The sequence below is a fragment of the Streptomyces sp. NBC_00122 genome, from assembly GCF_045160845.1.
Taxonomy (GTDB): Bacteria; Actinomycetota; Actinomycetes; order Streptomycetales; family Streptomycetaceae; genus Streptomyces.
In genome coordinates, this window is sequence record NZ_CP108191.1 from 506,261 (window position 1) to 562,730 (window position 56,470).

The following is a 56,470-nucleotide window of genomic DNA, read 5'->3' on the forward strand; positions in this document are numbered from 1 at the left end:
GGGTCGCGGCGCTCCTGAGCGAGGACGCGGACGTGTACCTCGCCGACGAACCGTTCTCGAACCTCGACGAGAAGGGCAGGGACCTGGTGCTCAGCAGCCTGCGGGAGCGGACCGGGGGAAAGGCACTCCTCGTCGTGCACCACGGCGACGAGGAACTCGACGGCCTCTTCGACCGGGTGGCGACCCTGGCGGGGACGCCCGCGCTCTCCGACCGGTCCTAGGCCGGGCGCATGACCAGGTCGCGGGCGGCGGAGGCGAAGGCCGTCCGGTTGGGATGGCCGGTCTTCTGGAGGAGGCTCGCCACGTGCTTCTCGACCGTGCGCGGTGAAATGTGCAATCGGCCGGCGATGTCCTTGTTGCCGATCCGCTCGGCGAGCAGCCGGGCCACCTCGAACTCGCGGACGGTGATGCCGCACCGGCGCAGGTCCGGCGGCACCTGCTCGGTGCCCGTGCGCCGCTGCCGGACCGGCGCGCCCATCCCGCGGAGCAGCGCCCGGCAGGCGCCGACGACCGCCTGGAGGCCGGCGCCGTGGAAGTACTCCTCCGCCTCGCGCAACCAGTCCACCGGCGCGCCCCAGCCGTCCTCGTACGCCGACCGCGCGACCAGGCGCAGACACAGATGGCGCGCCATGGGGTAGAGCCCGGCCGCCTCCAGCGCCGCGCTCGCGGCGGCCGTCGCCTCGCCGGAGCGGCCCTCGCGGCCCAGCAGTACGGCGTGGGCCAGGCCGACGAACTGGCGGTTCCAACGGGTGGCGGCGACGTCGGCCTCCGCGACGCCCGCGTAGTGCCGCCGCCCCATGCGACCTGCCAGCACGCCCAGCAACAGGATGACCCCGTGCTTGCCGAACTCGCCGGTCGCCGGATTCTCCGCGTCGTACGCGAGGGCCTGCGCGAACTCCTGCTCGGCGGCGTCGGGTCTCTCCTCCAGCAGCGAACAGAACGCCCGCGCCAGCCCGTACGACATGGACCGCAGGCCCGGTGCGGCGTCGATGAGCGGGGCCAGCCGGTCCAGCGCCTCCTGCATCTCGGCGCGCCGGCCCTGGTGCGCCCAGCGCACCGCGTCGGCCAGCCGCAGCGCGGACAGGGCCCGGCCCAGTCTCAGCCGGGTCGCCTCGGCCACGCCCTCGCGGATCCGGTCCCCGGCCGCCTCGAACTCGCACCGCTGGATCTGGTCCAGCGCGAGGACGGAGCCGGTCTCCTGCGCCAGGGGCGGTACGCCCATCCGCAGGGCCTCCTGGCGGGCCTGCTCGATCCGGTCGGGCCGGCCGCCCTGCCGCGCCGCGATCCTGGCCAGGTACGTCTCGGCGGACACCCGCAGTACGGGGAGTCGGCGCGCGTGGGCGATCGCGCAGGCACGCGTGACGTGTGCCGTCGCGGTCGCCTCGTCCCGTTCCCAGGCCAGCTCCCCGAGCACCAGCAGGGCTCTGCAGGCCACGGCCGGCAGACCTGCGCGCTCGGCCGCGTCCGCCGCCCGGCGGGCGAACCCGGCCGCGGTGGACAGCCGGTCGGGCGCGAACCGGCTCAGCTCCACGTGCGCGGCGGCCAGGTCCACGAGGGCGGCGTGGGCGGGGGCCGGGTGGCCGCCGAGCAGCCAGCGGGCGATGTCGACGTGCCGGTGGGCCTCGGCCGGCCGGCCCATCAGGGTGGCGACGTCGGCCAGTCGTGCGTGGAGCCCGGCCCGGCGCTGGGCCGGTACGCCGTGGTCGCCGCCCAGGGCTTCGAGGCCGACGGCCAGCGCGGGTACCAGGTCGAACCGGGCCGAGCAGGTCACGGCCTCCAGCAGCTGCTCCAGCACCGTGGCGTGCAGTTCGGGTGCGGTACCGGGCTCGACGAGACGGTGTGCCCGGGTCAGCAGCGCCACCGCGCGTTCCACCGTGCCGTCGGTCATCGCCCGTCCCGCCGCCTCGCAGTACAGGCGGATGGCCTCGGGTGTGTCGCCCGCGTGCCCGTACAGCCCGGCGGCGTGCGCGCACCACGCTCCGGGCAGCCCCGGGTGCAGGTCGCCCAGGGCGCGCGCCGCCCTCGTCGCGTACCCGGCGCGCTCACCCGGTCCGAGGTCGTCCAGCAGGGCCTGCGCCGCCAGCCGGTACCGGAACGCGTACCACTGCGCGCTCGACCCGTCCGGCACGATCAGGTACGACGCGACCCCCGCGCGCAGGATCGCGGACAGGTCCTGGTGGTCACAGCCGAGCGCGTGCTGCAGCACCGGCAGCGGGAAGCGCTGTCCGAACAGGGCCGCCATGCCCAGGAATTCCCTGCCGGACGGGCCGAGCTGCTCGGCCCGTCGTCTGACGCTGTCCGCGACGGCGGAAGGGACGGACGGCGTCCGGCCGCCGCGGACGAGGTCCAGGGCGAGCTCCTTGACCACGAACGGGATTCCGGCGCTGCCGCTCAGCACGCGGTGGACGAGCTCGGGGCCGACCTCGGCCGGGGTGAGTCCCAGCTCGGCCGCGACCATGTCGTGCACGCCGGAGTGGTCGAGGGGACGCAGGTCGAGGATCGCCGCCGCCCCGCGCTGGCGGGCCCGCGTGGCCAGCTGGGTCGCCACGCACGATTCACGCCCCGCGGTGAGCAGGAGCACGACGGGCAGTTGTCCGATGTTGTCCAGCAGGTACTCGACGACCGCGAGAGTCCCGGCGTCGGCGTCGTGCAGGTCGTCGAGGACGAGCAGACAGCCCCGCCGGCGTCCGACGACGCCGACCAGGCGCAGCACCGCTTCGGCGACGATGAGGTGTGACGCGGCCGCTCCAGGGTCCCCGGTGTCGGTCAACAGGTGCGCGACGACCGGCCCGTACCGGCCCAGTTCGTCCGGCTCCGGCAGCAGCCCGGCGCGGGCCAGCGAGAGCAGCGCTTCGACCAGCGGGCGGTACGGGACGGGCGAGCCCACTGTGCTCGCCCGCCCCAGAGCCGTGACGATGTCCGCCCGGGCAGCGTCGACGACGGCCTCGGCGGCGAGCCGGGTCTTGCCGACCCCCGGCTCGCCTGTGACGAAGACGGCTCCGCCCCGCCCCGACCGGGCGGCGGCCAGCGTCGCCGCCACCTGCCCCATCTCGGCTTCTCGGCCGATGAGTTCCCCCCGCCTCGGATGGCGGCCGTCGGGGCCCGTCGCGGTGCGGAACGCGTCGTCCGTCAAGGTCGGCCAGAAGTCGGTCACCGGCTCATCCCCCTACCCCCGGCGGGCCTTCCTCGGCGCCGCCGGGAACGACGATACGAGGGGGGCGGCCCTTGCCTGTAGCCGTCCGTTTGGGGGGCTTGCGCCGGGTGGTCAGCTCCCGTCGAGGCTGTCCTCGCGCACCCGGCGGGCCAGGTCGAGCTTCGTGTACGCGGGACGGCCCGCCTGCTGGTACTTGGCCTTGACCCGGTCCAGGTAGTCCTTGGCCGTGTAGACCGTGATGCCCGCGCGCCGGGCGGCGGACTTCAGGGTCAGTCCGGAGGCGTAGTCGAGCAGGATCTGCCGCTCCCGGGGCGAGAGCCGGGGACGGGCGGGACCGGTGTCGTAGGCGCAGGCGAAGGCGAGTTCCACGGAGTGGGCCCCGCGGCCCGCCGCCACGTCCTTGATCGCGGCGACCAGCGTCGGCAGGTCGTTGTCCTTGGTCAGGTAACCGTCTGCGCCGGCCCGGACCGATTCGATGATCCGCGAGCGGTCCGGGATGGTGCTGATCATCAGGACCCGGCTTCCGGAACCCGACAGCCGCCGGATGTTGTCGGCGGGAGCGGAGCCGTCCCGCAGTGCGAGGTCAAGGAGGACCACGTCGGGCGGGACGTACGCCGACTCGCCCGGCCCGTACGGGTGTTCCGCTCGCGGTGGGCCGAGCAGCTCCCCGACGGTGGCGGCGGTCGCCACCAGTCGCAGCTCGGGGACCCCGCCCAGCCAGGCGCGCATGCCGTCAAGGAGCATCCGGTCGTCGTCGACCACCGCGACGGTGATCACCGGGGCCACCGCAGCTCCACCCGTACGCCCTCGCCGGGCGCGGTGTCCACGGTCGCCCGGCCGCCCACCTCGGCCATCCGGCCGCGGACCGAGCCGCGCAGCCCGAGGCCGGGCACGCACCGCTCGGGATCGAATCCGGGACCCCGGTCGACCACGGTGACGACCGCTCCCCCGCCGCCGTCGGTGTCCCCCGTGGCGGTGAGGTAGGCATGTCCGGTGCCCGCGTGCCGCCGTACGTTGTTGAGCGCCTCCCGCGCGGCGTCCGCGAACGCGGCGGCGACCTCGGGCGGCACCTTCGGCAGGTCGTGGTACTGGGCGGTGACCCGCAGCTGCAGGCCCTCCACCGAGCCGACCGCCTCCTCCAGGGCGGCACCGATCTCCCGGTGGTGGACCTCGTCGGCGGTCTGCTGGATGAGCCGTCGCAGGTACGCGGCCTCGCGGCCGCACCGTTCCCTCACCTCGGGGGCGTTGGCGTCGACCCCGCCGGCCGCGAGGGTGGTGAGCGTGGCGAGGACGGTGTCGTGCAGTGCGCGGTGGTGCTCCAGCCGCTCGGCGTAGCGCGCCTTGTGCGCCTCGGCGGCCAGCGCACGGGCGTTGGCGTCGTCGAGGAGGCGCCCTTGGCGGCGCAGGTACCACCAGAAGACCCAGACCAACACGGCCGACGACAGCAGCGAGTTGATGTGGCCGCCGACGATCGCGGGGTTCGCGCCCACCGCCCGGTAGCCGATGAAGTGGGTGATCACCAGGAGGGCGATCGCAGCGAGGGCCTGGGCCCGTTCGAGGGCGATGGCCGCGGCGGCGCTCGCCGATCCGCCGAGCAGCATCGCCCAGGCGATCAGGGCGGGCTCCCGTATGTTGCCCCACGCGATCAGGACGAACGGCACTACGCACCCGATGACCAGGACGTCCGCCCAGACGTGCCGGGGGTCGAACCAGCCGCGCCGCCGGGCCGTGCCGTAGCCCAGCAGGCTCAGGCCCAGCGCCGCCGCGAGCCCCGCGTACTGCAGGGGGAGGTCCCGGTGGCGCTGGGCCACCGCGAGGACGCCGACCGTCAGATGGCTCGCCCGGTAGAGCAGGGTGGCCACGATCATGAAGGAGCGGGCGCGCTGCAGCCCCGACCCCACTTCCGTCGTCCCCCGCAGTGCCCGTAATCGCCGTATCGGTAAGGAGACCACCGACAAAACCACGCCTCTCCGAACCAGAGGCACCGCAGGATCCCAGACGTCATCCCGTGCGGAACGGGGGTTGGGGCCACGCTGCCCGCAATCGTCACTGACGTCACGTATTTTGCCCCTGCATGGTATGCCGAGAGCGGTATCCGGAAACCCACTCGTTCCGGTCAAGTCGTACGCGAGCCGAGCGTCGCCACCGCGGCGAGCAGCCGGTCCCAGAACAGGTCGGCGTCGACCGTCACCGCGACCTGCGCGTTGACCGGGAGGTCCGTGTACCGGTGCAGGTCGACGACCGTCGCTCCCCTCGTGTACTGCCCGTGCAGCTCCACGACCACGGCCGCCGGGGCGCAGCGCACGATGTCCGGATCGATGACGCGGGCGACCGCGACCGGGTCGTGCAGCGGCGGGCTCGCGAAGCCCCACAGCCGGCGGTAGGTGGAGGCGAAGAAGGTCATCAACTCGACGCAGATGCGCCCGAGATCCGTGCCGAGCCCTTCGAAGCGGGCCAGCACCTCGGGGGTGGCGAGCGCCTGGTGGGTCGCGTTGAGGCCGCACATGGTGATCGGCACACCGCTGCGGAAGACGATGTCCGCGGCCTCCGGATCGGTCTGGATGTTGAACTCGGCGGCCGGGGTCCGGTTCCCGCGGTCGGTGGAACCGCCCATGAGGACGATCTCGCGGATGTGCGGGACCACCTCGGGATAGCGGGTCAGCAGCAGGGCGATGTTGGTCAGGGGCGCGGTCGGTACGAGGGTGACGGGCTCCGGATGGGTGGTCAGGACGCGGTGCATGAGTTCCACCGCGTGCTCGGGGACCGCGTCCACGGTGGGTTCGGGGAACCCCGGCCCGTCCAGGCCCGATTCGCCGTGGACGTCGTCCGCGACCACCAGCGGCTGGAGCAGCGGGCGGTCGCAGCCGGATGCGATGGGCACGCCGGTGACGCCGGCGACCGTGCAGACGCGGCGCGCGTTCAAGGTGGTCTTGGCGAGTGTCTGGTTGCCGGCGACCGTGGTGATCGCGAGCAGGTCGACGGCGGGGTCGCCCGCAGCCAGCATGATCGCGAGGGCGTCGTCGTGGCCGGGGTCGCAGTCGATGATGATCGGAACGGGCACGCTCACTCCTCGACATCTCGGGCATTCGAGCCACCAGTCTGCCTCTTCGGACGATCTTCGCGGGCGTTTTCGGATCCGGCTGCGTCGGGGTGGTGCCGCCTCGTAGCGTCGGGGCGGGAGGCGGCGGCGCCGAGGCGCCTCCCCCGACAGGACACGGAGGGCAAAGGTGACCGCTCCCGGCTTACCGGACGGTGAAGGCCAGGCCAGGATCGTGCAGAACGTGTACGCCTTCGGAGGGTTCGCCTACGGGGCGATCCACGCGGACGTGCACGTGTACGGCGACGGCCGGCCGGTGTACCTCCTGGCGGAGCACCGGCCGCCCGCCGGGGACCCCGACCCCGCGTGGGCCGGGCAGCCCAGTCGGCTGCTCAACGCGGGCAATGCTGTCGTGCCCTTCACCGGCCGCGAGGAGGAACTGAGCGAGCTGGAGGACTGGTGCGACGGCGGCGACGGCGGCCTCGCGGTCCGCTGGCTGCACGGTGCCGGCGGGCGGGGCAAGACCCGGCTGGCCGATGAGCTGGCCGCGACGTCCGCCCGGTACGGCTGGAAGACGATCGTCGCCCGGCACGGAGGCGCGGTGGTGCCGGAGTCCGGGGGCAGCATTGACGGCCGCGTCGGCGACCGCCGCGGGCTCCTGGTCCTGGTGGACTACGCCGACCGCTGGCCCCTGCGGGACCTGGCCTGGCTGTTCGCGAACAGCGTGCTCGGCGGCAGCCCCGGGCGGCGGACACCGGTGCGCGTGCTGATGCTGGCCCGCTCCGCTCACGCGTGGCCCGCGGTGAAATCCGTGATCGGCGACCGGGCCGCCACCTCGGACCAGGAGCTGGAGGCCCTGCCCGCAGACCCCGGCGGCCGGGAGGACGTGTTCGCCGCCGCCCGCACCAGGTTCGCCGAGCTGTACCGGCGGACCGACGCCGCCACGGCCCCCTCGTCCCTCCCTCTGGAACACCCCGCCTTCGGGCTCACCCTCACCGTGCACATGGCCGCCCTGGTCGCGGTCGACGCCCACGTCCACGGCCGCAGGCCTCCTCATGACACGGCCGGTCTGTCGGCCTATCTGCTGGAGCGGGAACACGAGCACTGGAGGCGGCTGTACGAGAACGGCGCGGCCGGGCTGGACTTCCGTACGTCACCGGACGACATGGCGAGCGTGTCGTTCGTCGCCGCCCTGACCGGGGCCTCGACCTGGGAGGACGGTGCGGCGGCGCTGGAACGGGCCGCCCTGGCCACCGCGCCCGAGGCCGTACGGTCCCTGCTGCGGGACCACGCGCGCTGCTACCCGCCCCTCGACCCGCAGACGGTGCTCGAACCGCTGTATCCCGACCGGCTGGCCGAGGACTTCCTGGCCTTGACCGTGCCGGGCCACGCGGTCACCGGCTACCGCGCGGACGCCTGGGCGACGGGGGTCCCGAAAGCGCTGCTGACCGCACCCGGCGGCGCCGCCCGCGCCCCTCGCGCCCTCACGTTGCTGGCTTCGGCGGCCGACCGGTGGCCGCACCTCGCCGAGAAGGTCCTGTATCCCCTGCTGCGGGAGAGAGCGGACCTCGCCATCGACGCCGGCAGCGCCGCGCTGGTGGCCATCGCCGGTATACCGGGCGCGGACAGGGCGAGTCTCAGCGCCATCGAACACGCCGCGTTCGCCAAGGTGGGCGGGATGCCGCACGTCAACCTGGACACCGGCCTCGCCGCGATCGCCGTGCGCCTCGCCACCCTCACCGAGCCCGGCGCCACCGACGCCGAACGGGCCCGGCTGCACGCCCACCTCAACAGGAAGCTCCGCAACGCCGGGCAGCGGGCACAGGCCCTGGACCATGCCCAGCGGGCCGTGGACCTCTACGGCGAGCTGGCCCGGGCCGACCGGGGCGTCCACTCCCGCGAGCTGGCGGGGGCACTGTCCGCCCTTGCCATCGATCTGGCGCACGCCGGGCAGCGGGCAGAGGCCCTGGAGCGCTCCCAGCAGGCCGTCGACCTCTACGGCGAACTGGCCCGGGCGGACCCGGAAGCCCACCTGCCGCTGCTGTCGGAGGCGCTGGGCAACCATGCGAACCGGCTGGCCGACGCCAGGCGGCGGGCGGAGGCCCTGGAGGTCTCCGAACGCGCACTCGGCCTGATCGAGTCGCTGTTCGAGGCCGCCACGGACCCCGAGCGCTACCGGGGCTCCCTGGCGACGGCGCTGGACAACCACGCCAACCTGCTGTCCGAGGCCGGGCGGCACGAGGAGGCGCTGGACTGCTCCCGCCGTGCCGCGGACCACTACCGGATGCTGGGCGCGAGCGATCCCGCGGTCTCCTGGCCCCTGCTGGCCAGGTTGTCGCACAACGACTCGATCCGGCACGCGTCGGCCGGGGATCTGACGGCGGCCGTGGCCGACTCCGCACTCGCCGCCCAGAACCTCATCGAGCTGGCCGAGATCAATCCGAGCGCCCACCTGCCGGCGCTGGCCGGGGCGCTGACCGCCCACACCGGCCACCTGTGGAGGTTCGGGCTGCGCGAGGAGGCCCTGGTGTACTCCCAGCGCGCCGTCGATGCCTGGGACGAGCTGGCGGACGAGGACCGCCGCGCCCACCTGCCCGGCCTGGCGGCGGCCCTGCGCAACCACGCGGTGTACCTCGCCCAGCTCGGTCGGCAGGAACAGGCACTGGACCTCTCCCGGGGGGCCATCGGCCTGTGCGAGGAACTCGTCGAGGCCGACCGCGAAGCCCACCTCCCCGATCTGGCCCGTGGGTTGTGGGCGTTCGCACTCGCCAGGACCATTTTGGACACCGACCTCGACGACGCGCTCACGGCGGCCGCCCGGGCGGCGCGGATCTACCGGGATCTCGCCGAGCACGAACCGGACGAGTTCACCGAAGACCTGCTCGGCGGCTACGCCCTTTTCGCCGACCTGCTGGAGCGGCGCGGCCTTACCGGCGAAGCCAGTGAGTTCCGCCTCCGTACCGCCAAGCTGCGGGCGAAGGCGGCAGGCGCGGGCCCGGACGGGGCGGAGGAGCTCGAACGGGTCTTCCGGGCCGAGGCCGAGGCCGGCCACGTACCCGCGATGATCGACCTCGGCTACCTGCTGGCGAAGGCCGGCCGGACGGAGGAGGCCGAGCCGTGGTACCGGCGCGCCGCCGAAACCGGCCACCGCACGGCCATCGCCCTGCTGGCCGGGCTGCTGGGCATGACGGGGCGGAGCGCCGAGGCCGAACCGTGGCTGGAGCGGTCCGCCCGGGCCGGCGACGTCACGGCCATGGGCCTGCTCGGCGAGTGGTTGGCGAGGACCGGCCGGGGAGAGGAGGCCGAGCCGTGGCTGCGGCAGGCCGCGGACGCGGGTGGGACCGACGCGATGTGCGACCTCGGTGTCCTGCTGGAGTACACCCGGCGGACGGAGGAGGCCGAGCGGTACTACCGGAGCGCCGCCGAGGCGGGCCACCTCCGGGCAGCCCGTCTCCTGGGCGTCCTGCTGTACGAGGCCGGCCGGGCGGAGGAGGCAGAGCGGTTCCTGCGGCGCGCTGCCGAAGCCGGTGACGCGGCCTCGATGAGCAACCTCGGCACCCTGCTGTACGGATCAGGGCGGCTGCCGGAGGCCGAGCAGTGGTACCGGCGTGCCGTCGACGCCGGGTTCGACCGCGCCATGTACGACATCGCCGTCCTGTTGGAGAGGACCCGGCGGACGGACGAGGCCGAGCAGTGGTACCGGCGCGCCGCCGAAACCGGTCACGTGGCGGCCACCGCCGCCCTGGCCACCCGGCTGTGCGAGAGCGGCCGGCTGCAGGAGGCCGAGCCCTGGCTGCGGCGCGCGGCCGAGGCCGGGAACGGGGGCTCGATGATCAACCTGGGGCTCCTGCTGGACCGAACGGGCCGGTCCGGGGAGGCCGAATCGTGGCTGCGGCGCGCGGTCGAGGCCGGGGAGGTCCAGGCGTCGGGTCCGCTCGGCAGCTTGCTCTGCGAGGCCGGCCGGCTGCGGGACGCCGAGCCGTGGCTGAGGCGCGCGGGCGACGCGGGAGACGTCAACGCCATGATGAACATGGGCTTCGTACTGCTCCACACCGGCCGGCGGGCAGAGGCCGAGGAGTGGTACCGGCGCGCCGCGGCCGCGGGCGACAAGGACGCCGCCAAGGCGCTCCGCGGCCCGCTGTTCAAGGCCGGCCGGGCCACCGGGCCGGGGCCCCGGCGGCGTTGGGGCATCCGCCGACCCGACTGACCGCCGCACCCCCACCGGGCGCGCGCCGGGCGGTGAGACGATCGGGCCATGAACGAGATCATCCTGATGGCCGATCCCAAGGTGTCCGCGATAGCCGTCCACGAACGCGGCGAGCCGCTCGTCGACGTACGCGAAGCCGGGCTCCTGCTGGTCGACCCGCGCAAGGCCGACGGGGCGGGCTGCTACGCCTTACTGCGGGAAGGCGTACTCCAACGACTGCTGCACGCCCAGGAGTTGCTCCCCGACGGCCTGCGCCTGCTGTTCGTCGAGGGCTACCGGCCGCCGGCTCTCCAGCGCCGGTACTTCGACGAGTACCTCAGCGGGCTGCGTGCCGGACGCCCGGACTTCCCGGAGGCGGAGCTGTACGCCCTGGCGAGCCGCTACGTGTCCCCGCCGGAGATCGCCCCGCACAGCGCGGGAGCGGCGGTGGACCTGACCCTCGCCGAGGAGGACGGGACGGAACTCGACCTCGGCACCCGCGTGAACGCCGACCCGGAGGAGAGCGCGGGCGCCTGCTACACGGACGCGCCGCACATCGGCCCCGCCGCCCGCGCGAACCGGGAGATCCTCGGCGCCGCCCTCGCCGCCGCCGGCCTGGTCAACTACCCCACGGAGTGGTGGCATTGGTCCTACGGGGACCGCTACTGGGCCCTCGCCACCGGTTCACCCACCGCCCTCTACGGCCCGGCCTCCCCGCCGCCCCTCAGCCGACGACCCGCAGGCGCGTGACACCCGGGTCGGCGGCGCCGCGGACGTGTCCGCCCGGCGCCGCCGCCGTGCGCTGGAGGAAGCACACCGTCTCCGCAGTGACGGTCTCGCCCGGCAGCACGTTGGGGATGCCCGGCGGGTAGGCGGCCAGGGTGTCGGCGGAGACCAGGCCGACCGCCTCGGCCGTCGGCACCAGCCGGGTGGGACCCATGAACGCTTCCCGGGCGGTGAGGCGCGTGGGCCCGGGCGCCGGCAGGGAGAGCCGCAGCGGTTCGTCGCCGGCGCCGCCGCCGCCGAGCGGGGACGGCAGGCTGTGCAGCGCCTCGACGAACCGGTCCGCGTCGGGGAAGGAGCCCGCCCCGACCACGGCGACGACCGCCGAATCGGTGGCCACCTCGACCATGACCCGGTGCTCGCGCGACAGCCGGCGCCGGGCCTCGTGGCCCGGGATCCCGCCCGCGCGGGTGTCGATGGCGATCCGTAGCGGATCGGCCGCCGCGATGTCGGGGAACCGGTCGAACCCGTCGCTGACGACGCGGAACCGGCCCAGGGCGCGGATCATTCCGCGGATCTTGTCGGCCGCCTCGACGGAGGCCCCGACGGCGTCACGGCCGGACGCCAGCGTCATCCGCGCGAGGTCCAGGGAAGCCAGGAGCAGGGCGCTCGCGCTGGTGGACTGGACGAGGCGGTGGGCACGCTCCACGAGGGGTTCGAGCAACTCGGCGAAGGGGCCGTGCCCCAGGTGCAGCATCGCGGACTGGGTGAGGCTGCCGGCCAGCTTGTGCGTGCTGGAGGTCACCAGGTCCGCGCCCTGCGAGAGCGCGCCGCCCGGCAGGTCCGGGTGGAATCCGAAGTGCGCGCCCCAGGCCTCGTCCACGATCAGCGGAACGCCCGCGGCGTGCGCCACGTCGGCGAGGGCGCGGATGTCGGCGACGGCGCCGAAATAGCTCGGTGAGACGACGTACGCCGCGGCCGCGTCGGGGTACCGGGCGAGGGTGTCGGCCAGGTCCGCCGCCGTCACCCCGTGGGCGATGCCCTGCTCCGTGTCGACGGAGGGGTGGACGAAGGCCGCTTCCAGCCCGGACAGCACCAGGCCGTCGACCGGTGCACGTGCTGCGCAGCGACGACTACGCCGTGGTCCAGGGCTTCGTCGCCGCGGGCACCGGCGTGGCGCTGGTGCCCCGGCTCGCGCTCGGAGCGCCACGCAAGGACCTCGTCGTACGCCCGTTGGAGGGTCCGCCGCTGGCCCGGGAGATCAGCGTCGCCGTACTGCGCCCGACCGCGTCCCGCAGCGCCCACGATCTGGTCGCCGCCCTGACCAGCCAGGCCTCGCGCATCACGGCGCAGTGGGCCCGGTCGGTCTTGTCCGGGTGATCCGGCATCGCTAGCCTCGGCGCCGGAAAGCGCTTTCCGGGCGCTCCCCGAGGCAGGGAAAGCGGGACCGATGCCCTCTGGAATCACGCTTGCCGTCGTCGGTGCCGGGGAACGCGGGACCGGGCACGCCCGCTGGGCGCTGGCCCATCCGGAGCGGGCCACGGTCGTCGCGGTGGCCGAGCCGCGCAAGGCCCGGCGGGAGCGGTTCGCGGCCGACCACGCTCTGGGGGCCGGGACCGCGGTGGACGACTGGCGGGTGCTGGCGGCCCGTGGCCGCGTCGCGGACGCGGTGCTGATCTGCACGCTGGACCGTGAACACCTTGAGCCGGTCCTGGCGTTCGCCGCACTCGGCTACCACATCATGCTGGAGAAGCCGATGGCGCTGACGGAGGACGAGTGCCGGCGCATCGTGGCCGCGGTCGAGGCGGCCGGGGTGATCCTCTCCGTGGGCCACATCCTGCGCTACACCCCGTACACACGGGCCCTGAAGCACGTCCTCGACTCCGGCAGGATCGGCGACGTCGTGAGCGTCCAGCATCTGGAGCCGGTCGGCTTCTGGCACCAGGCCCACTCGTTCGTGCGCGGCAACTGGCGGCGCGAGGACCAGGCCTCCTCCATGCTGATGGCGAAGTCCTGCCACGACCTGGACTGGCTGCAGTACGTGCTGGGCCGGCCGCCGGTACGCGTCTCCAGCTTCGGGCGGCTTTCGCACTTCCGGCCCGGGAACAGGCCCGCCGGCGCCGCCGACCGCTGCCTGGACTGCGCGGTGGAGGACACCTGTCCCTACTCCGCCAAGCGCGACTACGGCGACCGGCTCGCCCAGGGCAGGCACGGCTGGCCGCTCAGTGTGCTGATCGACGACTTCACCCCCCGGGCCCTGGAGACCGCGCTGCGGGAGGGCCCGTACGGCCGCTGCGTGTACGCGTGCGACAACGACGTGGTCGACCACCAGGTGGTGGCCATGGAGTTCGCCTCCGGGGCCACCGCCACCTTCACCATGACCGCGTTCACCGAGCAGGCGGACCGCCAGACCCGGATCTTCGGCACGCGCGGCGAACTGCGCGGGGACGGCAGGCGGTTGCGGGTCTACGATTTCCTGACCCGTACGGAGGAGGTCGTCGGCCTCGGCGCCGAGGGCCCGATGGACGCGGCGGGGGGCCACGGGGGCGGCGACGCCGGCCTGATGGACGCCTTCGTCGGGGCCGTGGCCACGGGGAACCCCGGCCTGGTGACGTCCGGCCCGCGCGCGTCGCTCACCAGTCACCTGACCGTGTTCGCCGCCGAACGCGCCCGACGCGACGGCACCGTCGAGGCCGTCCGGCCGTGAGTGTTTGCCGGGCGGCAGCGCGGGCAGCCGCGTGAACACACAGGGAAAGGCCCCGGAACGGAGGCCGGACATGTCGACAAACACCCTCATAGTGATCGTCGTGGCGGCGGTAGTGGTGCTCGCGCTCTGCCTGATGCTGTGGATGCTGGCGCGGCGACGGCACCTGCGCGGTCGATTCGGGCCCGAGTACGAGCGCACGGTCGAGGAGAAGGGCGGGAAGCTGGCCGCCGAGCGCGACCTGCGCGCCCGCGAGGACCGGCACGACCGGCTCGACCTCAAGGAACTGCCACCTGAACGCCGACGCCAGTACACCGAGGAGTGGAACGGCGTCCAGGAACACTTCGTGGACCGCCCGGAGGGTGCCGTCACCGAGGCCGACCAGCTGGTGACCCAGCTGATGCGCGAGCGCGGCTACCCCACCGACGGCTACAGCAGGCAGCTGCGCGACCTGTCGGTCGAGCACGGACGCACGCTGCAGCACTACCGCGCCGCCCACGACGTCCGGGAACGCAGCGGCGGCGGCGGACAGGCGACGACAGAGGAGCTCCGAGGGGCGATGGTGCACTACCGCGCCCTGTTCGAGGAGCTGCTCACCGATCAAAGGAGCCGGTGAGATGGAGACCCACGAGGAAAGGGAGGCCCCGGCCCGTGAGCCCGGCCTGACCACGGAAGACCTCGCCCACCCGGGCACGGCCGGCGAACGCGGCGCCTCACGCGACACCGCGGTCTACCCGGGAGAGGCCACCGCCACGGACGACGACGCGGCCGGAGACAGCCCGGTTGAAGCCGCCTCCGACGCCAACGCCGTCGGAGGCGGGACGGCGGAAGGCGAAGGCAAGGCTGAGGGCGAGGGCGAACGCGGCACCGAACCGCTCCTCGGCAGTGGGGAGGCGGAGGAGTACCGCGAGAAGTGGAGCGAGATCCAGGGCCGGTTCGTCGACGACCCGCAGGACGCGGTCAAGGCTGCGGACTCGCTGGTGGCAGAGGTCATGCAGAACCTGGCCGGTACCTTCGCCACGCACAAGCAGGGTCTGGAGAGCCAGTGGGACCGCGGTGAACAGGTAGCGACCGAGGACTTGCGGCTGGCGCTGCAGCACTACCGCTCGTTCTTCAACCGGCTGCTCAACACCTGAGCGGCGCGGACGGGCACTGCCGAGCCGGGCCCCGCCTCCGCTCGGCGGTGCCCGTCGCCCGGCGGTACGCCTCAGGCCGTGTCCGCCGCCTGCCAGATCGTGGTGATGTTGCAGAACTCCCGGATTCCGTGCCCGGACAGCTCGCGCCCGAATCCGGAGCGCTTGACCCCGCCGAAGGGAAGGGCCGGGTGCGAGGCGGTCATGCCGTTGACGAAGATGCCGCCCGCTTCGAGGTCTCGCGCGACGTGCGCGACGTCCTCCTCGCTGCGCGTCCAGACGTTCGAGCTGAGCCCGAAGGGGGTGTCGTTGGCCCGTTCGACGGCCTCCTCCAGGCTCCCGACCCGGTACAGGGTGGCGACGGGCCCGAACGCCTCCTCCTGGTCGATGCGCATGGCCGGGGTGACGTCCGCGAGGACCGTCGGCTCGTAGAACCAGCCGTTCGGGTGCCGGGGCGGGCGCCGCCCTCCGCACAGGACCGTGGCGCCGTGCCGTACGGCATCGTCCACCAGCTGCTCCAGGTCCTCCCGGCCCGATGCGGTGGCCAGCGGGCCGACGTCGGTGGACTCCTCCATCGGGTCGCCCATCGTGAGCGCCGCCATGCCGGCCGTGAAGCGCTCCGCGAACTCGTCGTGGACGTCGGTGTGGACGATGAAGCGCTTGGCGGCGATGCAGGACTGCCCGTTGTTCTGCACGCGGGCGGTCACGGCGGTACGGGCTGCCTTGTCGATGTCGGCCGAGGGCATCACGATGTACGGATCGCTGCCGCCGAGCTCCAGGACCGTCTTCTTGACCTCGTCCCCGGCGACGGACGCCACCGCGCGCCCGGCGGGCTCGCTGCCCGTCAGGGTGGCCGCGGCCACCCTCGGGTCGCGCAGTACGTCCTCCACGGCGGCCGAGCCGATGAGCAGGGTCTGGAAGCACCCGCGGGGGAACCCGGCCCGGTGGAAGAGTTCGCCCAGGTAGAGCGCGGTCTGGGGGACGTTCGAGGCGTGCTTGAGCAGGCCCACGTTGCCGGCCATGAGCGCCGGTGCGGCGAACCGTACGACCTGCCAGAGGGGGAAGTTCCACGGCATGACGGCGAGGATCACCCCGAGCGGCCGGTAGGTCACCCGGACGGCGGACGCGCCCGCGTCGCGCACGTCGACGGCGGCGGGGTGCTCGTCGGCGAGGAGGGACTCCGCGCGGCCGGCGTACCAGCGCATGGACTTGGCGCATTTGCTGGCCTCGGCCCGGGCCGCCGCCAGCGGCTTGCCCATTTCCGTGGTCATCGTCCGCGCGATGTCCTCCGTCTCCGCCTCCAGGAGCGCGGCCGCACGGGTCAGCAGCTCGCTCCGTTCTGCGAACGCGCTGCGGCGGTACGTGGACGCCGCCCGGGCGGCGTCCGCCAGGCAGCGCTCGATGCCCGCGGCGTCGAGTTCGTCGAAGGTGCGCAGCGTCTGGCCGGTCGTGGGGTTCACGGTGGCGATGGGCATGGTCGGACCTTCCTGCAGGGGGCCGCCTCCCATCGACCCTGCCCCGCGCGCCGGAGCCGCGCAACGCGAGCGGGTCCGCCGGGTTCCCGGGGCGGGGTCTAGGCCATCACGTCCTCGCAGGCGGCGCAGACCCGGTCCGCGTACTGCGCGGGGTACCAGGCGGCGCCGGGGTCCGCGGACGGCGTCCACGAGGCCGTTTCCATGGCGAACGTGTCCCTGCCGCAGAAGGTCCTCGGCCCGGGGACCGATGTGGTTCCCGGGGCGGCCGGCGCCGCGTGCACGCGCAGGACGGACTCGTCCGCCTGGTCGACCTCGTACACGACCACATTCCCGCTCATACCTAGACGGTAGGCGGCTGGAGTGCGGCCCGCGCGTTCTGACGATTCATCAGGTCACTTGTCCCAGACTCTTGACTCTGCTGTGGGCAGTCGCGATTCTCGTCCCCACGCTTGCGCGGGCCATGACAAGTCACGCGCCGTTTCCACCGACCCCGAAGGCGTGAGTGATGACCATGACTGCACAGTCGCACCACAGGCACAGGCCCCTAGCGGTGCTGTCGTTGCTCCTCGCCGTGGTGGCCATGGTGCTCGGCCCCGCGGCCAGCTCCTCGGCCGACCCGGGCTGGTGGAACCCGGTCGCACGCCCCGCGCCCGACTCCGGGATCAACGTGACGGGCGAACCCTTCCAGGGGACCGACGCACAGGGCCGGGTGCGCGGCTTCGTCGACGCGCACGACCACCTGATGTCCAACGAGGGCTTCGGCGGCCGGCTCATCTGCGGCAAGCCGTTCTCCGAACAGGGCATCACCGACGCGCTCAAGGACTGCCCCGAGCACTACCCCGACGGCACGCTCGCGATCTTCGACTTCATCACCAAGGGCGGCGACGGCAAGCACGACCCGAACGGCTGGCCGACCTTCAAGGACTGGCCCGCCCACGACTCGCTGACCCACCAGCAGAACTACTACGCCTGGGTCGAGCGGGCCTGGCGCGGCGGCCAGCGGGTGCTCGTCAACGACCTCGTCACCAACGGGGTGATCTGCTCGGTCTACTTCTTCAAGGACCGCGGCTGCGACGAGATGACCGCCATCCGCCTGGAGGCGCAGAAGTCGTACGACATGCAGGCCTACATCGACAAGATGTACGGCGGCCCGGGCAAGGGCTGGTTCCGGATCGTCACCGACTCCGCGCAGGCCCGCGAGGTCGTCAAGCAGGGCAAGCTGGCCGTCGTCCTCGGCGTCGAGACCTCCGAGCCGTTCGGCTGCAAGCAGATCCTGGACATCGCGCAGTGCAGCAAGGCCGACATCGACCGCGGCCTCGACGAGCTGTACAAGCTGGGCGTGCGCAGCATGTTCCTGTGCCACAAGTTCGACAACGCCCTGTGCGGGGTCCGCTTCGACCAGGGCGCCCTCGGTACGGCGATCAACGTGGGCCAGTTCCTGTCGACCGGCACCTTCTGGAAGACGGAGAAGTGCGCCGGCCCGCAGCACGACAACCCCATCGGCCTCGCGCCGGCCGCCTCGGCGGAGAAGCAGCTCCCGGCGGGCGTCGCGGTCCCCTCGTACGCGGCCGACGCGCAGTGCAACACCCGCGGTCTCACCGAGCTCGGCGACTACGCGGTGCGCGGCATGATGAAACGCAAGATGATGCTGGAGATCGACCACATGAGCGTCAAGGCCGCGGGCCAGGCCTTCGACATCCTGGAGTCCGAGTCGTACCCCGGCGTGATCTCCTCGCACAGCTGGATGGACATGGACTGGACCGAGCGGGTGTACCGCCTCGGCGGGTTCGTCGCCCAGTACATGGGCGGCGCGGAGGGATTCAGCGCGGAGGCCAAGCGGACCAACGCGCTGCGCGACAAGTACAACGTCGGCTACGGCTTCGGAACCGACATGAACGGCGTCGGCGGCTGGCCCGGCCCGCGCGGGGCCGACACCCCGAACCCGGTGCGCTACCCCTTCCGCAGCACCGACGGCGGCTCGGTCATCGACCGGCAGACGACCGGCGTGCGCACCTGGGACCTCAACACCGACGGCGCCGCGCACTACGGCCTGGTCCCCGACTGGATCGAGGACATCCGCAACGTCGGCGGCCAGGACGTCGTCGACGACCTGTTCAAGGGTGCCGAGTCCTACCTGACCACCTGGGGCTCGTCCGAGAAGCACAAGGCCGGGGTGAACCTCGCCGCCGGCTCCGCCACCTCGGCCTCGTCCGCCGAGTGGAACCCGTTCACCAGCTACGCACCCGGCCGGGCCGTGGACGGCAGCACGGGCACCCGCTGGGCCAGCGACTGGAGCGACGACCAGTGGCTCCAGGTCGACCTCGGGGCGGCGAGCCTGGTCAAGCGCGTCACCCTCGACTGGGAGCGCGCGTACGGGAAGTCGTACCGCATCGAGCTCTCGGCCGACGGCACGAACTGGCAGACCGCGTGGTCCACGACCACCGGTGACGGCGGCCTGGACACGGCGCTGTTCGCCGGCACCCCCGCCCGCTACGTACGGGTCCACGGGCTGGGGCGCGGCACCCAATGGGGCTACTCCCTGTACGAGGTCGGCGTGTACAGCAGCTGACCGCACGGAACCGGAAGGAACCCCATGGCACGGATGGCCTCGGCGGAGCGGCGCCGACAGCTGACCGAAGCGGCCATCCGTGCCATGACCCGGGACGGCGTCGCCCGGACGACGACCCGGTCCATCGCCGCCGAGGCCGGCGTGTCCCTGAGCGTCTTCCACTACTGCTTCGACTCCAAGCAGGTCCTGCTCGAATCGGTCATCGAGACGATCACCGCCCACTACATCACCGTGGTGAAGGAGGCGATCCAGCCGAAGGCCACCCTCCGGGAGACCGTCCGGGCCGGGTTCCAGGCGTACTGGGACCACGTGGCGGCCAACCCGGGCGAGCACATGCTCACCTACGAGCTCACCCAGTACGCGCTGCGCCAGCCGGGCTTCGAGCACCTGGCCCGGCGGCAGTACGAGCTGTACGCCGAGACCTACACCGGACTCGTCGAACAGCTGCGCCACACCATGGGCTTCGAACTGCGCATCCCGGTCCCCGCGCTGGCCCGCTACCTGGCGGCCATGACCGACGGGCTGACGCTGAGCCTGCTGGTCCTCGGCCAGGACGCGGCCTCGGCGGACATCCTCGACACGCTCACCGACCACGTCGCCGGCCTCGTCGGCGACCACGCCCCGCAGGACATCCTCTAGCTCTCGTCCGGAACGTGGATGTCCAGGGCGCAGATGTCGTCCCGGTGCCCCTGGCGCCGGGCGGCCAGGGTGCGGGCGAGGGTTTCGCCCCGGCCCTCCTCCAGGAGCCGCCGGGCGGTCCCGGCGAGCCGGGCGAGTCCCTCGTCGAGGTCCTCCCCCGGTTCCTCGACGAGCCCGTCGGTGTAGAGCACGAGGTGGTCGCCGGGTTCCAGGCCGAGGGTGCTCTGCGCGTAGACGGAGTCGAAGCCGGCCCCGAGGAGGCTGCCCGTCGGCAGGGGGAGGAACCTCGCCTCGCCGCCGCGGATCAGCAGGGGCGGCAGGTGCCCGGCCCGTACCCAGGTCAGGCGGCGGTCCCAGGGCTGGTAGCGGCCCATGATCATGGTGGCGGTGGCCCCGTAGGTGTCCCTGGCGGTGTGCAGCAGGAGGGTGTTGAGCCTGCTCAGTACGTCGGGCAGCGCCGAGCCGGTGACGGCCATGCCCTTGGCGGTGAAGCGGAGCTGGGCCATGGTGGCGACGGCGTCCAGGCCGTGGCCGGCGACGTCGCCGACGACGAAGAGCGCGCTCCTGTCGGGGAGTTCGATGGCGCTGTACCAGTCACCGCCGACGTTGACCCCGCTCTCGGAGGGTACGTAGGCGACGTCGATGCACAGGCCGGCGAGCTCCAGGGACTGCTCGGGGATGGGCAGCAGCGCGTGCTGGAGCCGGGCGGCGAGGGTGCGTTCGGCCTGCAACATGCCGCGCTCCACGAGGACGGCGCGCTCGCTCTCGCGCAGGGCCAGTTCGATGTCCCGCAACGCGGTGACGTTCTGGAAGAAGCCGTGCACCTCGACCGGGGTGCCGTCCGCGTCGGTCTGCGCCTCGGCGAAGATCCGCAGGTGCCGTACCCCGTCGGTGGTGGTGACGCGGAACGGCAGGTCTACCGGGGCTCCGTCGCGCAGCAGCCGCTTCACGGCCGCGCCCAGCCGCGCGAGGTCGTCGGGTACGACGTGCCGGGGCAGTTCCTTCAGCCCGATCGGACCCAGCGCGGGATCTCGGTCGAAGATCGCGTAGACCTGCTCGGACCAGGTGATGGTGTTCGTCGCCAGATGCCAGGCGGCCCATCCGAGGTTGCCCAGGCGCTGCATGTCGTCCAGCCGGCGGGCCTCGCGCTCGCTGGAGTCGTGGCGGACCCAGGAGACGACCAGGCGGGCCCCCAGCCGGGTGGCCCGGACGGAGTAGGTGGACTGCCGGGGAACTCCGGCGGTGACCTCCTCGTAGACGAAGGGCTCACCTTCGTAGACGGTTCCGGTGCTCAGCGTGTCCAGGTAGCCCTCCCACAGGGCCGTTCCCGCCACCGTGGGGTAGGTCTCCAGGATGCGGCGGCCCACGAGCTCCTTGCCCCGCCGTCCGGCCACGTCGACCGATTCCGGCGCCGCCGCGTCGATCCGGTAGTCCTCCACCTCTCCCGTCCCGGAGCGCAGTGGGGTGAGCAGTACCGCGGTTTCGGACATCGCGTCCAGGATCCGCTGGACGGCTTCCACCTCGCCCGGCTCGCCGGGGTCCGGCGGGCGCCCGATGTGGCGCAGGGGGGCCGCGCACAGCCGTACGGCACGGAGCAGCAGGGCCCGGGTGTCGGCGTCGAAGGGGGTCTGCCGGGTCCGGAAGAACCCGATGGCGGCCGTCACCGGGCGGTGGCCGGGTACCGGGAGCCAGGCGCGCGTCGGCCACAGACCGGGTGGATCGCCGATGAGGTGGTAGCGGATGCCGTCCCGCGCCGGATCCTCGAGCCAGAGCGGCTGCCCGCCGTCGATGGCCTCCAGGGCGGCCAATCCGCTCAGCGGCGGGACATGGTGCCACTGCGCGGCCAGTTCGTCGCCGACGCCGGCGTGTCCGGCCAGTTCCAGGCTCCCGGCGGGCGCCACGGCGTAGATCATCACGCCGTCCACACCTGCGGGGTCGGCGAGTGCGGACCGCAGCAGCCCGGCGACGTCGTCGGGGCCGTGCGCACCGGCCAGGCCGTCGGCCAGCCGGGCCAGGACCGCCCGGTGCCCGGCGCCGCCGTGGCCCGCGGCGGAGTGGCGGTCCGTGCCCGAAGCCGGGGGGCCCGGCTCGGAGGACGGGCAGGCCTGCGCGGCGGGGACGGGGGGCGACGCTGGACCGGCGGGGATCCGGCCCAGCGTGATCCAGCACTCCTCCATGAGCGTCCGCTGCCCCTGCGCGGCGCGGCGCAGCAGCGTCTCGTACGCCACGTCCTCCGACAGGCCCTCCAGGGCCATCAGCACGCCCTTGGCGCGCTCCAGGACGGCCGTGGTCGAAGCGAGACCCTCCAGGCCCACGACTTCCGCGCGCAGCTTGGCCACGACCCTGGCCAGTGCGAGCACCTCGGGCACGGCGCCGTCGCCCGGAGGCGCGGTATCGCTCGTCATGCTCCGAGCATGTCACGACTCGGGGCCCGTCACGGGCCGGAACCCATGACGGGCTGGGGGCCGAAGGGTCAGCCCGCGAGGGGGGCGGCGGCTGCCGTGCCCACCACGAGGCTGTCGACGACCCCCCGCAGGCTGCCCGTGCGTCTCAGGGCCGCCCGCTGACGGCTCGCGCCGGTGCCCTGGCGGCGCAGGTCGTCCCACAGGGATTCCACGGCGTACAGGTCACCGGCCGCCGCGAGCCCGGGTGCGGCGCGCTCCAGCAGCCGCTCGACGAGCAGGGCGGCGGGCCGTTCCAGGCCGCTCACCGGGTCGAGGCCCAGTCCGTCGATGCCGTGCTCCGCGGCCATCTCGTGGGCCCTGCGCAGCGTGGCCGTCGCGGGTTGGGGCGGCGGCACGTCGGCGTCCGCTTCGGCGAGGAGCGTCCCGGCGAGACCGCGTACGAGTGCGGCCAGCAGGACGACCGTGTCCACGTCGGCGTTGACGTCGGCGATCCGGAACTCCAGCGTCGGCACGTGCTCGGAGGGCCGGGCGTACCAATAGAGCATGCGGCGGTCGAGCAGCACTCCGGAGCCGACCATGCCGTCGACGTATTCCAGGTACCGGGGCTCGTCCAGCAGCGGGGGCGGTCCCACGGTGGGCCAGGCGGAGAAGGCGACCGACCGCCAGCTGTCGAAGCCCGTGTCACGGCCGCATTCGACGGGGGAATTCCCGGTCAGCGACTGGAGCACCGGCAGCCAGGGGCGTATGTGGTTCGAGAGGGCCAGCGCGCGCTTGCGGTCCAGGGCGCCGACGTGCACGTGGCATCCGCAGACCATGCGGGAGGGGCCGACGAGGGAGGCGAACCGGCGGGCCATGCGACGGTAGCGTTCGTTGTCGGTGACCGTCAGCGGCTCCTGCGGAGCGATCACCGGGACCCCCGAGGCCACCAGCAGGCAGCCCACCTCGCTCGCGCTCGGTGCGACGGTCCCCCGCAGCCGTACCAACTGCTCGCGCAGGTCCGCGCGGTCGGCGGTCGGCACGGTGCAGACCTCCACCTGCGCGTTGTAGAACTCCGCCTGGACCTGCTCGCCCATCAGGCCCTCGAGGGCGCTGATCACCTTGGGCGCGCGGTTCACCGGCGCCCTGCTGACCCGGTCGACCAGCAGGTACTCCTCCTCGACACCCATGGTCAGAACGTCCATCGGCTCTCCTGTTCAGAAAGTACCCGGCGCCTACTCCTGCCTCCCCTCGCTTCATCGTCCCAGTACACCTTCCGATCGGCCCGCCCGCACATGAGCGGCCCTCGGCCGGGCAGGGGCAGGGGGCAGCGCAGAGGCCGTACGGACAGCGAGTACGGCCGAAACCCGAGGTGAGCCGTATGGACTGGTCGAGCGAACCGGAGCCCGAGGGCCCCGGTCCCACCCCCGAGAGCCCCGATCCGGTACCCCGCGATCCGCAGCCGCCCCCGGCTCCCGGCCGCCCGGCTCCGGGCGCGCCGCCTCCCGACGAGCCGCCGGCGGTCCCGGAACCCCCTGACTGAAGGAGATGAACCCGGTGCGCATCGCCTTTCTCATGGCGCCCGAAGGCGTCGAGGAGATCGAACTCACCGAGCCCTGGAAAGCCGCACTGGCGGCGGGCTGGAACCCTCAGCTGGTCTCCACGAGAGCCGGCCGGATCCGCGCCTACCACCATCTCGAAAAGGCGGGAACCTACCCCGTCGACCACGTCCTCGCCGGGGACACGTCGGACGCCTTCGACGCGCTCGTCCTGCCCGGCGGGGTCGCCAACCCGGACGCCCTGCGACTGAACGCGCGGGCCGTCGCCTTCACGCGCAGCTTCTTCGAGGCCGGAAAGCCCGTCGCCGCGATCTGCCACGCCCCGTGGACCCTGGTGGAGGCCGACGTCGTACGGGGCCGCACGCTCACCTCGTGGCCGAGCCTGGCGACCGACATCCGCAACGCGGGCGGCACCTGGGTGGACGAGGAGGTGCACGTCTGCCGCGAGGCGCCGGGCACGCTGATCACCAGCCGCAAGCCGGGTGACCTGGACGTCTTCTGCGCCACGTTCGTCAAGGAGTTCGGCGCCGGCTGGCCGGTCTTCGTGCGGCCCGCGGACGCTGAGCCTGCCTCGGCCCGCGACGCCTGACCGGCGAAGAGAGACCGGCCCCGCGCACCGCCGCGGGGGCGGTGCGCGGGGCCGGGTGCCGGTCGGTCAGGACAGGTACAGCAGCGCGCTCAGGACCTCGTGCAGGACGGCTTCGGGATCGGCCACGGCTTCCGCCGAGCGCCAGGCCACGAAGCCGTCAGGGCGTACGACGACCGCCCCGGTCTTCGTCGTGCCGTGGACCTCAGCCCAGTCGGCGCCCTCCTCCGTGGCCAGGTCGGCCTCGGGGCTGGTGCCGATCGCGTACGCGTCCAGGCCCACGCCCAGCTGCCCGGCGGCGGACCGCGCCGCCGCCCGCCAGGGGGTGCCCTCGGAGCTGAGCAGCACGAACGACCGCTCGTAGAGGTCCACCGTGGACGTCCGCCCGCCGGGCCCCCGCAGCCACATGTGCGGCGCGCGCGTGCCCGGCTCGCCGGTCAGCCGCATCCGTTCGGGCACGACGGGCAGTTCCGGGTCGGTGCCCAGGACGGCGCCCAGGTTGTAGCGGTAGCCCATGGCGACGGAGAGGACCCCGCCCCCTGGCCGGCCGCCGCCGCGCGGCGCCGGGGCGGCCTCGGGTTCGTACCCCGGGTGGCTGTGTTCCGCCGAGCGGGCCGAGGCGCGCTCGCTCGTCGCCCTGGCGACGGGCAGCCGCTCGGCCTCGTAGGTCTGCAGCAGTCGCGGACCCGCCGAGCCGTTCAGCACGGCGGCGAGCTTCCAGGCGAGGTTGTGGGCGTCCTGGATCCCGGTGTTCGAGCCGAACGCCCCGGTGGGGGACATCTCGTGGGCGGAGTCGCCCGCGAGGAAGACCCGCCCGGTCCCGTACCGTTCGGCGACGCGCTCGGCGGCGTGCCACGGGGCCTTCCCGGTGATCTCGATGTCCAGGTCGGGCGCGCCGACGGCCCGCCGGATGTGCTCGGCGCAGCGCTCGTCGGTGAAGTCGTCGATCGTCTCGCCCCGGTCGGGGTGCCAGGGCGCGTGGAAGACCCACCGCTCGCGGTTGTCGACGGGGAGCAGGGCCCCGTCCGCGCCGGGCTTGGTCAGGTAGCACACGATGAAGCGCCGCTCGCCGACCACTTCCGCGAGTCCGCGGGACCGGAAGGTGACGCTCACGTTGTGGAACAGGTCGCCGTGGCCGCTCTGGCCGATGCCGAGCTGCTCCCGGACGGGGCTGCGCGGCCCGTCCGCGGCGACGAGGTAGTCGGCGCGGACGGTGCTGTGCTCCCCGGTTTCCCGGTTCTTCACGATCGCGGTCACACCGGTGTCGTCGGGGTCGAAGGAGAGGAGTTCGGTGGAGAACCGCAGGTCCGCCCCGAGCTCGGGGGTCACCGACATCAGCACCGGCTCGATGTCGTTCTGGCTGCACAGGCACCACGCCGCCGGGCTGAATCGGGCGAGCGCACCCCCCGGGTCGATCTCTTCGAACAGCCACTCCAGGTCGTCACCGGTCAGCGAGCCGCCCTGCATGATGCCGTGATTGTCCGCCAGGACCGAGGCGGCCTCACGGATCCGGTCCTCCACGCCGGCGACTCGGAACAGCTCCATGGTCCGTACGTTGATCCCGCGTCCGCGCGGGTGCATCGAGGTGCCCGCATGCTTCTCGACCAGCATGTGCCTGATGCCGTGCCGGCCCAGAAATAGCGAGGTGCACAGGCCCACCAGCGAGCCGCCCACGATGAGGACCGGGACGCGGTGGTCGACGTTTTCCTTCATGGCACTTCTCATGCCCTGCGCGAGGGGCGTTCCCTCGCCCGTTCACCCGCATGGATCTCTCCTCTCGCGCCGATGGCAGTACCGGACCACGATCGGTTCGGGTGGCGCCGCCCCGTGGCGACCGCGATGTCTCGAAGGAGTGTGAACGATGACGACCTTGTCGGAACGGATATCCCAGTCCGCCTTCGACGGCGCGAGGCTTCGCGTCGTGCTGCTGCTGGACCTGTACGACGGGGCTCAGAATCAGTTCCTGGAGGTCTACGAGCACATGCGTCGGCAGGTGTCGTCCGTCCCCGGACACATCAGCGACGAGTTGTGCCAGTCCATCGAGAACCCCTCGCAGTGGCTCATCACCAGCGAATGGGAGAGCGCACCGCGCTTCCTGTCCTGGCTGAACAGCGAGGAGCACGTCGCGATGGTCAAGCCGCTGCACGACTGCGTGCGCGACACCCGCTCGCTGCGGTTCAACGTGCTGCGGAAGACCAGCAGGTCCTCCGTACCGGACAGACCGGCCGAACCGGGCCCGATCGCCTCCGCTCCCCGGCGGGGGGACGGCGTCGTGCGCCATGCGCTCACCTTCACCGTGAAGCCTGGCAGCGAGGCCGTCGTCGCCGAGCTGCTGGCGGGGTACTGCTCCCCGCAGGCCCAGGTGGACGAGAAGACCAGGCTGCGCCGTACGTCCCTCTTCATGCACGGGAACCGGGTCGTACGGGCCGTCGAGGTGGAGGGCGACCTCCTGGCAGCCTTGCGCCATGTGGCCGGACAGCCCGAGGTCAGGGCCCTGGAGGCAGCCCTCAATCCGTACCTGGAGCAGGACCGGGACCTCAGCGACCCCGGATCCGCCCGGATGTTCTTCACCCGGGCGGCGCTCCCCGCGGTGCACCACGTGTCGTCCGGTGGGCCAGAGCCCGAAGACGTGCGGCGGCGCGCGCTGTTCTATCCCGCCAAGGACGGGTGCGGCATGGCACTCGCGCGGCTGCTGGCCGGACAGGACGAGGCCGCCGTGGGCGATCCCGCGAGCCCCATCGTGGCCAGCACCGTCTTCCAGCGCGACGACTTCGTCGTCCGGCTGCTCGACATGCACGGCAAGCTCGACGCCCGGCCAGCTCTGGCGGCCGGTGTCGAGGGCGACCACAAGGCGGCCGTGCTCGCCCGGCTGCTCGACAGCGCCACGGACGGTGTCCCCACGACCGACGAGGAGATCTCCCAGTTCCTGGAACGTTCCGAAATGAGTCTGATCACCGACCGGCGTCCGCCGGCGCGAGCTTGAGGAGAGGTCTGTCATGACCGCTCGACTGACGATGGAAGAACTGGCCGCTCTGATGCACAAGGGCGCGGGCCTCACCGTCGATCCCGCCGAGATGGCGAGCCGTCCCGAGGCGGCCTTCGACGAGTGGGGGCTCGATTCCCTGGGGCTGCTCGGCATCGTCGGGGAGCTGGAGAACCGGCACGGACGGCCCCTGCCCCCCGACGCGGACCGGTGCAGGTCGCCGCGCGAGTTCCTGGACCTCGTCAACAACGCGCTGATGACCGGCGCGTGACGCGGGCGTCCGTCGCGATCAGCAGAACCCGCGCCCCCGGGACCGGCTCCGTGCCGGTCCCGGGGGCGCCGGTGTGAGAGCCGCTGTCACCCGGGGACGGTGCACTCGAACGCGTGCAGGTACGGGTTGACCGGCCGGATCTCGCCGACCTCCAGGCCGGCGTCCGCCATCCGCGTGACGAGGCTGTTCTTGGTGTGCTTCGCACCGCCCACGTTGAGCAGCAGCATCAGGTCCATGGCGGTGGTGAACTTCATGGACGGGGTGTCGTCCACCAGGTTCTCGATGATGACGACCCTGGCTCCGGGGCGGGCCGCCGCGATGACGTTGTGCAGGGTCCTGCGGGTGCTGTCGTCGTCCCACTCCAGGATGTTCTTGATGATGTACAGGTCGGCCTCCACCGGGATCGCCTCACGGCAGTCGCCGGGGAGGATCGCGGTCCGCTCGGCGAGCGGACCGCCCTCGCGCAGCCGGGGATCCGCCTTCGCCGCCACTCCCGGCAGGTCGAGCAGGACCCCTCGTACGGACGGGTGCTTCTCCAGCAGGCTCGCCAGTACGTGGCCCTGGCCGCCGCCGATGTCCGCGACCACCGAGACCCCGGTGAGGTCGAGGAGTTCCGCGACGTCCAGCGCCGACTGCATGCTGGAGGTCGTCATGGCCCGGTTGAACACGTGGGCGGACTCGTGCGCGTCCTGGTGCAGGTAGTCGAAGAAGCCCTTGCCGAACAGGTCGTGGAAGACGCTCCCGCCGGAGCGCACCGCCTCGTCGAGCAGGGGCCAGGCCTGCCAGGTCCAGGGCTCCGTGCACCACAGGGAGATGTAGCGCAGGCTGTGCGGATCGTCCTCGCGCAGCAGGCGTGACATCTCCGTGTGGACGAACGTCCCGTCCTGGGTCTCCGCGAAGACTCCGTAGCAGGACAGGGCCCGGAGCAGCCGGTGCAGCGGCTTGGGTTCGCAGTCCAGCGCCGCGGCCAGCTCGGCGGCGGTGGCGGGCGTCTCCCCGAGCTCGTCGGCGACGCCGAGACGGGCCGCCGCGCGCACGGCGGCGGCGATCGCCGCGCCGAAGACGAGCTCGCGCAGCCTCATCGCCGTCTGGGGGGCGGGGGCTGCCGCGGGAGCGGCGGTGGGGGTGGGGGTGGTGCTTACCGTGGTCATACGGCCTCGATTCCACTGATGATCGGGATCACGGGTCAGCACATCCCCGCGGGCTGGGAGGTCCCGCAGCGGTTGCCGACGAACGTGTTGCCGGACCCCGTCCCCTGGTTGGCCAGGTCCGCCGGCTGGTTGCCCCGTACGTCGTTGTCCTTGATGACGTTGTCGGTGTTCTGGGCGCCCACGAAGCTCTTGAACAGGAGGATTCCGCCGGACAGCGGCGAGGAGCCGACGTTGCCGCGGATGGAGTTCGAACGGATGACCGTCTCCTCGGCTCCGGTGAGGACGATGCCCACGCCCTGGATGTCCGGGAGGCGGGTGTTGCCCTTGCAGAACTTGTTGTTCTCGTAGATCCAGTTGCCCCGGATGACCATGGCGCCGGCGCCCGGCTCGCCCTCGTCGCCGACGACGAAGATCCCGCCGCAGTTGCCCGTCACGATGTTGTCGCTGACGGAGAGGTTCCGCACCCGCCTGACCGTGACCCCGATGCGGTTCCCGGTCAGCGTGTTGTCGCGGATCACGGCACCGCCGGTGTCGGTGGCGCCGCCCTCGCGGTCGATGGTGTTGGCGACGAAGATGCCGGACTCCGCGTTGTCACGCGCGGTGTTGTGCCGGAACACCCCCCGGGTGGACCGCTCCTGGGCGATGCCCCAGGTGCCGTTCCTCTCGGCGATCACCCCTTCGACCTTCAACCGGTCGGTACGGGTCGCCCAGATACCGCTCTTCCTGAACCCCGTCAGCGTCAGCGACCGGATGCTCACCCGGTCCACGGTCTTCTCCGCGGCTCCTATGACGCAGATACCGTTGCCGCTCTGCGCGCAGGGGTTCTCGGCGCGCGCGGGCGCGGCCGGAGGCATGATCACGGTCCCCGGCCCCGACCCGCGCAGGCTCAGGGGCTTCGTGATGTTCACGCTCTCGTGGTAGGTGCCGGGGAGCACGCGGATGCGGTCTCCCGGCAGTGCGGCATCCACCGCTTCCTGGATCGATTCGCCCGGATGCACCGTGCGCGTGGCCGCCTCGGCGGGCGGGGCCGCCACGCCGAGGCCTGCGGCCATGACGACTGAGATGCATGCGAGGACCGTGAGCTGTCGATTCGTCACAATGCCGAAGTTATGGGCGATCCGGGCAAATCGCCACAATGCACAAGCGGAAGAAGACAACCCGTGGGCAAACGGCCTCTTTTTGAGGTCCGGACGAGTGGCCGCCCGCGCGTCGCCTTGGCGCCCCGCGACCCGCCGGCGACCCGCCCGCGGAACGCCCCGCCCGGGCCACCCGGGACGCGGGGGTTGACCTCCGGCACGCGGCCCGGCTGGTCGCCGGGGGTTTCCCGGGCACTCCCCCGACGGGCAACGGGAAACCCGTCGACCCCGGCGCGCGGCGCCCGCAGGCTGGAACCGTCCGCACCAGGCACGACCCCAAGGGGAAATCATGCGCAAGATGTTCCGCGGCGCCGCCGCGCTCGCCACCGCAGCCGCCGCCGTGATCGCGCTCAGCGGTACCTCCCTGGCCCAGCCGGCCGACGCGTGGGCGGGCTGCCCGGACGGGGCGGTCTGCATCTACCCCCAGAACCAGAACCCCGCCGTCAAGCCGACCCACGTCTTCTACAGCTACGGTGCGCACAATCTGAGCAACCAGCACGGGAACCACTGGGTGCTCAACAACCAGTACGACGGTGCGACCGCAAACCTGTGCACCGGCAGCAACGGCGGTGGCTGCGGCAGCCCGATCGCCGCCAAGACCGGTGTCTACGCCGACCTGACGCCCGTCAACTCGATCCGCCTCAACCGGGCGTAATCGGTCCGACCCCGGCTGTAGCCTGGGCAGTGCCATCTCACTGCCTGGGCACGCCATGGGGGATGTCTTGGGGGATCCGGACCGCCGACGGAAATCCGATCACCAGCACGAATCGTCCGACGACGACACCACACCGCCCTTTCCCGCACAGCTGCGACGTCTGCGTGTGCAACGCGGTCTGTCACTCGCCGACATGGCCCGCCGGACGCACTACAGCAAGGGCTATCTGAGCAAGATCGAGACCGGCTCGAAGCGGGTGACCGCCGACGTGGCGCGCCGCTGCGACGAGGTACTGGGGGCGGGGGGCGAACTGCTGCGGATGGTACGGGAGACAGGACCGCCCGGCCCCGGCACCGATGCCGGGGCCGGGACGGGGACGGAGACCGGGCAGCAGTCGGACGGCGAGTGCCCCTACCGCGGCCTGTCGGCCTTCACCGCGCGGGACGCGGAGTGGTTCTTCGGCCGGGAACGGGCGACGGCCGAGCTGGTCGAGCGGGTCTTCGAACGCGTCGGCAGTGGGCCGCTGATGCTGGTCGCCCCGTCGGGCGCCGGCAAGTCCTCCCTGCTGAACGCCGGTCTCGTACCGGCTCTGCGGCGCCGGGGCGGGTTCCCGATGCCCGGCGCCGCCGGATGGCCGGTGGTGCGGTTCACTCCCACCGCGCATCCGCTGGAGGAGCTGCTGGACCGGACCGCGAAGGTCCTGGGCAGCGATCCCGGCATCACCGCCCAGGAGCTGCGCGACCGGCCCCGGGTGCTGCTCGAAGCCGTCCGCCGGCTGTCGGACCCGGGCCGCCGCCTTCCGCCCGTCCGGCTCGTGCTGATCATCGATCAGTTCGAGGAGCTGTTCACCCTCTGCTCCGGTGAGGAGGAGCGGCACGCCTTCGTACGGGTGCTGTCGGCCCTGTCCACCGCGGGGCCAGCGGGGGCCGGCCCGGATCCCGCCGTGGTGGTGCTCGGCGTACGGGCGGACTTCTCCGGGAGCTGTCTGGACGTGCCGGAGCTGGCCACGGTCTTCACGGCGGGGCTGTTCGTACTGCCCCCGATGACCCTTGCGGAGCTGCGGGAATCGATCACGCGTCCGGCGGAACTCGCCGGGGTCACCCTCGAACCGGGCCTGGTCCCCCTGCTGCTGCGCGACGCCGGTCTGCGCGAGGACACCCCCGGCCACACCCCCTCCGGCGCACTGCCGCTGGTCTCGCACGCGCTGATGGCCACCTGGCAGCGACGCCGGGGCGCCACCCTGACCGTCGCCGGGTACGAGCGGACCGGCGGCATCCAGGGCGCGATCGCGCGGACCGCCGAGACCGTCTTCGCCCGCCTGTACACGGACGAGCAGCGGACGATCCGCCGCGTGCTGGTGCGCCTGGTCCACGTCGCCGACGGCACGGGCGCCACCCGCCGCCGGATGAACCGCGCCGCCCTGATGGAACAGCTGGTCGACGCCGACCGGGCCGCGGCGGCGCTCGACACCTTCGTCCGGGCCCGGCTGATCACCATGGACAGCGACACCGTCGAGATCACCCACGAGGCCCTGCTGCACGCCTGGCCGCGGCTGCGCGGCTGGATCAACGCCGACCGGGCGGGCCTGCTGATCCACCAGCAGCTGTCCCACGCCGCCGCCGAATGGGAGCGCGAGGACCGCGATCCGTCGGCCCTCTACCGCGGGACCCGGCTGGACACCGCCCGCGCGTGGGCCGACGAGCTCGACGGTCGCAGCGGGCTCGGGCCGCTGGAGGAGGCCTTCCTGCGGGCGAGCCGGGCCGCGGAGGCCGGCCGGGAGCGGCTGGCCCGGCGTCAGGTGCGCCTGCGGCAGTGGATGCTGGCCACGCTCGTGGTCCTGCTGGTCCTCGCCGTGGGCGCCGGCGGGCTGGCGTACGAGCAGCGCGCGGGTGCGCTCGGCCAGGAGCGCGTCGCCCGGTCCCGGGCGCTCGCCCTGCAGTCCGCGTCGCTGGCCGCGGGCCAGCCGGAGGCGTCGATACTGCTCGCCGGGGAGGCGTACCGGACGGCGGCGACCACCGAGGCGCGCGGAGCCCTGCTGAGCACCCAGGCCCAGCCGTTCATCGCCCGGCTCGGCGGGCACGGCGGGCCCGTGAACGCGGTGGCCTTCGCGCCGGGGAACGGCACGCTGGCGACGGCCGGTTCGGACGGGACGGTGACGCTGCGGCGGCTGGCCGACCGTCGTACGACGGCGGCCTTCACCATGGCCGGCCGGGTCCGCGCCGTCGCCTTCAGCCCCGACGGCCGGACGCTCGCGGCCGCCTCGACGGACGGTCCCGCGCGGCTCTGGGACATCGCGGGCGGCCGTACGGCGGCGGTCCTCCCGGCGAGCACCACCGGCGCCCGGGCGGTGGCCTTCGCCCCCGACGGGCTGACTCTGGCCGTCGGGTCCCCCGACGGGACCGTCCAGCTGTGGGAGGCCGCCGGGGAGCACCGGGCCGTGGCCGACCTCGACGGCCATACCGGCAGGGTCAACGCTCTGGCGTACGCGCCGGACGGCCGCACGCTGGTCTCGGCCGGCTCGGACCGGACCGTACGGCTGTGGGACCCGGTGGAGGCCCGCCCGCTGGCCGTCTTCGCCGGGCACACGGACGAGGTGCTGGGGGCGGCGTTCGCTCCGGACGGGCAGTCCGTCGCCACCGGGGGCGTCGACCGGACCGTACGGCTGTGGGACGTGGCGGGGCGCCGGATCACCGCGACGCTGACCGGGCACAGCGACGACGTCAACGGCGTGGCCTACACGCCGGACGGGACGACGGTCGTCAGCGCGGGCGGCGACGGGACGACCCGGCTGTGGGACGTGCGCGGCGGCCGGCTGACGGCGACGCTCGCCGGGCACACCGACTACGTGCTCGGGGTGGCGGTGGACTCCGCGGGCGCCGTGCTGGCCACCGCCGGGTTCGACCAGTCGGTGGTGCTGTGGGACCTGCGCGGCCCGGTGCTGGCGTCGCGTCCGTTCACGGAGGTCTGGCACGCCGTGTACAGCCCCGACGGCAGACTGCTGGCCACCGCGGAAGCGGATCACACGGTGCGCGTGTGGGACGTGGCGGAGCGACGGGTGGTGGCCGCGTTCGCGGGGCACACCGAGACGGTGTTCTCGGTGGCCTTCGCCCCCGACGGACGCACGCTGGCCTCGGCGGGCTCCGACGGCACCATCCGGCTGTGGGACGTGGCGGCTCGCGCACCGGCGGCCACCCTCGCCGGCCGGGGCGGGACCGTGTTCGCGGTGGCCTTCGCCCCCGACGGGCGCACGCTCGCCGCTGCCGGCGCGGACGGCACGGTGCGGCTGTGGGACGTCCCGGCACGCCGCCCGCTCGCGGTGCTCACCGGCCACACGGACTTCGTCAACGACGTGGTGTTCAGCCCCGACGGGCGCACCCTGGCGAGCGCCGGCGACGATCTGACCGTACGGCTGTGGGACCTCTCGGCGCACGCTGCGGGCGGAATCCCGGCTCCGGCCGTGCTCTCCGGCCATACGGGCGCGGTGCGGGGCGTGGCCTTCAGTCCGGACGGGCGGACCCTCGCCAGCAGCGGCAACGACGGGACGGTCCGCCTGTGGGACGTCCGCCGCCGGCGCTTCGAGGCGGCGCTCACGGGGCACACCGGCTCCGCGCGGGGCATCGCCTTCTCCCCCGACGGCCGGACCCTGGCCAGCAGCGGCAACGACCGTACGGTGCGGCTGTGGGACGTGGCCGGGCGCCGCCTCGTGGCCGCGCTGGCCGGCCATGCCAGCGCGGTGTGGGGGGTCTCCTTCTCGCCCGACGGGCGGACGGTGGCCAGCAGCAGCACCGACGGGACCGTGCGGCTGTGGAGCCTGGACGTCGGGGCCCGGCTCGCGGAGATCGACCGCTGCTGCCGCCACGGCTGAGGTCCCGGCGGCGGCGCCGGCCGCCAGGTGTGACGAAAGTCTGACGTGCCGCCGCGACCCCTGGTCTCCGGGGACCGGCGGTGGTCGAATCGGCGGGTGAGCACAGAAGAGCGCGCAGACCCCGACGGCCGGGGCACCCCGGTCGGGCGCCGGCTGGTCCTGGGGATGCTCGGCCTCGGCGCGGCCGGGCTCGTCACCGCCCCCTACCTCCAGCACGGCTTCGAGAGCGTCGCCGACAAGGACCCCACCGGGATCAGCGGGCTGCTGCCGAACGGCGGCGGGTTCCGCTACTACTCGGTCGCCTCGTCCGTTCCCGAGCGGGGCCCGGAGGACTACCGCCTCACGGTCGGCGGGCTCGTCGACCGCCCGGTGGAGTACACCCTCGACGCGCTGCGGGCGCTCCCGCAGACCCGGGTGGTCCGGGACGTGCAGTGCGTGACCGGCTGGCGGGTCCCGGGTACCGCTTTCGAGGGGGTGCCGCTCTCGCGGCTGCTCGACGCCGCCGGGGTACGACCCGAGGCCCGGGCCATCCGCTTCGACTGCTTCGACGGCACCTACACCGAGAGCCTCACCCTCCCGCAGGCCCGCCGCGACGACGTCCTGGTCGCCCTGCGGATGCAGGACCGGCCGCTGGGCCACAGCCACGGCGGACCGGTGCGGCTGTACGTCGCCCCGATGTACTTCTACAAGTCGGCCAAGTGGCTCTCCGGGATCACCCTCACCGAGAAGGTCGAGCCGGGCTACTGGGAGCTCCTGGGCTACGACGTCGACGCGTGGGTCGGCCGCTCGAACGGACGTGACGATGCCCCCACCGTCTGAACGGGCCGCGCGCGTGCGCCGCTTCAGCCGCGCCGAGCGCCTGGTCCACCGGTCCACGGCCGCGCTCGCCCTGGTGTGCGTGGCGGGCGCCGCCTGCCTCTACCTGCCGCCGCTCGCCGAACTGGTGGGCCGCCGGCACCTGGTCGTCACCGTGCACGAGTGGTCCGGGCTGCTGCTCCCGCTGCCCTTCCTGCTGGGCCTCGCCTCCCCCGCCTTCCGCGCCGACCTGCGCCGGCTGAACCGCTTCGGGCCGCACGACCGCCAGTGGCTGCGGGCCGCGCTGCGCCGGGACCGCACGGGGCCGCGGCCCGCCGGGAAGTTCAACGCCGGGCAGAAGGTGTACGCGGGCTGGCTGGCCGGGGCGGTCCTGGTGATGCTCGGCACCGGGCTCCTGATGTGGTTCACCGGCCTCGCCCCGCTGGTCTGGCGGACCGCCGCCACCTTCGTCCACGACTGGCTGGCCCTGGCCCTCGGCATCGTGCTCGCCGGGCACATCGGCAAGGCCCTGGCCGATCCGGAGGCTCGGCGCGGCATGCGCACGGGCTCGGTCGGGCGGTCGTGGGCCGCGCGCGAGCACCCGCTGTGGCGGCCCGAGGAGTGAGCCCCCGCCGTGACGACGGGGGCTCGGCTCCCCGGGGAGGGCCTGGGCCGAGGCGATCGTCCGGCCGGGATCAGCCGCCGTCGCGGACCGCGACGATGCCGTTGAAGACGCCGACGTACGCGGTACCGTCGGGCCCGAGGGTGATCGGGGCCCAGTTGTTGTCGTACAGCGCGCCGGTGCCCGTCAGCTGCCGCCAGCGGCGCTCGCCGGTACGGAAGTCCACCGCGGTGAGGTACCAGGCGTCGATGCCCCAGAAGCTGGGCTCCTTCTCGTAGAAGTAGAGCAGCCCGTTCCCGGTGGAGAGCTTCGGGACGACGGAGGGCGAGCGGATCGCGCTCTCCCACACCGTGTCGCAGCCGCTGCCGTCGGCGCGGACGTCGATGCGGGCCACCCCGCCGACGACGGACTTGCCCAGCAGCAGGGTCGTGGGGTTCTCGTAGCCGTAGTTGTTCTCGACGACGATGCTGTTGCCCCAGGTGATCAGGGAGTTGTCTGTGGTCGAGGCGCCGGGGCCGAACACCGGCACCTTGCAGACCAGCCGCCGGTCCGCGGGCACGTCCACGCCCCGCTTGTAGACCAGGACGTTCATCCGGTCGTCGGCGTTGTCGGTGATCGCGACGTAGCCGTTGCCGAAGAGGTCCGGGGTGGTGCCCGAACCCTGGTTCACGGAGCCGGGCTTGGTCCCGGTGCCGCGGTCGTACGTCTGGCGCCACTGTGCCTCGGGGGTGCCGTCGGCGGCGGCGCGGAAGCTGTAGAGCGCGTGGTCGGTGACGATGGAGACGCCGTCCTCGGCGACCGAGAAGGAGTTCTGGATCTCCTCGCCGTCGAGCCGGACGGAGCGGATCCGCGAGGTCGCCGGGTCCACGGTGCCGACGCGGCCCTGGCGGGTGACCCACCAGATGCGGCCGTTCCAGTCGGGCATGACGGAGGTGACGGGGTCACAGGTGCCGCTGGGCCACAGGTTGGTCCAGCTGACGCAGTCGTGCGGGACCTGGCCGGTGAGGTCCCAGTCGTTGTCGACGGTGAACTTCCAGCTGCCGTCGGCGTTCTGGCTGTGGGCGAGGCGCAGGACGTGCTGGCGGGAGTCGGCCAGCACCGCCCGGTCCTGGTCGTCCAGGTAGAAGTAGGCGCCGCCCGAAGTGTCCTTGAAGATCTTCGCGAAGTCGAGCGAGGTGATCGCCTCGACCGTGGAAGAACGCTGCGGGAGCTGGTACTCCGCGAGCGTGGCGAGCGTACGGGGCTCCAGGAGCTTGGCCTTGAAGCCCGAGAAGGTGCCGCACACCGTGACGAGCCGGCCGCCCGCGTCGAAGGTGGCGGTGGCGCATTCCCCGCCGAGGGCGGCGATCTTCTCGCTGGTCACCCGGGGGTTCTTGCCGAGCGGCCCGCTCCAAGGGGACGTGGCACTGCCGGCCGCGTCGGAGTGCATGCCGCTGCGGCCGTTGGGCGCGAGGAAGGGGTGCTGCGGCGGCGCCTCGCCGGGCAGCGGTGCGGCCGGCGCGGGGCTGCCGTCGTAGTGGCTGACCAGGCGGTGGCCGGGGGCCTTGGGTATCTCGTCGGCCTGGGCCGGCGAGACTCCGTACATCACCGTGAACGCGGCGACGACCGGGACCACAGCGCAGTTCAGCGCTCTTCGGAACATCCGGGACCTCCTCCGTTTCTCTGCGGGTTCTATTGACACCACGTCTGACATCGCACCGCCGCCAGACGCTAGATCGCACTGCCCGAGGAGTCCATGGAAGAGCCGGATGATTCACGAGGGCGCAACAGTCGATCAACGATCCCTAGGGGTTGAGACTGGAGACCGCGTTCGCGGTGGCCGTCAGACTGTCGTGGATGGCCGCGGCCATGCTGCTGCTCGCGAGGTAGAAGCCGAGCAGTACGCACACGAGGGCGTGCGAGAACTTGAGCCCGCCGCTGCGCACGAAGATCCAGGCGAGGATGAAGAGCAGGACGACCACGGAGAGGGAAATCACCATCGAAACCTCCTTACTCGGCGCCATGGTGGCGCAGGCGGGGGTACCGGCGGGCGAAAGACGTGTCCTCCGTACGGGTGTTGACCGTCCGTGACGGACGGACGGTCCTTGACGATCCCGTTCCAGCGGGTCGTACGGCCGGGTTGTCGTACCGGGCGCGTGCCGGACGTGATCGGAAGAAGCCGAACCGGGCACGGCAGGGGTCTTGCCGGGCCCGCGGCCCCCGCGCCATATATGTCTAGACCTTTACGAGGAAGCGGAGGATGGCACCCCGTGCGACGCACCGCCCCGACCCTCGCTCCCCGCCTGGCCCGCGGCCCGCGCCTGGCCCTCGGGCTGTGCCTGGGCCTCGCCGGACTGGCGGCGTGCACCGCGCCCGACACCGAGGCCCCGCCCGCACCCGCCGGGCTCACCGCACAGCCCGGCAGCGCCACGACCGTGCACGTCATGTGGGAAGAGGCCGCCGAGCGCGACGGGGTGACCGGCTACCAGGTCTTCGAGTCCGGCCGCCTGGTCCGCGAACTCCCGGCCGGCAAGACCATGGTGGACATCACCGGCCTCACTCCGCAGACCGGCTACGCCTTCACGGTCCGCGCCGAGGACGCCGCCGGGAACCTCTCCGGGACGGGTCCGGCCGTACGGGCGACCACCCCGGCCGCGTCCGCCGAGGACCGTCTGGCGCCCACCGCCCCGGCCGCCACCACGGCCCGGGCCACCGGGCCCCGTGCCGCCTGGGTGTCCTGGTCCGCCGCCACGGACGACACGGGCGTGACGGCGTACGACGTCTACCAGGGCGGCGTCCGGATCCACACCGCCGGCCCCGGGGAGACCGGCACCGCGCTGAGCGGCCTCCAGCCCGACACCGTCTACACGTTCACCGTGCGGGCCCGCGACGGGGCGGACAACTCCTCCCCCGACGGCCCGGCGGTGGACGTGACCACCCCGCCCGCCTCCGGTGACGGACCGGGCACCGCACCCGCCGGGTTCACGGCGACCGCCTCCCCCGGCGCGGTCACGCTCACCTGGACCGCCCCGGAAACCGGGCGCGAGACCAGCGAGTACGAGCTGTACGTCAACGGACGGCCCACCACCGTCATCCAGTTCGGCACGGGTGCGGTCCCCAGCGGACGTGCGGAGCACCGGATCACGGTGACCGAGCCCGCCGGTACCGTGTGGGCGGTCAAACTGCGCGCCCGGCTGCCCGACGGCAACTGGGGCGCTTTCTCTGCGGAGCGGACAGTCACCCTCATAGCGTGAAATCCGGCAACGATCTGGCCTGAACAGCACGGCCGGGTACGGAGATCGCGCACAATACTCCCGTGTTCGGTGAGTACTCGGTCAACAACAATCAGCCAGATTCCGCAGGCGGCGGCGGTGCGTCAGACTCCGGCGGCGTGCCGGGAAACCTGCCGCCGGAATCGGCGAGCTTCGTCGGCCGGGAGCGCGAACTCGGCCTTCTCGACGGCCTGTTGCGCGAGCACAGGCTGGTCACACTCACCGGCGTGGGCGGTGTCGGCAAGTCCCGGCTCGCCCTGCGGGCCACCGCCGCGGCCTGCCGGGACCGGCGGGACGGCGTGGGGTGGGTCGAGCTGTCGCCGCTGCGCGACCCCGCCCTGCTCGCCACGGCCGTCGCCCACGCCGTCGGCCTCGCCGACCACTCCGCGCGCTCCCTCGACGAGGAGCTGTGCGCGTGGATGGCCGACAAGGAACTCCTCCTCGTCCTGGACACCTGCGAGCACCTGGTGGCAGCCTGCCGCCACCTGGTGGGTGAACTCCTGCAGTCCGCCCCCGGGCTGACGGTCCTGATCACCTCCCGGGAGCCGCTCGGCTCCCCCGGCGAGGAGGTCGTCGAGATCCGCCCGCTGCCCTGCGAGGGGCCCGACAGTGACGCCCTCACCCTCTTCCGCGCCCGCGCCCTCGCCGCGACCCCGCAGGCGTCGGCCGCCTTCGAGGACGCCGGCCGGACCGCGGTCGCGGCCGAGCTCTGCCGCCGCCTCGACGGGATCCCGCTCGCCCTGGAACTGGCCGGCGCCCGGATGCGGCTGTGGACCCTGGAGCAGATGGCGGAGCGGATCGGCGAGCGCTTCGACATGCTCGCCGACACCCGGGCCGTCATGCTGCCCCGGCACCAGACGATGCGGACCACGATCGGCTGGAGCCACGAGCTGTGCGAGCCGCTGGAACGGCTGTTGTGGGCCCGGCTCTCCGTCTTCACCGGGGACTTCGACATCGCCGCCGCCCGGGCCGTGTGCGCGGGCGGTCCGCTGCCCGCCTCGCGGGTGGAGCGGGTGCTGGCGGGCCTGGTCACCAAGTCGGTGGTCCGGCGCACCGAGGAGCGGGGCGGCGGAGCCCGCTACCGGATGCTGGACACGATCCGCGAGTACGGGCACGACTGGCTGGGCGAGCTCGGCGAGCGGCGGATCGTCGCCGACCGGCACGCCCACTGGTACGGGGCCCTCACCCAGGCCGCCGAGCGGGGCTGGCTCGGCCCCGGGCAGGTGGACTGGTACCGCAGGATGACCGCCGAGCACGCTCAGCTGCGTACGGCCCTAGAGCACCTGCTGGGCAACGACCCGGCAGCGGCACTGGAGATGGCCGGGACGCTGTGGTTCTACTGGTTCGCGTGCGGACACGTGCACGAGGGCCGCGGCTTCCTGGAACGGGCGCTGCACGCCGCCCCGGCAGCGGGCGCCGCCCACAACCAGGCCGTGTGGGCCCTCGGGCTGACCGCGCTGCTCCAGGGCGACATGGACACGGCCCGCCGGACCGGCGAGGAGTGCGCCCGGGGCGCGGCCCCGCTCGCGGACCCCGAACAGGAGCTGCGCGCGGCCTACTTGCAGGCGGCGTCGGTGCTGATGCCGGGCGACCCCGTACGGGCCCTCGCGCTGGGCGGTCCACGGGCCCGGGCGGGCCACGGCGGGCGGCCCAGCGGCCCGGGCTGGCTCCTGTGCAAGCTGGCCAGCGGCTACGCCCTGTGCGACCTCGGGCGCTTCGAGGAGGCCACCGAGGAGGCGCGGTCCCTGCGGGAGACCTGCGCGGAGCTGGGCGAGCGCTGGCTGCGGGCGTACGCCGACTACGTGCTGGCGGTGGCCGCACTGGGCCTGGGCGACCACGGGGAGGCGGCCCGGCACGTGCGGGCCATGCTGTCCGGCAAACGGCTGCTCGGCGACCGCTTCGGCATCGCGCTGGGCCTGGACCTGCTGGCCGCGGCGGTGGCGGGGCTGGGTGACGGGGAGCTGGCGGCGCGGCTGCTGGGCACCGGGCACGCCTGGTGGCGCACGGTCGGCCGGCCGCAGATGGGCGGCGCGCCCTCGCTGATGGCCCTGCGGGACCAGGGCGAGCGGCAGGCCAGGGCGGCGATCGGCGACGCCGCCTTCGAGGCGGCGTTCCGGGGCGGCGCGGCGGCGTCCACCGGCTGACCGGCAGCCGGTGGACGGCTTGCTAAATCCTGGGCTCCCGTCAGTACGGGAGGGGTCTGCCCGACGGTGTGCGCAGATCCAGGTCTCGGGGGGCGGGCTTGGGGACGGGCTTGCGGATCAGCTGCTGGCGCATGCTGCCTCCTCGCTCAGACCAGGACCGGGCGGCGGGGTTCCACCGCACGGCCGTCGGGGAGCAGTTCACCGGTGTCGTCGAAGACGACGGCGCCGTTGCACAGCAGGCTCCAGCCCTGTTCGGGATGGAAGGCCACGGTACGGGCGGCATCGTGGTCTGCGCTGTCTACGGCAGGACAGGGGGGCTGGTGGGAGCACATCGGCGCACCTCCTCGCAATGTGGGGCGGGGGAGCCGGTGGTCACCCGGTCGAATCCGCGATCCACGGTGGCGGTGAGTATTGCTGATCGCCACCCCCGGACGGAACCCATATTCGCGGTCCAGTTCAGGGTGTGTATGCCCGATTACCATGCGCTCATGCCCGGTATCCGGTTTGTTCACCGTACCCATTTGCCGGCGGCCGAGACCTGGCTGAGGCTGACGGACTGGGAGCGCCACGGCTCGCAGGTCCCCTTCACCCGGACGATCATCGTCACGGAGCCCCCGACGCGCGCCGGAACGCTCTTCACGGCGCGCACGGGTGTGGGCAGGATCACATTCGACGATCCGATGGAGGTCGTGCTCTGGAACCCGCCCGACGGGGACTCGGGCGGGCTGGTGAGGCTCGTCAAGCACGGACGCGCCGTCCTGGGCTGGGCGGAGATCGCGATCCGCCCGCTTCCGGGCGGCGGCACGGAGATCGTCTGGACCGAGGAGCTGCGCCTGCGCGGGCTCCCCCGCCTGCTCGACCCGGTGGTCGCCGCGGCCGGCCGGTTCGTCTTCTCCCGCGCCCTGCGCGGCATTCTGCGCCCGTAGGCGGCGGGTTAGGGTTCGAGCCGTCACCACGCCGGTGATCACCGCGAGAACGAGGGGGATCTCCGTGGCCACCCCGCCACCGCCGCAGCAGGGCCCGTACTGGCAGCAGCAGCCGCCACCGTGGCAGGCGGGCCCGTACGTTCCGCACCAGCCCGGGGGCCCGTACGCCCGCCTCACGCCGGAGCAGGGGGCCTACGGCTGCCGGGTCTGCGGGGCGCTGCCCGTCGCGGAGACGACGGTCCACGGCCATCAGGGCATGATCGTGCTGATGCGGTTCCTCAGCCGCAAGGGGCCGTTCTGCCGCGACTGCGGGCTCGCCGTCGTCCGCGACATGTCCGCGAAGACCCTGTGGCAGGGCTGGTGGGGCCCGCTTTCCGTGTTCATCACGCCGGTCACCCTGCTGACCAACCTCGCCCCGTGGGGAAGGCTGCGCAAGCTCGGTCCGCCGGTGGGCGGCGCCATGCCCCCGCTCGACCCGGGCAGGCCGCTGTGGCGGCGCCCGGTGGCGCTGGCCGGCCTCGTCCCGCTGCTCGCCGTGATCCTCGCGTTCCCCGCCCTGATCCTGATCGGCCTGCTGGCGGGCGACGACAGCGGCCCGAGGAAGCTCGCCGTGGGCACGTGCGTGCAGGACGCGGACCGCTTCCGCACCGAGGAGCTGGTCGTCGAGAGCTGCGATTCCGCGCTGGCCAGGTACCGGATCACCAAGCGGTTGGACACCCCCGGCGCGACCTGCGCGGAAGGCGAGCTGATCAGCGTCTCCGAGCGCAGCCTGGAGGCCGCGCCCCTCTGCCTCGCGCCGTGGCGCTGAGGCCCGTCCCCGGGCCCCGGCGCCACCGGCGCGGCGCCGCGGTCTAGCGGATCGGCATGTCGGAGATCGTGCGGGCGATCACCAGCCGCTGGATCTCGCTGGTCCCCTCGAAGATCGTGTAGATCGCGCTGTCGCGGTGCATGCGCTCCACCGGGTACTCGCGGGTGTAACCGTTGCCGCCGAGGATCTGGAGTGCCTGGGCGGTCACCTTCTTCGCGACCTCGCTCGCGTAGAGCTTGGACATCGAGCCCTCGGCCGAGGTGAACGGCCGGCCCGCGACCGCCATCCAGGACGCCCGCCACACCAGCAGCCGGGCCGCGTCGATCTGCGTCCGCATGTCGGCGAGCTGGAAGGCCACGCCCTGGTTGTCGATGATCGGGCGGCCGAACTGCGTGCGCGTCTTGGCGTAGTCGAGCGCGACCTCGTACGCGGCCCGCGCCGTGCCGACCGCCATGGCGCCGACCGCCGGACGGGACGCCTCGAAGGTGGCCATGGCCGCGTTCTTCACGCGCTCGCCGCCCCCGCTGCGCGCCCGCTCGTGGGCCCTGGCGAGCCGCTCGTCCAGCTTCTCCTTGCCGCCGAGCAGGCAGGACCCGGGGACCCGTACGTCCTCCAGCACCACCTCGGCGGTGTGCGAGGCGCGGATGCCGTGCTTCTTGAACTTCTGGCCCTGGGAGAGGCCCGGGGTGCCCGGCGGCACGATGAAGGAGGCGTGCCCCTTGGTGCCGAGCTCCGGGTCGACGACGGCGACGACGATGTGGACGTTGGCTATGCCGCCGTTGGTCGCCCAGGTCTTGGTGCCGTTGAGCACCCACTCGTCCTTGGCCTGGTCGTAGACGGCCCGGGTGCGCATGGCGCCGACGTCGGAGCCCGCGTCCGGCTCGGAGGAGCAGAAGGCGGCGACCTTCACGTCGTTCTGGTCGCCGTACATCTGCGGGATCCAGGTGCCGATCTGCTCCTCGGTGCCGTTGGCGACGACGCCGATGGCCGCGAGCCCGGTACCGACGATCGACAGGGCGATGCCCGCGTCGCCCCAGAAGAGCTCCTCCATCGCCATCGGGACGCCGAGGCCGGTGGGGTCGAAGAACTGCTGGGCGTAGAAGTCCAGCGAGTAGATGCCGACCTTCGCGGCCTCCTGGATGACGGGCCAGGGAGTCTCTTCGCGCTCGTCCCATTCCGCGGCCGCGGGCCGGATCACGTCGGCGGCGAAGCCGTGGATCCAGTCCCGCACCTGCTTCTGGTCGTCGCCCAGCTCCATGGTGAACTCCGCCATGTCCCCTCCACCTGTCTGTACTGGTCCATGCATGGGTTACTAGCGGTAACCAACACGAGGCCACAGTCTGTTACCGGTCAGTAAGCAGTGTCAAGCGCGGGCCGTGCCGCCGTGGAGGCCGCCGCCGCTTCGATCGACCGGGTGTGCGGGGTGTTACGTTGCGTGGGCGTCACGCACATCGCAAGGGCGGGGAGAGAAAACACATCATGGAGACCACGCAGCAGGCAGGCGAGCCGGGAGCGGCCGAGCGACGGCGCCGGGAGCTGCTCGAAGCCGCCGACCGGGTCGTGCTCAGGGACGGCCCCAAGGCCTCCATGAACGCGATCGCGGCGGAGGCCGGCATCACGAAGCCGATCCTCTACCGGCACTTCGGCGACAAGGCGGGCCTCTACCAAGCGCTCGCCGTCCGGCACACCGACGCCCTGCTCGGCTCGCTGCGGGCCGCGCTCGACGCCCCCGCCGAGCGGCGCCGCCGGGTGGAGGCCACTCTCGACACCTACCTCGCCGCCATCGAGGCCCGCCCGCAGGTCTACCGCTTCCTGATGCACCCGGCCGAGGACTCCCAGAGCGCCGAACGGGGCTTCGACGTCGGCCTGCACTCGGCCCCGCTGCTGCGCCGCCTCGGCGAGGAGCTGGCCGAGGTGATCGGCGAGCGCGTGGACCTGGGCCCGGGCGGCGAACGCCTGGCCCGCGTCTGGGGTCACGGCATCGTCGGCATGATGCACGCGGCCGGCGACTGGTGGCTCGGCGAACGCCCCTGCGAGCGCGCGGAACTGGTCACGGGCCTCACCGACCTCCTCTGGGGCCGCCTGGGCACGGCGGGCAACCGCGCGGACGGCCCGGGCTTCTGACCCGCGCCGAGGCGACCTGGCTAACCGCGCGGCGCCGCGGCACCCCACGGCGTCTTGCGGATCGCGCGCCGGAGCCTGCGCGCGCGCAGGCCCGTGACCCGGTCCGCGTAGACCGTGCCCGCGAGGTGGTCGCACTCGTGCTGCAGGCACCGCGCGAAGAATCCGGTGCCCTCGATCCGTACCGGCGCCCCGTCGGAGGTGACCCCTTCGACGACCGTGCGGTCGAAGCGCGCGGTACCCGCCTCCAGCCCGGGCAGCGAGAGGCAGCCCTCGGGACCGAGGAACTCGTCCCCGTCGGCCGCCACCAGGCGCGGGTTGACGATGTGCCCGACGTGCCGGACGTCCTCGTCGTCGGGGCAGTCGTAGACGAACACCCGCTGCCCGACCCCGATCTGGTTCGCGGCGAGGCCGACGCCCTCGGCGGCGTACATCGTCGCGAACATGTCCTCGATGAGCCGGTCGAGGACCGGACCGAATTCGGTGACCTCCGCGCAAGCGGAATGGAGCACCGGATCGCCCAGGAGGCTCATGGTGCGGACGAGGCCGGTGGTGCCGGGGATGGGGCGCTGTCGCATGGCCGTAAGCCTACGACGGGCGAATATATGAGGAGATCTGCCGTGGCGGGGGGGCGCCGCGGTCAAGGCCCCGGCAGGTACTGGATAGGCTGGGGCCGACCGACGCAAGGAGGACAAGGGACGATGGCAGGCAACACAGAGCCGCTTTCGCCGCGGGCCAAGCTGGCCGTGACGGCGGGCAAGGCCGCGGCGGCGGTGTCGCGGGCCGCGGGACGCGGAAGCGGATCGGTGATCGGTGGCAAGGTCGCACTCAAACTCGACCCCGATCTCCTCGGAGCGCTCGCGCAGCATCTCGACGTCGTCCTCGTCTCCGCGACGAACGGCAAGACCACGACGACCCGGCTGATCGCGGAGGCCCTGCGGGCCAGCGGTCCGGTCGTCTCCAACGCGCTGGGCGCGAACATGCCGGCAGGCATCACCTCGGCACTGGCGGGCGGCTCGGACGCCAAGTACGGCGTCATCGAGGTCGACGAGAAGTACCTGGCCGGGGTGGCCCGGGACGTCACCCCCAAGGTGATCGCCCTGCTGAACCTCTCCCGCGACCAGCTGGACCGCGCCGCCGAGACGCGCATGCTCGCGGAGAAGTGGCGCGAGGGCCTGTCGGGCTCCAAGGCGGTCATCGTCGCGAACTGCGACGACCCGCTGATCGTCTGGTCCGCCTCCTCCTCCCAGAACGTGGTGTGGGTCGCGGCCGGCCAGGAGTGGAAGGACGACGCCTGGTCGTGCCCCTCCTGCGGCGGTGTCATGCAGCGCCCGGGCGACGACTGGTTCTGCGGCGAGTGCGGCTTCCGCCGCCCGGTGCCGACCTGGGTGCTCTCCGGCGACCACGTCCTGGACCCCCACGGCTCGGCCTGGCCGATCCACCTCCAGCTGCCGGGCCGCGCCAACAAGGCCAACGCCGCCACCTCGGCCGCCGTGGCCGCCGTCTTCGGCGTCCCGCCGCAGGTGGCGCTGGAGCGGATGTACCAGGTGCAGGCCGTCGCCGGCCGCTACGACGTCGTGAACTTCCAGGGCCGTGAGCTGCGGCTGCTGCTCGCGAAGAACCCGGCGGGCTGGCTCGAAACGTTTTCTCTGATCGACCCGCCGCCCACCCCGGTGATCCTCTCGGTGAACGCGCGCGGCGCCGACGGCACCGACACCTCCTGGCTGTGGGACGTGGACTACCCGCGCCTGGCCGGCCACCCGATCTTCGTGATCGGTGACCGCAAGCTGGACCTCGCGGTCCGCCTCGAGGTCGCCGGCCTGGACTTCCGGGTGTGCGAGACCCTCGACGAGGCCGTGCAGCTCGCGCCGCCCGGACAGATCGAGCTGATCGCGAACTACACCGCCTTCCAGGACGTGCGCCGCCGCGTCGGCAACTAGCCCCGTCAGAACCGCAGAGGACAAGAGCATGAGCGACAACAGCCTGCGTCTGGTGTGGGTCTACCCGGACCTGCTCAGCACGTACGGAGACCAGGGCAACGCCCTCGTGGTGGAGCGCCGGGCGCGCCAGCGCGGCCTGGACGTCCAGCGCGTGGACGTGCGCAGCGACCAGCCGATCCCCACTTCGGGCGACATCTACCTGATCGGCGGCGGTGAGGACCGGCCGCAGCGGCTGGCGGCCGAGCGCCTGCTGCGCGACGGCGGTCTGGAGCGGGCCGTCTCTAACGGGGCGATCGTCTTCTCCGTCTGCGCCGGGTACCAGATCCTCGGCAAGGAGTTCGTCAACGACATGGGCCAGCGCCAGGAGGGCCTGGGCCTGCTGGACGTCGTCACCGTGCGCGGTGAGGGCGAGCGGTGCGTCGGCGACGTCCTCGCCGACATCGACCCGCGCCTGGGCCTGCCGCAGCTGACGGGCTTCGAGAACCACCAGGGCGTCACCCACCTCGGCCCGACGGCGCGGCCGTTCGCCCGGGTGAGCATGGGCCGGGGCAACGGCACCGGCGACGGCACCGAAGGCGCCTACAACGACACCGTGTTCGGCACCTACATGCACGGCCCCGTGATGGCCCGCAACCCGCAGATCGCGGACCTGCTGCTGAAGCTGGCCCTCGACGTCAACGCGCTGCCGGCCATAGACGACCGGTGGTACGAGGCGCTGCGAGCCGAGCGCATCGCTGCGGCGACGCAGCCCGCGTAGGCGGCACGACACCAGACTTTCGGCCCGGATTCCCCTGGTGGGAACCGGGCCGACGTGCGTTCGCACCACGTTCGGGACCAGCATGTGGAGGATGGTTCAGCGACCCTCGTTCCGCTTGTAGGGTGACGTGTAGTTCCAACCGGACGACGTGGTCCGGTCGTCGGCCCACGTTGCAAAGGTCTTTCCTGCCATGCGCATAGGTGTGCTCACTTCCGGTGGCGACTGCCCCGGCCTCAATGCCGTCATCCGCTCCGTCGTGCACCGCGCCGTCGTCGACCACGGCGACGAGGTGATCGGCTTCCACGACGGCTGGAAGGGCCTCCTGGAGGCGGATTACCGCAAGCTCGACCTCGACGCCGTCGGCGGCATCCTCGCCCGCGGCGGCACCATCCTCGGCTCCTCCCGGGTCCAGCCCGCGCATCTGCGTGACGGCGTGGAGCGCGCCCGCGGCCACGTCGCGGACCTCGGTCTCGACGCGATCATCCCGATCGGCGGCGAGGGCACCCTGAAGGCGGCGAACCTGCTCTCGCAGGCCGGTCTGCCGATCGTCGGTGTCCCCAAGACCATCGACAACGACATCGCGTCCACCGACGTCACCTTCGGCTTCGACACCGCCGTCGGCGTCGCCACGGAGGCGCTGGACCGGCTCAAGACCACCGCCGAGTCCCACCAGCGCGTGATGGTCGTGGAGGTCATGGGCCGCCACACCGGGTGGATCGCCCTGCACTCGGGCATGGCGGCCGGCGCGCACGCGATCGTCGTGCCGGAGCGCCCCTTCGACATCGACGAGCTGACGGCGATCGTCGGCGAGCGCTTCTCCGCGGGCAAGCGGTTCGCGATCGTCGTGGTCGCCGAGGGCGCCAAGCCCCGCCCCGGCTCGATGAACTTCGAGCAGGGCGGAACCGACATCTACGGACACGAGCGGTTCGCCGGCATCGGCAACACGCTCGCCGTGGAACTGGAACAGCGCCTGGGCAAGGAGGCCCGGCCGGTGATCCTGGGCCACGTGCAGCGCGGCGGCACACCCACCGCGTACGACCGGGTCCTCGCGACCCGCTTCGGCTGGCACGCCGTGGAGGCCGCCCACCGCGGCGAGTTCGGCATGCTCACGGCGCTGCGCGGCACGGACATCGTGATGGTCCCGCTCGCCGAGGCGACCTCGACCCTCAAGACCGTCCCGGCCGAGCGCTACGACGAGGCTCAGACGGTTCTGTGACCGTATGCCCGTTAGTGCCGCCCCCGCGCGCAGGAGCGACCGGGGGCGGCATTACTGTGGTGCAGCGCCACAGTCAAGGGAGTGAACAGATGGACCACAGCGGGCACGGCATGGACATGAACATGGACCTGCCGCCGTTCACTCTCGGGCGCGGGCTGGAGTTCTCCTTCGACGCCTTCTTCCTCTTCGGCTCCCTGCTGGGGCTCGCCCTGTACGGGTGGGGCGTGCTGCGGCTGCGAGCACGCGGGGACGCCTGGCCGCTGGGCCGGACCATCGCCTTCACGTCGGGTGTGCTGACCGTGGCCTTGGTGATGTGCACCAAGCTGAACGACTACGGCATGGTCATGTTCAGCGTGCACATGGTCCAGCACATGGTGATCAGCATGGTCACGCCGATCCTGCTGCTCCTCGGCGCCCCGGTGACCCTGGCACTGCGCGCGTTGCCGCCCGCCGCGCGCGGCCACAAGGGGCCGCGCGAGCTCCTGCTGATGCTGCTGCACAGCCGCTACATGCGGATCATCACCCACCCGGCCTTCACGATCCCCATGTTCATCGCCAGCCTCTACGGCCTGTACTTCACCCCGCTCTTCGACTTCCTGATGGAGTCCCAGGCCGGGCACATCGCGATGATGGTGCACTTCCTCGCCGTCGGCCTGATCTTCTTCTGGCCGATCATGGGCGTGGACCCGGGCCCGCACCGCCCCGGCTACGTGATGCGGATGCTGGAGCTCTTCGCCGGCATGCCCTTCCACGCCTTCTTCGGCATCGCCCTGATGATGGCCAGCCAGCCGATGATCAAGACGTACGAGAACCCGCCGTCCTCCCTCGGCGTCGACGCGCTGCTCGACCAGCAGTGGGGCGGCGGCATCGCCTGGGCCTTCAGCGAGATCCCGTCGGTGCTGGTGCTGATCGCCCTGGTCTACCAGTGGTACCACTCCGAGCAGCGGGCGGCGAAGCGCTCCGACCGGGCCGAGGACCGCAACGGCGACCAGGAGCTGGCGGCGTACAACGCGTATCTCGCCTCCCTCCGAGCGCGTGGCCAGTAGCGGAGTACCGCCTTCGCGCGTCACCATGGGGCATGACCGGATCCGTTAAGGCGATGGCCGTGATGACCTTCGCCGCCCTGGTGGCCGTCGCCACGTATTCCGTGGTCCTCGGCAGCAACGGCTGGCTGTGGTTCGGCTGGGTCGTGCTGGGACTGCTGACCGCCGGGATGGCCGCCTCCCGCAGCTCTTGACCGAGGCCCTGTTCGATCAAGACGGTATGCGATCAAGACAGTGTGCGATCAAGGCCGTCCTCGATCTGCCGGACCCGCCCTGACTGTCCGTACGATGACCGTGACAACGGGACATCGACGGGAGCGGCCTGGTGTTCTACCACTTGCTCAAGCACGTACTGCTCGGTCCGCTGCTCAGGCTGCTGTTCAGGCCGCGGATCGAAGGCCTGGAGAACATCCCGGCGGAGGGGGCCGCGATCATCGCGGGCAACCATCTGTCCTTCTCGGACCATTTCCTGATGCCCGCGATCCTCAAGCGGCGGATCACCTTCCTCGCGAAGGCCGAGTACTTCACCGGCCCCGGGCTCAAGGGGCGGCTCACCGCCGCGTTCTTCCGCAGCGCCGGGCAGATCCCCGTGGACCGCTCCGGGAAGGACGCGGGGCGGGCGGCCCTGCGCGAGGGGCTCGGGGTGCTCGCCAAGGATGAGCTGCTGGGCATCTACCCGGAGGGCACGCGCTCGCACGACGGGCGGCTGTACAAGGGCAAGGTGGGCGTGGCCGCGATGGCCCTGGGGGCCGGGGTGCCCGTCGTACCGTGCGCGATGGTCGGCACGTTCGAGATCCAGCCGCCCGGGCAGAAGATCCCGAAGATCCGGCGGGTGACGATCCGCTTCGGCGAGCCGATGGACTTCTCCCGGTACGCGGGGCTGGAGGGCGAGCGCGCCGTCCTGCGGGCCGTCACCGACGAGATCATGTACGCGATCCTCGGACTGTCCGGCCAGGAGTACGTCGACCGGTACGCGGCCGAGGTCAAGGCCGAGGAAGAGGAGGAACGGAAGAAGGCCCGGCGCAGGTCGCGCTGAGCCTTCTCCCGTGATGTTTCCCGGGTCCTGACGGACGGGTCCTGACGGACGGGTCCTAGCGGACGGCCGGGAGCTCCTCGCGCGCCGGGTAGTCGGCACCCGCGCCGTGGTCGAGGGACTTCGCGGCGACCGGGGCGGGGGCGACCGGAGTGGCGTGCGGGGCGCACTTCACGTCCTTGGCGTCGACCTTGCCGGTCAGCAGGTAGGTGTCGACCCGCGTGTTGATGCAGGGGTTCACCAGGCTGGTGACGCCGTGCGAGCCGGCGTTCTGCTCGGTGATGAGACGCGAACCGGCCAGGCGGCGGTGCAGCTCGACCGCGCCGTCGTACGGCGTGGCCGCGTCACGCTCGGACTGGACGATCAGCACCGGCGCCAGACCGCGCTTGGCACCGACCTCGATCGGGCTGCTCTGCTTCGACTTCCAGGTCGCGCAGGGCAGGTTCATCCACGCGTTGGACCAGGTCAGGAACGGGTACTTCTGGTGCAGCTTGGAGTTGTCCCGGTCCCACTTGGCCCAGCTGGTCGGCCACTTGGCGTCGGCGCACTCGACCGCGGTGTAGACGGCGTTGCCGTTCTCGGACGCCGCGTTGCCCTTGGTGTCCGACATGTCCGGGGCGATGGCGTCGACGAGCGCCTTCTCGTCACCGGCCGCCCAGGCGGCGAAGGTCTGGGCGACGGGCACCCACGAGGAGTCGTAGTACGGAGCGCCCTGGAAGAAGCCGATGAGCTCGGCCGGGCCGACGACCCCGCCGATCGGGTTGGCCTTGGCCTTGGCGCGCAGCTCCTGGTACTTGGCCTCGACCTTGGCGCGGGTGTCGCCGAGGTGGAAGACCGCGTCGTTCTTGGCGACCCAGTCCTGCCAGTCGTTCCAGCGGGTCTGGAAGGCGACGTCCTGGCCGAGGTTGGCCTCGTACCAGATGTTGTCCTGCTCCGGGTTGACCACGCTGTCAACGATCATGCGGCGCACGTGCGTCGGGAAGAGGGTCGCGTAGACCCCGCCGATGTAGGTGCCGTAGGAGACGCCGAGGAAGTTCAGCTTCTGCTCGCCGAGGGCGGCGCGGATGACGTCGAGGTCACGCGCGGTGTTCGGCGTGGTCATGTGCGGCAGCATCTCGCCGCTGCGCTCCTTGCAGCCGTCCGCGTACTCCGCGGCGAGCTTGCGCTGGGCGCGCTTGTCGGCCTCGCTGTCCGGGACCGGGTCGGCCTTGGGCGCCTTGACGAACTCCTGCGGGTCGATGCAGGAGATGGGCGCGGAGTGGCCGACGCCGCGGGGGTCGAAGCCCACGAAGTCGTACGCCTTGGAGGCGTTGACCCACAGCGGGCTCTTGGTGGTGACCCGGCGCGGGAAGCGCATGCCGGAGCCGCCGGGGCCGCCGGGGTTGTAGACGAGCGCGCCCTGGCGCTCCTCCTTGGTGCCCGTGCTGCCGATGCGGTCGACGGCGAGCTCGATGGTCTTGCCGAACGGCTTGGTGTAGTCGAGCGGGACCTTCACCCATCCGCACTGGATGGGCTTTTCGAAGCCCCAGTCCGCGGGGCAGTCCTTCCACTCGATCCCGGTGCGGGCGGCGCGGGCGGCGGCGATCTGGACGCCCACCGCCTCCGCGGCCCCGTTGTCACGGCCGGCCGAGGCCGCCGAGGCGGACGGCGCGAGCATCAGGCCCGCCGCCAGCGTGCCGGTGATCAGTGTGGCGGCGCTCCCCAGCGCCGCGTTGCGTATCACGTGGTTGTTCCCCCTGCGTCAGTCGCCGCCGTGGGCGGCCGGATTGGTCGGTCTTCGGTCGTCGGCGTGCAGGGGGATCCTTGCGCCTTACCGTCACCCGGCAACAGAGCAGGGTCCACTTCTTTGCCAACCCGATAACCGGAGACGTGAGTACCGCTGAGCGGTGTCTGTTTCGTCCCGGAACTACCCCTGCGGCGACGGGCCGTAGGTGCGTTCGGCCACGTCCAGCAGCTCCCGCAGCCGCAGGGCGTCCGGGGCCATGGCCGTCACGAGGACGGCCGGGCCGGCCAGCGGCGTGGCCACGGCGAACTCCCCCAGCACCGCCGCCGGGGGCGGGGCCTGGGCGAAGGCGGGGTCGACGACCAGGAGTTGGCCGAGCGCCCGGTGCCCGGCGAGTCCGGCCGGGCCGTCCCAGCCACCGGGCGCGCCGGGGCCGCAGGCGAGCTCCTGGTCCAGGAGCGGCCGCCCGCCGCGGGTGGCGGTGAGCCGGCTGCGCAGCAGGCCCGGGTCCTCCCCCCAGCGTCCGAGGACCTGTTCCTCGCGCAGCACCAGGTGCGCGGTCGGCGCCAGTTGGACCCGCGTCCGCACCCGCAGGTCGCTGCCGCGCACGGAGACCAGCGGCTCCGGCAGCCACCGCACCGACGCGCCGTCCTCCAGGGTCAGGTGTACGTCGTACCGTGCGGGCTCGCCGCCCCGGCCGGGCAGCGCGAGGGTCGCCGCCGCCGAGGCGAGGGCGAGGTGCGCTCCGGGTCCGGCGGCGGCCTCGACGGTGAGGTGGTCCCCGCCCAGCGGGGCGCTCATGGCGCCGACCAGCATGACCCCGGCCTCGGTGGCGGTCCCCCGGGTGCGGCGCAGGGCGAGCGGCCCTTCCCCGGCGAGCAGCGGCAGCGCGGTCCCGCCCCGCCCGTCGGCGACGGCGCGGATGCGGGCGGTGGCCCGCAGGCCCGCAGGGGGCAGGGTGACGGGAGGCGCGCCGGTCACCGTACGGCCCAGGCGGCGATCCGCTCGCGCACCCAGGCGGCCACCGGGGCCACGCCCTCGGGGCTGCGCAGCGACTGGAAGGCGACGGGCAGTTCACCGCGCTGCTCGGCGGCGTCGCGGGCCATCCGGCCGAGGTCGGAGCCGACGTGGGGGGCGAGGTCGGTCTTGTTGACGACGAGGAGGTCGGCGGTGGTGACGCCGGGGCCGCCCTTGCGCGGGATGTCGTCCCCGCCGGCCACGTCGATGACGAAGATCTGGGCGTCGACGAGACCCCGCGAGAAGGTGGCGGTCAGGTTGTCCCCGCCCGACTCGACGAGGATCAGGTCGAGCGGGCCGCTCTGCCGGAAGGCGTCCTCCAGTTCCTCGACGGCCTCCAGGTTGGCGGAGATGTCGTCGCGGATGGCGGTGTGCGGACAGGCCCCGGTCTCGACGGCGGCGATCCGCTCGGGGGGCAGGACGGCCTCGCGGAGCAGGAACTCGGCGTCCTCACGCGTGTAGATGTCGTTGGTCACGACGGCCATGGACAGTTCGGCGCGCAGGGCACGGCACAGGGCGGCGACGGTGGCGGTCTTGCCGGAGCCGACGGGTCCGCCGAGTCCGATGCGCAGGGCGCGCCGGGTGCCGTCGGGGCGGACCGGTTCGGCGCTGTGGGTGTGGCGGTGCGGGTAGGTGACACCGTGGTCGAGGTGCATGGGGTTCTCCTTGGGGGGCTTGGTGGCCGGCCGGCGCTCAGGAGCCGGTTCGGGGCGCTCAGGAGGCGGTTCGCGGCGCTCAGGAGGCGAAGAGGCGGACCGGCCAGTCGGCATGGACCTCTGCCGCGATCTCCAGCAGGGGCGAGGAGGTCGCGGGCAGGGCTTCCACGCCCTCAGTGAGGGCCCGTCGGGCGGCTTCGGCCGCCCGGGCCGCGACGGCGTCGAGTTCGGGGGCGAGACGGGCCAGGACCCCGCTCGCCTCGAAGGGGTCGAGGCCCAGCAGCCGCACGGTCGCGGTCGCGGGGCCGCCGACCGCCTCGTACGCCGCCACCTGCGCGGCGTCGGACGGCCCGAGCCCGGCCGCCCGGGCGGTGAGGCCGAGCACGACGGGCTGGTGGGCGCCGCGCGGGAACGCGGCGGCCAGCGCCCCCAGTTCGGGGCCGGGCCAGGTGGCCCGGGCGGCCCGCAGCAGCTGGCGGCCCAGCCGCCGTGCGGCGGTGCGCAGGGCGGGCGAGGGGGTTCGCGCGTCGGCCGCGGCGTCGAGCTCCGCCGGATCGATCCCGAGGGCGGCGGCCGCGGCGAGCGCGGCGGCGGTGAGTCCGGCGGTGTGCAGCCGGCCCCGGCAGAAGTCCTCCAGGGTGGCGGCGTCGTGGATCCGGCCGGCCTTGCAGGCCGCCTCGGCCCCGCCGGAGTGCGCGTGGCCCCCGGCGGGGAAGCGGCCGTCGGCGAGGACGAGCAGCGCGGCGAGGCTCATCGGAAGAGACCTTCCATCAGAAGAGGAAGTATCTCTGGGCCATGGGCAGTTCGGCCGCCGGCGCGGGTTCCACGGCCTCGCCGTCGATGGTGACCGTGAAGGTGTCGGCGTCCACCTCTACCCGGGGCATGGCGTCGTTGTTGCGCATGTCCGCCTTGCCGACCTTGCGGGTGTTCTCGATGGCCACGAAGGCCTTGCCGAGGCCGAGCCGGTCGGGCAGTCCGTCGTCGAGCGCGGCCTGCGCGGTGAAGTTCAGCGAGTTCAGGGCGGGCGCACGGCCGTGGCTGCCGAACATCGGGCGGGGCAGCACCGGCTGCGGGGTCGGGATGGAGGCGTTGGCGTCGCCCATCTGCGCGTAGGCGATCTGGCCGCCCTTGATGACCAGTTCGGGCTTGACCCCGAAGAAGGCGGGGCTCCACAGCACCAGGTCGGCGAGTTTGCCGGTCTCGACGGAGCCGATCTCACGGGCCAGCCCCTGGGCGACGGCGGGGTTGATCGTGTACTTGGCGACGTAGCGACGGGCGCGGTGGTTGTCGGCGGGGCCGTCGCCGGGGAGGAAGCCGCGCCGCTTCTTCATCACGTGGGCGGTCTGCCAGGTGCGCAGGACGACCTCGCCGACCCGGCCCATGGCCTGGGAGTCGGAGGAGATGATCGAGATGGCTCCGAGGTCGTGCAGGACGTCCTCGGCGGCGATGGTCGAGGGCCGGATCCGGGACTCGGCGAAGGCGAGGTCCTCGGGGACGGCCGGGTTGAGGTGGTGGCAGACCATCAGCATGTCGAGGTGTTCCTCGGCGGTGTTGACGGTGTGCGGCCGGGTGGGGTTGGTGGAGCTCGGCAGTATGTTGGGCTCGGAGACCACGGTGATGATGTCGGGGGCGTGACCGCCGCCCGCGCCCTCGGTGTGGTACGAGTGGATGGTCCGCCCGGCGATGGCGGCGAGCGTGTCGCCGACGAATCCGGCCTCGTTGAGGGTGTCCGTGTGGATGGCGACCTGGGCGCCGGTCTCGTCACAGACGCTCAGGCAGGCGTCGATGACGGCGGGGGTGGATCCCCAGTCCTCGTGGATCTTGAAGCCGAGGGCTCCGCCGCGCAGCTGGGAGTGCATGGCCTCGCGGGACATGGTGTTGCCCTTGCCGAGGAGGCCGATGTTGACGGGGTAGGCCTCCAGCGCCGCGAACATCCGGGCCAGGTGCCAGGGTCCGGGAGTGACGGTGGTGGCCTTGGTGCCCTCGGCCGGTCCGGTGCCGCCGCCGACCAGGGTGGTGATGCCGGAGGCCAGGGCCTCGTCGATGACCGTCGGCGAGATGAAGTGCACGTGGGCGTCGATGGCCCCGGCCGTGACGATCTTCCCGTTGCCCGCGATGATCTCGGTCTCGGGGCCGATGACGAGGGCCGGGTCCACCCCGTCCATGGTGTCGGGATTGCCGGCCTTGCCGATGCCGCAGATCCGGCCGTCG

At 72.8% G+C, this 56,470-nt stretch carries 49 protein-coding genes (2 of these 49 cut by a window edge); 27 read left to right on the plus strand and 22 right to left on the minus strand.

Features of this window, described 5'->3' with window-relative positions:
- Nucleotides 1-221, plus strand: partial view of an ABC transporter ATP-binding protein gene (locus OG737_RS02370; protein ID WP_328924456.1) — the 3' end only. 1,309 nt of this gene lie to the left of the window's left edge; only the last 221 of its 1,530 coding nucleotides appear in the window; its start codon lies beyond the left edge, outside the window; the stop codon is at nucleotides 219-221.
- On the opposite strand, the gene OG737_RS02375 is transcribed toward OG737_RS02370, so the two are convergent.
- The 4 genes from OG737_RS02375 to OG737_RS02390 form a co-directional block, all read right to left on the minus strand.
- Nucleotides 218-3,154 carry an AAA family ATPase gene (locus tag OG737_RS02375; protein WP_328924457.1) on the minus strand — a complete coding sequence of 979 codons (2,937 nt, stop codon included), beginning with the start codon at nucleotides 3,152-3,154 and terminating at the stop codon, nucleotides 218-220. The genes OG737_RS02370 and OG737_RS02375 overlap by 4 nt on opposite strands.
- A gap of 111 nt (nucleotides 3,155-3,265) precedes the next feature.
- Complete coding sequence (locus tag OG737_RS02380; protein WP_328924458.1) at nucleotides 3,266-3,940, minus strand: response regulator transcription factor; 675 nt, start codon at nucleotides 3,938-3,940, stop codon at nucleotides 3,266-3,268.
- Nucleotides 3,928-5,055, minus strand: a complete 1,128-nt coding sequence (locus tag OG737_RS02385) for an ATP-binding protein (RefSeq protein WP_328924459.1) — start codon at nucleotides 5,053-5,055, stop codon at nucleotides 3,928-3,930. The genes OG737_RS02380 and OG737_RS02385 overlap by 13 nt, the downstream gene beginning before the upstream one ends.
- A 215-nt stretch (nucleotides 5,056-5,270) precedes the next feature.
- A complete protein-coding gene (locus OG737_RS02390; RefSeq protein ID WP_328924460.1) occupies nucleotides 5,271-6,215 on the minus strand; it encodes a nucleoside hydrolase in 945 nt (314 codons plus the stop codon).
- A gap of 166 nt (nucleotides 6,216-6,381) precedes the next feature.
- Here OG737_RS02390 and OG737_RS02395 point away from each other — a divergent pair, with 166 nt between their 5' ends.
- Nucleotides 6,382-10,398 carry a tetratricopeptide repeat protein gene (locus OG737_RS02395; RefSeq protein ID WP_405680322.1) on the plus strand — a complete coding sequence of 1,339 codons (4,017 nt, stop codon included), beginning with the start codon at nucleotides 6,382-6,384 and terminating at the stop codon, nucleotides 10,396-10,398.
- A 48-nt stretch (nucleotides 10,399-10,446) separates the two neighbouring features.
- Nucleotides 10,447-11,127: a M15 family metallopeptidase gene (locus tag OG737_RS02400; RefSeq protein ID WP_405921131.1), complete on the plus strand. Its 681-nt coding sequence runs from the start codon at nucleotides 10,447-10,449 to the stop codon at nucleotides 11,125-11,127.
- Here OG737_RS02400 and OG737_RS02405 read toward each other — a convergent pair.
- The gene (locus OG737_RS02405) at nucleotides 11,102-12,196 is read right to left on the minus strand and encodes an aminotransferase class I/II-fold pyridoxal phosphate-dependent enzyme (RefSeq protein ID WP_405921132.1); all 1,095 of its coding nucleotides are present in this window, start codon (nucleotides 12,194-12,196) and stop codon (nucleotides 11,102-11,104) included. The two genes, OG737_RS02400 and OG737_RS02405, sit on opposite strands and share 26 nt — an antisense overlap.
- Before the next feature lie 20 nt (nucleotides 12,197-12,216).
- Here OG737_RS02405 and OG737_RS02410 point away from each other — a divergent pair, with 20 nt between their 5' ends.
- From OG737_RS02410 to OG737_RS02425, 4 genes are all read left to right on the plus strand, one after another.
- On the plus strand, nucleotides 12,217-12,480 hold the full coding sequence (locus OG737_RS02410; RefSeq protein ID WP_328924465.1) for a LysR substrate-binding domain-containing protein: 264 nt from the start codon (nucleotides 12,217-12,219) through the stop codon (nucleotides 12,478-12,480).
- Nucleotides 12,481-12,550: 70 nt separating this feature from the next.
- Complete coding sequence (locus OG737_RS02415; RefSeq protein ID WP_405921133.1) at nucleotides 12,551-13,807, plus strand: Gfo/Idh/MocA family protein; 1,257 nt, start codon at nucleotides 12,551-12,553, stop codon at nucleotides 13,805-13,807.
- 70 nt (nucleotides 13,808-13,877) lie between these two features.
- Entirely contained in the window at nucleotides 13,878-14,420 is a 543-nt protein-coding gene (locus OG737_RS02420; protein ID WP_328924468.1) for a hypothetical protein, read from the plus strand.
- 1 nt (nucleotide 14,421) lies between these two features.
- Nucleotides 14,422-14,940 carry a hypothetical protein gene (locus OG737_RS02425; protein WP_405921134.1) on the plus strand — a complete coding sequence of 173 codons (519 nt, stop codon included), beginning with the start codon at nucleotides 14,422-14,424 and terminating at the stop codon, nucleotides 14,938-14,940.
- Between the two features lie 71 nt (nucleotides 14,941-15,011).
- Here OG737_RS02425 and OG737_RS02430 read toward each other — a convergent pair whose 3' ends face one another.
- Both OG737_RS02430 and OG737_RS02435 read right to left on the minus strand, forming a co-directional pair.
- Nucleotides 15,012-16,412 (minus strand): NADP-dependent succinic semialdehyde dehydrogenase, encoded by a 1,401-nt coding sequence (locus OG737_RS02430; RefSeq protein WP_328924470.1) that lies wholly within the window; start codon nucleotides 16,410-16,412, stop codon nucleotides 15,012-15,014.
- A gap of 98 nt (nucleotides 16,413-16,510) precedes the next feature.
- Nucleotides 16,511-16,750: a hypothetical protein gene (locus OG737_RS02435; protein WP_405921135.1), complete on the minus strand. Its 240-nt coding sequence runs from the start codon at nucleotides 16,748-16,750 to the stop codon at nucleotides 16,511-16,513.
- Nucleotides 16,751-16,917: 167 nt separating this feature from the next.
- Between OG737_RS02435 and OG737_RS02440 the strand changes: the two genes are divergently transcribed.
- Nucleotides 16,918-18,981, plus strand: coding sequence for a discoidin domain-containing protein (locus OG737_RS02440; protein WP_328924472.1), 2,064 nt, complete (start codon nucleotides 16,918-16,920; stop codon nucleotides 18,979-18,981).
- A gap of 24 nt (nucleotides 18,982-19,005) precedes the next feature.
- Complete coding sequence (locus tag OG737_RS02445; protein ID WP_328924473.1) at nucleotides 19,006-19,620, plus strand: TetR/AcrR family transcriptional regulator; 615 nt, start codon at nucleotides 19,006-19,008, stop codon at nucleotides 19,618-19,620.
- On the opposite strand, the gene OG737_RS02450 is transcribed toward OG737_RS02445, so the two are convergent.
- Together OG737_RS02450 and OG737_RS02455 are read right to left on the minus strand one after the other, a co-directional pair.
- Nucleotides 19,617-22,025 (minus strand): SpoIIE family protein phosphatase, encoded by a 2,409-nt coding sequence (locus tag OG737_RS02450; protein WP_328924474.1) that lies wholly within the window; start codon nucleotides 22,023-22,025, stop codon nucleotides 19,617-19,619. The genes OG737_RS02445 and OG737_RS02450 overlap by 4 nt on opposite strands.
- Before the next feature lie 68 nt (nucleotides 22,026-22,093).
- On the minus strand, nucleotides 22,094-23,206 hold the full coding sequence (locus OG737_RS02455; RefSeq protein WP_328924475.1) for a glutamate--cysteine ligase: 1,113 nt from the start codon (nucleotides 23,204-23,206) through the stop codon (nucleotides 22,094-22,096).
- Nucleotides 23,207-23,558: 352 nt separating this feature from the next.
- Here OG737_RS02455 and OG737_RS02460 point away from each other — a divergent pair, with 352 nt between their 5' ends.
- Nucleotides 23,559-24,149: a type 1 glutamine amidotransferase domain-containing protein gene (locus OG737_RS02460; RefSeq protein ID WP_328924476.1), complete on the plus strand. Its 591-nt coding sequence runs from the start codon at nucleotides 23,559-23,561 to the stop codon at nucleotides 24,147-24,149.
- 66 nt (nucleotides 24,150-24,215) lie between these two features.
- Here the strand turns inward: OG737_RS02460 and OG737_RS02465 are convergent, their stop codons facing one another.
- On the minus strand, nucleotides 24,216-25,859 hold the full coding sequence (locus tag OG737_RS02465) for an FAD-dependent oxidoreductase (protein ID WP_405921136.1): 1,644 nt from the start codon (nucleotides 25,857-25,859) through the stop codon (nucleotides 24,216-24,218).
- A gap of 148 nt (nucleotides 25,860-26,007) precedes the next feature.
- On the opposite strand from OG737_RS02465, the gene OG737_RS02470 reads away from it, so the two are divergent.
- Both OG737_RS02470 and OG737_RS02475 read left to right on the plus strand, forming a co-directional pair.
- A complete protein-coding gene (locus tag OG737_RS02470) occupies nucleotides 26,008-27,129 on the plus strand; it encodes a SchA/CurD-like domain-containing protein (protein ID WP_328924478.1) in 1,122 nt (373 codons plus the stop codon).
- A gap of 13 nt (nucleotides 27,130-27,142) precedes the next feature.
- Nucleotides 27,143-27,400 carry an acyl carrier protein gene (locus tag OG737_RS02475; protein ID WP_328924479.1) on the plus strand — a complete coding sequence of 86 codons (258 nt, stop codon included), beginning with the start codon at nucleotides 27,143-27,145 and terminating at the stop codon, nucleotides 27,398-27,400.
- Between the two features lie 86 nt (nucleotides 27,401-27,486).
- Here the strand turns inward: OG737_RS02475 and OG737_RS02480 are convergent, their stop codons facing one another.
- Together OG737_RS02480 and OG737_RS02485 are read right to left on the minus strand one after the other, a co-directional pair.
- Complete coding sequence (locus OG737_RS02480) at nucleotides 27,487-28,551, minus strand: methyltransferase (RefSeq protein ID WP_405921137.1); 1,065 nt, start codon at nucleotides 28,549-28,551, stop codon at nucleotides 27,487-27,489.
- Between the two features lie 35 nt (nucleotides 28,552-28,586).
- Nucleotides 28,587-29,648 (minus strand): right-handed parallel beta-helix repeat-containing protein, encoded by a 1,062-nt coding sequence (locus tag OG737_RS02485; protein ID WP_328924481.1) that lies wholly within the window; start codon nucleotides 29,646-29,648, stop codon nucleotides 28,587-28,589.
- Nucleotides 29,649-29,976: 328 nt separating this feature from the next.
- On the opposite strand from OG737_RS02485, the gene OG737_RS02490 reads away from it, so the two are divergent.
- The 4 genes from OG737_RS02490 (at nucleotide 29,977) to OG737_RS02505 (ending at nucleotide 35,627) form a co-directional block, all read left to right on the plus strand.
- The gene (locus OG737_RS02490) at nucleotides 29,977-30,342 is read left to right on the plus strand and encodes a hypothetical protein (RefSeq protein WP_328924482.1); all 366 of its coding nucleotides are present in this window, start codon (nucleotides 29,977-29,979) and stop codon (nucleotides 30,340-30,342) included.
- Between the two features lie 55 nt (nucleotides 30,343-30,397).
- The gene (locus tag OG737_RS02495; protein ID WP_405921138.1) at nucleotides 30,398-34,207 is read left to right on the plus strand and encodes a helix-turn-helix domain-containing protein; all 3,810 of its coding nucleotides are present in this window, start codon (nucleotides 30,398-30,400) and stop codon (nucleotides 34,205-34,207) included.
- Nucleotides 34,208-34,372: 165 nt separating this feature from the next.
- Nucleotides 34,373-35,026 (plus strand): molybdopterin-dependent oxidoreductase, encoded by a 654-nt coding sequence (locus tag OG737_RS02500; RefSeq protein WP_328930186.1) that lies wholly within the window; start codon nucleotides 34,373-34,375, stop codon nucleotides 35,024-35,026.
- Entirely contained in the window at nucleotides 35,010-35,627 is a 618-nt protein-coding gene (locus OG737_RS02505; RefSeq protein ID WP_328924484.1) for a cytochrome b/b6 domain-containing protein, read from the plus strand. Before OG737_RS02500 ends, OG737_RS02505 begins: the two co-directional genes overlap by 17 nt.
- 70 nt (nucleotides 35,628-35,697) lie before the next feature.
- On the opposite strand, the gene OG737_RS02510 is transcribed toward OG737_RS02505, so the two are convergent.
- A complete protein-coding gene (locus tag OG737_RS02510; RefSeq protein ID WP_405680316.1) occupies nucleotides 35,698-37,266 on the minus strand; it encodes a hypothetical protein in 1,569 nt (522 codons plus the stop codon).
- 142 nt (nucleotides 37,267-37,408) lie between these two features.
- Nucleotides 37,409-37,603: a hypothetical protein gene (locus tag OG737_RS02515; RefSeq protein WP_328924485.1), complete on the minus strand. Its 195-nt coding sequence runs from the start codon at nucleotides 37,601-37,603 to the stop codon at nucleotides 37,409-37,411.
- Between the two features lie 270 nt (nucleotides 37,604-37,873).
- Here OG737_RS02515 and OG737_RS02520 point away from each other — a divergent pair, with 270 nt between their 5' ends.
- Nucleotides 37,874-38,857: a fibronectin type III domain-containing protein gene (locus OG737_RS02520; RefSeq protein WP_328924486.1), complete on the plus strand. Its 984-nt coding sequence runs from the start codon at nucleotides 37,874-37,876 to the stop codon at nucleotides 38,855-38,857.
- 137 nt (nucleotides 38,858-38,994) lie between these two features.
- Nucleotides 38,995-41,019: an ATP-binding protein gene (locus OG737_RS02525; protein WP_405921139.1), complete on the plus strand. Its 2,025-nt coding sequence runs from the start codon at nucleotides 38,995-38,997 to the stop codon at nucleotides 41,017-41,019.
- Nucleotides 41,020-41,165: 146 nt separating this feature from the next.
- On the opposite strand, the gene OG737_RS02530 is transcribed toward OG737_RS02525, so the two are convergent.
- Nucleotides 41,166-41,351 (minus strand): DUF5999 family protein, encoded by a 186-nt coding sequence (locus tag OG737_RS02530; RefSeq protein ID WP_328924488.1) that lies wholly within the window; start codon nucleotides 41,349-41,351, stop codon nucleotides 41,166-41,168.
- A gap of 189 nt (nucleotides 41,352-41,540) precedes the next feature.
- Between OG737_RS02530 and OG737_RS02535 the strand changes: the two genes are divergently transcribed.
- Together OG737_RS02535 and OG737_RS02540 are read left to right on the plus strand one after the other, a co-directional pair.
- Nucleotides 41,541-41,945: an SRPBCC family protein gene (locus OG737_RS02535; protein ID WP_405921140.1), complete on the plus strand. Its 405-nt coding sequence runs from the start codon at nucleotides 41,541-41,543 to the stop codon at nucleotides 41,943-41,945.
- 64 nt (nucleotides 41,946-42,009) lie between these two features.
- On the plus strand, nucleotides 42,010-42,753 hold the full coding sequence (locus tag OG737_RS02540; protein ID WP_328924490.1) for a hypothetical protein: 744 nt from the start codon (nucleotides 42,010-42,012) through the stop codon (nucleotides 42,751-42,753).
- A gap of 43 nt (nucleotides 42,754-42,796) precedes the next feature.
- Here OG737_RS02540 and OG737_RS02545 read toward each other — a convergent pair whose 3' ends face one another.
- Entirely contained in the window at nucleotides 42,797-44,026 is a 1,230-nt protein-coding gene (locus OG737_RS02545; RefSeq protein WP_328924491.1) for an acyl-CoA dehydrogenase family protein, read from the minus strand.
- A 206-nt stretch (nucleotides 44,027-44,232) separates the two neighbouring features.
- Between OG737_RS02545 and OG737_RS02550 the strand changes: the two genes are divergently transcribed.
- On the plus strand, nucleotides 44,233-44,877 hold the full coding sequence (locus OG737_RS02550; protein WP_328924492.1) for a TetR family transcriptional regulator: 645 nt from the start codon (nucleotides 44,233-44,235) through the stop codon (nucleotides 44,875-44,877).
- A gap of 20 nt (nucleotides 44,878-44,897) precedes the next feature.
- Here the strand turns inward: OG737_RS02550 and def are convergent, their stop codons facing one another.
- On the minus strand, nucleotides 44,898-45,452 hold the full coding sequence (def, locus tag OG737_RS02555; protein WP_328924493.1) for a peptide deformylase: 555 nt from the start codon (nucleotides 45,450-45,452) through the stop codon (nucleotides 44,898-44,900).
- 123 nt (nucleotides 45,453-45,575) lie between these two features.
- Here def and OG737_RS02560 point away from each other — a divergent pair, with 123 nt between their 5' ends.
- From OG737_RS02560 to OG737_RS02585, 6 genes are all read left to right on the plus strand, one after another.
- The gene (locus OG737_RS02560; RefSeq protein WP_328924494.1) at nucleotides 45,576-46,814 is read left to right on the plus strand and encodes a MurT ligase domain-containing protein; all 1,239 of its coding nucleotides are present in this window, start codon (nucleotides 45,576-45,578) and stop codon (nucleotides 46,812-46,814) included.
- A gap of 28 nt (nucleotides 46,815-46,842) precedes the next feature.
- Nucleotides 46,843-47,571 (plus strand): glutamine amidotransferase, encoded by a 729-nt coding sequence (locus tag OG737_RS02565; protein ID WP_328924495.1) that lies wholly within the window; start codon nucleotides 46,843-46,845, stop codon nucleotides 47,569-47,571.
- Nucleotides 47,572-47,761: 190 nt separating this feature from the next.
- Nucleotides 47,762-48,787: a 6-phosphofructokinase gene (locus OG737_RS02570; RefSeq protein ID WP_328924496.1), complete on the plus strand. Its 1,026-nt coding sequence runs from the start codon at nucleotides 47,762-47,764 to the stop codon at nucleotides 48,785-48,787.
- A gap of 89 nt (nucleotides 48,788-48,876) precedes the next feature.
- Nucleotides 48,877-49,833, plus strand: coding sequence for a cytochrome c oxidase assembly protein (locus OG737_RS02575; RefSeq protein ID WP_328924497.1), 957 nt, complete (start codon nucleotides 48,877-48,879; stop codon nucleotides 49,831-49,833).
- 32 nt (nucleotides 49,834-49,865) lie between these two features.
- On the plus strand, nucleotides 49,866-50,024 hold the full coding sequence (locus OG737_RS02580) for a hypothetical protein (RefSeq protein WP_030660429.1): 159 nt from the start codon (nucleotides 49,866-49,868) through the stop codon (nucleotides 50,022-50,024).
- A 131-nt stretch (nucleotides 50,025-50,155) separates the two neighbouring features.
- A complete protein-coding gene (locus tag OG737_RS02585; protein WP_328924498.1) occupies nucleotides 50,156-50,866 on the plus strand; it encodes a lysophospholipid acyltransferase family protein in 711 nt (236 codons plus the stop codon).
- A 55-nt stretch (nucleotides 50,867-50,921) separates the two neighbouring features.
- Here OG737_RS02585 and OG737_RS02590 read toward each other — a convergent pair whose 3' ends face one another.
- The 5 genes from OG737_RS02590 to OG737_RS02610 form a co-directional block, all read right to left on the minus strand.
- Nucleotides 50,922-52,520 (minus strand): alpha/beta hydrolase, encoded by a 1,599-nt coding sequence (locus tag OG737_RS02590; RefSeq protein WP_405922393.1) that lies wholly within the window; start codon nucleotides 52,518-52,520, stop codon nucleotides 50,922-50,924.
- A 249-nt stretch (nucleotides 52,521-52,769) separates the two neighbouring features.
- Nucleotides 52,770-53,567 carry an urease accessory protein UreD gene (locus tag OG737_RS02595; protein WP_328924499.1) on the minus strand — a complete coding sequence of 266 codons (798 nt, stop codon included), beginning with the start codon at nucleotides 53,565-53,567 and terminating at the stop codon, nucleotides 52,770-52,772.
- Nucleotides 53,564-54,259: an urease accessory protein UreG gene (gene ureG, locus OG737_RS02600; protein ID WP_328924500.1), complete on the minus strand. Its 696-nt coding sequence runs from the start codon at nucleotides 54,257-54,259 to the stop codon at nucleotides 53,564-53,566. The genes OG737_RS02595 and ureG overlap by 4 nt, the downstream gene beginning before the upstream one ends.
- Nucleotides 54,260-54,338: 79 nt before the next feature.
- Nucleotides 54,339-55,013: an urease accessory protein UreF gene (locus OG737_RS02605; protein ID WP_405921141.1), complete on the minus strand. Its 675-nt coding sequence runs from the start codon at nucleotides 55,011-55,013 to the stop codon at nucleotides 54,339-54,341.
- 16 nt (nucleotides 55,014-55,029) lie between these two features.
- Nucleotides 55,030-56,470, minus strand: partial view of an urease subunit alpha gene (locus tag OG737_RS02610; RefSeq protein ID WP_405921142.1) — the 3' portion only. It continues 281 nt past the right edge of the window; 1,441 of the gene's 1,722 nt are visible here — the last part of the coding sequence; its start codon lies beyond the right edge, outside the window; the stop codon is at nucleotides 55,030-55,032.

Excerpts from the sequence above, each read along its gene's own strand:
- OG737_RS02400 (WP_405921131.1), top strand. The coding sequence starts at position 10,447 with ATGAACGAGATCATCCTGATGGCCGATCCCAAGGTGTCCGCGATAGCC.
- OG737_RS02415 (WP_405921133.1), top strand. The coding sequence starts at position 12,551 with ATGCCCTCTGGAATCACGCTTGCCGTCGTCGGTGCCGGGGAACGCGGG.
- OG737_RS02420 (WP_328924468.1), top strand. The coding sequence starts at position 13,878 with ATGTCGACAAACACCCTCATAGTGATCGTCGTGGCGGCGGTAGTGGTG.
- OG737_RS02425 (WP_405921134.1), top strand. The coding sequence starts at position 14,422 with ATGGAGACCCACGAGGAAAGGGAGGCCCCGGCCCGTGAGCCCGGCCTG.
- OG737_RS02430 (WP_328924470.1), bottom strand. The coding sequence starts at position 16,412 with ATGCCCATCGCCACCGTGAACCCCACGACCGGCCAGACGCTGCGCACC.
- OG737_RS02435 (WP_405921135.1), bottom strand. The coding sequence starts at position 16,750 with ATGAGCGGGAATGTGGTCGTGTACGAGGTCGACCAGGCGGACGAGTCC.
- OG737_RS02440 (WP_328924472.1), top strand. The coding sequence starts at position 16,918 with ATGACCATGACTGCACAGTCGCACCACAGGCACAGGCCCCTAGCGGTG.
- OG737_RS02445 (WP_328924473.1), top strand. The coding sequence starts at position 19,006 with ATGGCACGGATGGCCTCGGCGGAGCGGCGCCGACAGCTGACCGAAGCG.
- OG737_RS02450 (WP_328924474.1), bottom strand. The coding sequence starts at position 22,025 with ATGACGAGCGATACCGCGCCTCCGGGCGACGGCGCCGTGCCCGAGGTG.
- OG737_RS02455 (WP_328924475.1), bottom strand. The coding sequence starts at position 23,206 with ATGGACGTTCTGACCATGGGTGTCGAGGAGGAGTACCTGCTGGTCGAC.
- OG737_RS02465 (WP_405921136.1), bottom strand. The coding sequence starts at position 25,859 with ATGAAGGAAAACGTCGACCACCGCGTCCCGGTCCTCATCGTGGGCGGC.
- OG737_RS02470 (WP_328924478.1), top strand. The coding sequence starts at position 26,008 with ATGACGACCTTGTCGGAACGGATATCCCAGTCCGCCTTCGACGGCGCG.
- OG737_RS02475 (WP_328924479.1), top strand. The coding sequence starts at position 27,143 with ATGACCGCTCGACTGACGATGGAAGAACTGGCCGCTCTGATGCACAAG.
- OG737_RS02480 (WP_405921137.1), bottom strand. The coding sequence starts at position 28,551 with ATGACCACGGTAAGCACCACCCCCACCCCCACCGCCGCTCCCGCGGCA.
- OG737_RS02490 (WP_328924482.1), top strand. The coding sequence starts at position 29,977 with ATGCGCAAGATGTTCCGCGGCGCCGCCGCGCTCGCCACCGCAGCCGCC.
- OG737_RS02495 (WP_405921138.1), top strand. The coding sequence starts at position 30,398 with ATGGGGGATGTCTTGGGGGATCCGGACCGCCGACGGAAATCCGATCAC.
- OG737_RS02500 (WP_328930186.1), top strand. The coding sequence starts at position 34,373 with ATGCTCGGCCTCGGCGCGGCCGGGCTCGTCACCGCCCCCTACCTCCAG.
- OG737_RS02505 (WP_328924484.1), top strand. The coding sequence starts at position 35,010 with ATGCCCCCACCGTCTGAACGGGCCGCGCGCGTGCGCCGCTTCAGCCGC.
- OG737_RS02510 (WP_405680316.1), bottom strand. The coding sequence starts at position 37,266 with ATGTTCCGAAGAGCGCTGAACTGCGCTGTGGTCCCGGTCGTCGCCGCG.
- OG737_RS02515 (WP_328924485.1), bottom strand. The coding sequence starts at position 37,603 with ATGGTGATTTCCCTCTCCGTGGTCGTCCTGCTCTTCATCCTCGCCTGG.
- OG737_RS02530 (WP_328924488.1), bottom strand. The coding sequence starts at position 41,351 with ATGTGCTCCCACCAGCCCCCCTGTCCTGCCGTAGACAGCGCAGACCAC.
- OG737_RS02545 (WP_328924491.1), bottom strand. The coding sequence starts at position 44,026 with ATGGCGGAGTTCACCATGGAGCTGGGCGACGACCAGAAGCAGGTGCGG.
- OG737_RS02550 (WP_328924492.1), top strand. The coding sequence starts at position 44,233 with ATGGAGACCACGCAGCAGGCAGGCGAGCCGGGAGCGGCCGAGCGACGG.
- def (WP_328924493.1), bottom strand. The coding sequence starts at position 45,452 with ATGCGACAGCGCCCCATCCCCGGCACCACCGGCCTCGTCCGCACCATG.
- OG737_RS02560 (WP_328924494.1), top strand. The coding sequence starts at position 45,576 with ATGGCAGGCAACACAGAGCCGCTTTCGCCGCGGGCCAAGCTGGCCGTG.
- OG737_RS02565 (WP_328924495.1), top strand. The coding sequence starts at position 46,843 with ATGAGCGACAACAGCCTGCGTCTGGTGTGGGTCTACCCGGACCTGCTC.
- OG737_RS02570 (WP_328924496.1), top strand. The coding sequence starts at position 47,762 with ATGCGCATAGGTGTGCTCACTTCCGGTGGCGACTGCCCCGGCCTCAAT.
- OG737_RS02575 (WP_328924497.1), top strand. The coding sequence starts at position 48,877 with ATGGACCACAGCGGGCACGGCATGGACATGAACATGGACCTGCCGCCG.
- OG737_RS02580 (WP_030660429.1), top strand. The coding sequence starts at position 49,866 with ATGACCGGATCCGTTAAGGCGATGGCCGTGATGACCTTCGCCGCCCTG.
- OG737_RS02590 (WP_405922393.1), bottom strand. The coding sequence starts at position 52,520 with ATGCTCGCGCCGTCCGCCTCGGCGGCCTCGGCCGGCCGTGACAACGGG.
- ureG (WP_328924500.1), bottom strand. The coding sequence starts at position 54,259 with ATGCACCTCGACCACGGTGTCACCTACCCGCACCGCCACACCCACAGC.
- OG737_RS02605 (WP_405921141.1), bottom strand. The coding sequence starts at position 55,013 with ATGAGCCTCGCCGCGCTGCTCGTCCTCGCCGACGGCCGCTTCCCCGCC.